At 44.5% G+C, this 49230-nt stretch carries 52 protein-coding genes and 2 pseudogenes; 21 read left to right on the top strand and 33 right to left on the bottom strand.

The window, feature by feature from the left end; all coding sequences use genetic code 11:
- A pseudogene (locus K941_RS0107385) lies at nucleotides 1-223 on the bottom strand (IS5/IS1182 family transposase); the annotation flags it as partial.
- Nucleotides 224-372: 149 nt separating this feature from the next.
- Here K941_RS0107385 and K941_RS0107380 point away from each other — a divergent pair.
- Nucleotides 373-738 carry a hypothetical protein gene (locus K941_RS0107380; protein ID WP_167539593.1) on the top strand — a complete coding sequence of 122 codons (366 nt, stop codon included), beginning with the start codon at nucleotides 373-375 and terminating at the stop codon, nucleotides 736-738.
- Between the two features lie 165 nt (nucleotides 739-903).
- Complete coding sequence (locus K941_RS0107375; RefSeq protein WP_029103114.1) at nucleotides 904-3048, top strand: heavy metal translocating P-type ATPase; 2145 nt, start codon at nucleotides 904-906, stop codon at nucleotides 3046-3048.
- Between the two features lie 89 nt (nucleotides 3049-3137).
- On the opposite strand, the gene K941_RS17085 is transcribed toward K941_RS0107375, so the two are convergent.
- The 3 genes from K941_RS17085 to K941_RS0107360 form a co-directional block, all read right to left on the bottom strand.
- Complete coding sequence (locus tag K941_RS17085; protein WP_147287577.1) at nucleotides 3138-3326, bottom strand: hypothetical protein; 189 nt, start codon at nucleotides 3324-3326, stop codon at nucleotides 3138-3140.
- A 69-nt stretch (nucleotides 3327-3395) separates the two neighbouring features.
- A complete protein-coding gene (locus tag K941_RS0107370) occupies nucleotides 3396-4391 on the bottom strand; it encodes a polyprenyl synthetase family protein (RefSeq protein WP_208854365.1) in 996 nt (331 codons plus the stop codon).
- A gap of 395 nt (nucleotides 4392-4786) precedes the next feature.
- Nucleotides 4787-5029, bottom strand: a complete 243-nt coding sequence (locus K941_RS0107360; protein WP_029103112.1) for a type II toxin-antitoxin system RelB/DinJ family antitoxin — start codon at nucleotides 5027-5029, stop codon at nucleotides 4787-4789.
- Nucleotides 5030-5235: 206 nt separating this feature from the next.
- Between K941_RS0107360 and K941_RS0107350 the strand changes: the two genes are divergently transcribed.
- Nucleotides 5236-6315 carry a 3-deoxy-7-phosphoheptulonate synthase gene (locus K941_RS0107350; RefSeq protein WP_029103111.1) on the top strand — a complete coding sequence of 360 codons (1080 nt, stop codon included), beginning with the start codon at nucleotides 5236-5238 and terminating at the stop codon, nucleotides 6313-6315.
- Between the two features lie 381 nt (nucleotides 6316-6696).
- Here K941_RS0107350 and truC read toward each other — a convergent pair whose 3' ends face one another.
- The gene (gene truC / locus K941_RS0107345; RefSeq protein ID WP_029103110.1) at nucleotides 6697-7419 is read right to left on the bottom strand and encodes a tRNA pseudouridine(65) synthase TruC; all 723 of its coding nucleotides are present in this window, start codon (nucleotides 7417-7419) and stop codon (nucleotides 6697-6699) included.
- A gap of 188 nt (nucleotides 7420-7607) precedes the next feature.
- Between truC and K941_RS0107335 the strand changes: the two genes are divergently transcribed.
- The 5 genes from K941_RS0107335 to K941_RS15095 all read left to right on the top strand — a co-directional run bounded on the left by K941_RS0107335 (nucleotide 7608) and on the right by K941_RS15095 (nucleotide 11897).
- Nucleotides 7608-8234, top strand: coding sequence for an inner membrane-spanning protein YciB (locus tag K941_RS0107335; RefSeq protein WP_029103109.1), 627 nt, complete (start codon nucleotides 7608-7610; stop codon nucleotides 8232-8234).
- Between the two features lie 199 nt (nucleotides 8235-8433).
- Nucleotides 8434-8739, top strand: coding sequence for a YciI family protein (locus K941_RS0107330; protein WP_029103108.1), 306 nt, complete (start codon nucleotides 8434-8436; stop codon nucleotides 8737-8739).
- 8 nt (nucleotides 8740-8747) lie between these two features.
- Nucleotides 8748-9170 carry a hypothetical protein gene (locus tag K941_RS16380; RefSeq protein WP_051225943.1) on the top strand — a complete coding sequence of 141 codons (423 nt, stop codon included), beginning with the start codon at nucleotides 8748-8750 and terminating at the stop codon, nucleotides 9168-9170.
- Nucleotides 9171-9186: 16 nt separating this feature from the next.
- Nucleotides 9187-11097, top strand: coding sequence for an FAD-dependent 5-carboxymethylaminomethyl-2-thiouridine(34) oxidoreductase MnmC (gene mnmC, locus K941_RS0107320; protein ID WP_029103107.1), 1911 nt, complete (start codon nucleotides 9187-9189; stop codon nucleotides 11095-11097).
- Nucleotides 11098-11165: 68 nt separating this feature from the next.
- Entirely contained in the window at nucleotides 11166-11897 is a 732-nt protein-coding gene (locus tag K941_RS15095) for a ribonuclease HII (protein ID WP_084137703.1), read from the top strand.
- A 15-nt stretch (nucleotides 11898-11912) separates the two neighbouring features.
- Here the strand turns inward: K941_RS15095 and K941_RS0107310 are convergent, their stop codons facing one another.
- The 15 genes from K941_RS0107310 to der all read right to left on the bottom strand — a co-directional run bounded on the left by K941_RS0107310 (nucleotide 11913) and on the right by der (nucleotide 23924).
- A complete protein-coding gene (locus K941_RS0107310) occupies nucleotides 11913-12101 on the bottom strand; it encodes a zf-HC2 domain-containing protein (protein WP_029103106.1) in 189 nt (62 codons plus the stop codon).
- Between the two features lie 11 nt (nucleotides 12102-12112).
- The gene (locus K941_RS0107305) at nucleotides 12113-12700 is read right to left on the bottom strand and encodes a sigma-70 family RNA polymerase sigma factor (RefSeq protein ID WP_029103105.1); all 588 of its coding nucleotides are present in this window, start codon (nucleotides 12698-12700) and stop codon (nucleotides 12113-12115) included.
- On the bottom strand, nucleotides 12688-13320 hold the full coding sequence (locus K941_RS0107300; RefSeq protein WP_029103104.1) for an HvfX family Cu-binding RiPP maturation protein: 633 nt from the start codon (nucleotides 13318-13320) through the stop codon (nucleotides 12688-12690). Before K941_RS0107300 ends, K941_RS0107305 begins: the two co-directional genes overlap by 13 nt.
- Before the next feature lie 111 nt (nucleotides 13321-13431).
- Nucleotides 13432-14256, bottom strand: a complete 825-nt coding sequence (locus K941_RS0107295) for an HvfC family RiPP maturation protein (RefSeq protein WP_029103103.1) — start codon at nucleotides 14254-14256, stop codon at nucleotides 13432-13434.
- A gap of 35 nt (nucleotides 14257-14291) precedes the next feature.
- Nucleotides 14292-15200, bottom strand: coding sequence for an HvfB family MNIO-type RiPP peptide maturase (locus K941_RS0107290; protein ID WP_029103102.1), 909 nt, complete (start codon nucleotides 15198-15200; stop codon nucleotides 14292-14294).
- A gap of 16 nt (nucleotides 15201-15216) precedes the next feature.
- Complete coding sequence (locus K941_RS0107285; protein WP_029103101.1) at nucleotides 15217-15417, bottom strand: YgaP family membrane protein; 201 nt, start codon at nucleotides 15415-15417, stop codon at nucleotides 15217-15219.
- A gap of 10 nt (nucleotides 15418-15427) precedes the next feature.
- Nucleotides 15428-15817 (bottom strand): rhodanese-like domain-containing protein, encoded by a 390-nt coding sequence (locus tag K941_RS0107280; protein ID WP_029103100.1) that lies wholly within the window; start codon nucleotides 15815-15817, stop codon nucleotides 15428-15430.
- A 44-nt stretch (nucleotides 15818-15861) separates the two neighbouring features.
- The gene (locus tag K941_RS0107275; protein ID WP_228130382.1) at nucleotides 15862-17178 is read right to left on the bottom strand and encodes an FAD-dependent oxidoreductase; all 1317 of its coding nucleotides are present in this window, start codon (nucleotides 17176-17178) and stop codon (nucleotides 15862-15864) included.
- 91 nt (nucleotides 17179-17269) lie between these two features.
- Nucleotides 17270-17692 carry an HvfA family oxazolone/thioamide-modified RiPP metallophore gene (locus K941_RS15090; RefSeq protein WP_036387802.1) on the bottom strand — a complete coding sequence of 141 codons (423 nt, stop codon included), beginning with the start codon at nucleotides 17690-17692 and terminating at the stop codon, nucleotides 17270-17272.
- An 89-nt stretch (nucleotides 17693-17781) separates the two neighbouring features.
- Nucleotides 17782-17997 carry a hypothetical protein gene (locus tag K941_RS15085; RefSeq protein ID WP_051225941.1) on the bottom strand — a complete coding sequence of 72 codons (216 nt, stop codon included), beginning with the start codon at nucleotides 17995-17997 and terminating at the stop codon, nucleotides 17782-17784.
- A 150-nt stretch (nucleotides 17998-18147) separates the two neighbouring features.
- Nucleotides 18148-19362, bottom strand: a complete 1215-nt coding sequence (locus K941_RS0107255) for an RtcB family protein (RefSeq protein ID WP_029103098.1) — start codon at nucleotides 19360-19362, stop codon at nucleotides 18148-18150.
- Nucleotides 19363-20052: 690 nt separating this feature from the next.
- On the bottom strand, nucleotides 20053-20907 hold the full coding sequence (locus tag K941_RS0107250) for a metallophosphoesterase family protein (RefSeq protein WP_029103097.1): 855 nt from the start codon (nucleotides 20905-20907) through the stop codon (nucleotides 20053-20055).
- A 1-nt stretch (nucleotide 20908) separates the two neighbouring features.
- A complete protein-coding gene (locus K941_RS15080) occupies nucleotides 20909-21502 on the bottom strand; it encodes an aminotransferase class IV family protein (protein ID WP_167539592.1) in 594 nt (197 codons plus the stop codon).
- A 2-nt stretch (nucleotides 21503-21504) separates the two neighbouring features.
- Nucleotides 21505-22266 (bottom strand): hypothetical protein, encoded by a 762-nt coding sequence (locus K941_RS0107240; protein ID WP_029103096.1) that lies wholly within the window; start codon nucleotides 22264-22266, stop codon nucleotides 21505-21507.
- A gap of 239 nt (nucleotides 22267-22505) precedes the next feature.
- Complete coding sequence (gene der / locus K941_RS0107235) at nucleotides 22506-23924, bottom strand: ribosome biogenesis GTPase Der (protein WP_029103095.1); 1419 nt, start codon at nucleotides 23922-23924, stop codon at nucleotides 22506-22508.
- 164 nt (nucleotides 23925-24088) lie between these two features.
- Between der and nhaC the strand changes: the two genes are divergently transcribed.
- The 8 genes and pseudogenes from nhaC to K941_RS0107195 all read left to right on the top strand — a co-directional run bounded on the left by nhaC (nucleotide 24089) and on the right by K941_RS0107195 (nucleotide 32493).
- Nucleotides 24089-25510, top strand: a complete 1422-nt coding sequence (nhaC, locus tag K941_RS0107230) for a Na+/H+ antiporter NhaC (protein ID WP_036387798.1) — start codon at nucleotides 24089-24091, stop codon at nucleotides 25508-25510.
- Nucleotides 25510-26143: pseudogene (gene maiA / locus K941_RS15075) on the top strand (maleylacetoacetate isomerase). The gene nhaC and the pseudogene maiA overlap by 1 nt, the downstream one beginning before the upstream one ends.
- Nucleotides 26144-26260: 117 nt before the next feature.
- Complete coding sequence (locus K941_RS0107220) at nucleotides 26261-27598, top strand: short-chain fatty acid transporter (protein WP_029103093.1); 1338 nt, start codon at nucleotides 26261-26263, stop codon at nucleotides 27596-27598.
- Nucleotides 27599-27626: 28 nt separating this feature from the next.
- Nucleotides 27627-28802 (top strand): thiolase family protein, encoded by a 1176-nt coding sequence (locus tag K941_RS0107215; protein ID WP_029103092.1) that lies wholly within the window; start codon nucleotides 27627-27629, stop codon nucleotides 28800-28802.
- A gap of 121 nt (nucleotides 28803-28923) precedes the next feature.
- The gene (locus K941_RS0107210; RefSeq protein WP_029103091.1) at nucleotides 28924-30306 is read left to right on the top strand and encodes a GntP family permease; all 1383 of its coding nucleotides are present in this window, start codon (nucleotides 28924-28926) and stop codon (nucleotides 30304-30306) included.
- 23 nt (nucleotides 30307-30329) lie between these two features.
- Nucleotides 30330-31118 carry a 3-hydroxybutyrate dehydrogenase gene (locus K941_RS0107205; RefSeq protein WP_036387796.1) on the top strand — a complete coding sequence of 263 codons (789 nt, stop codon included), beginning with the start codon at nucleotides 30330-30332 and terminating at the stop codon, nucleotides 31116-31118.
- A 28-nt stretch (nucleotides 31119-31146) separates the two neighbouring features.
- Nucleotides 31147-31851 carry a CoA transferase subunit A gene (locus K941_RS0107200; RefSeq protein ID WP_208854366.1) on the top strand — a complete coding sequence of 235 codons (705 nt, stop codon included), beginning with the start codon at nucleotides 31147-31149 and terminating at the stop codon, nucleotides 31849-31851.
- A 9-nt stretch (nucleotides 31852-31860) separates the two neighbouring features.
- A complete protein-coding gene (locus tag K941_RS0107195; RefSeq protein WP_029103088.1) occupies nucleotides 31861-32493 on the top strand; it encodes a 3-oxoacid CoA-transferase subunit B in 633 nt (210 codons plus the stop codon).
- Nucleotides 32494-32576: 83 nt separating this feature from the next.
- Here the strand turns inward: K941_RS0107195 and bamB are convergent, their stop codons facing one another.
- From bamB to rlmN, 9 genes are all read right to left on the bottom strand, one after another.
- Complete coding sequence (bamB, locus tag K941_RS0107190; protein WP_051225940.1) at nucleotides 32577-33755, bottom strand: outer membrane protein assembly factor BamB; 1179 nt, start codon at nucleotides 33753-33755, stop codon at nucleotides 32577-32579.
- Between the two features lie 283 nt (nucleotides 33756-34038).
- Nucleotides 34039-34842 carry a YfgM family protein gene (locus K941_RS15070; RefSeq protein ID WP_036387794.1) on the bottom strand — a complete coding sequence of 268 codons (804 nt, stop codon included), beginning with the start codon at nucleotides 34840-34842 and terminating at the stop codon, nucleotides 34039-34041.
- A gap of 86 nt (nucleotides 34843-34928) precedes the next feature.
- Nucleotides 34929-36206, bottom strand: a complete 1278-nt coding sequence (gene hisS, locus K941_RS0107180) for a histidine--tRNA ligase (protein ID WP_029103086.1) — start codon at nucleotides 36204-36206, stop codon at nucleotides 34929-34931.
- Between the two features lie 350 nt (nucleotides 36207-36556).
- Nucleotides 36557-37408: a substrate-binding periplasmic protein gene (locus K941_RS0107175; protein WP_029103085.1), complete on the bottom strand. Its 852-nt coding sequence runs from the start codon at nucleotides 37406-37408 to the stop codon at nucleotides 36557-36559.
- A gap of 299 nt (nucleotides 37409-37707) precedes the next feature.
- Complete coding sequence (locus tag K941_RS0107165; protein ID WP_029103083.1) at nucleotides 37708-38379, bottom strand: YceI family protein; 672 nt, start codon at nucleotides 38377-38379, stop codon at nucleotides 37708-37710.
- 133 nt (nucleotides 38380-38512) lie between these two features.
- Nucleotides 38513-39631, bottom strand: a complete 1119-nt coding sequence (gene ispG, locus K941_RS0107160) for a flavodoxin-dependent (E)-4-hydroxy-3-methylbut-2-enyl-diphosphate synthase (protein ID WP_029103082.1) — start codon at nucleotides 39629-39631, stop codon at nucleotides 38513-38515.
- Between the two features lie 10 nt (nucleotides 39632-39641).
- Nucleotides 39642-40451, bottom strand: a complete 810-nt coding sequence (locus tag K941_RS0107155; RefSeq protein ID WP_029103081.1) for a helix-turn-helix domain-containing protein — start codon at nucleotides 40449-40451, stop codon at nucleotides 39642-39644.
- Nucleotides 40448-41275 carry a type IV pilus biogenesis/stability protein PilW gene (gene pilW / locus K941_RS0107150; RefSeq protein ID WP_029103080.1) on the bottom strand — a complete coding sequence of 276 codons (828 nt, stop codon included), beginning with the start codon at nucleotides 41273-41275 and terminating at the stop codon, nucleotides 40448-40450. The genes K941_RS0107155 and pilW overlap by 4 nt, the downstream gene beginning before the upstream one ends.
- Before the next feature lie 219 nt (nucleotides 41276-41494).
- Nucleotides 41495-42682 carry a 23S rRNA (adenine(2503)-C(2))-methyltransferase RlmN gene (gene rlmN / locus K941_RS0107145; protein WP_036387790.1) on the bottom strand — a complete coding sequence of 396 codons (1188 nt, stop codon included), beginning with the start codon at nucleotides 42680-42682 and terminating at the stop codon, nucleotides 41495-41497.
- Nucleotides 42683-42815: 133 nt separating this feature from the next.
- On the opposite strand from rlmN, the gene K941_RS0107140 reads away from it, so the two are divergent.
- From K941_RS0107140 to K941_RS0107125, 3 genes are all read left to right on the top strand, one after another.
- Nucleotides 42816-43811, top strand: coding sequence for an adenosine kinase (locus K941_RS0107140; protein ID WP_029103078.1), 996 nt, complete (start codon nucleotides 42816-42818; stop codon nucleotides 43809-43811).
- Between the two features lie 144 nt (nucleotides 43812-43955).
- Complete coding sequence (locus K941_RS0107130) at nucleotides 43956-44201, top strand: histidine phosphatase family protein (protein ID WP_029103077.1); 246 nt, start codon at nucleotides 43956-43958, stop codon at nucleotides 44199-44201.
- A 36-nt stretch (nucleotides 44202-44237) separates the two neighbouring features.
- On the top strand, nucleotides 44238-44453 hold the full coding sequence (locus tag K941_RS0107125; protein ID WP_029103076.1) for a hypothetical protein: 216 nt from the start codon (nucleotides 44238-44240) through the stop codon (nucleotides 44451-44453).
- Nucleotides 44454-44517: 64 nt separating this feature from the next.
- Here K941_RS0107125 and K941_RS0107120 read toward each other — a convergent pair whose 3' ends face one another.
- Together K941_RS0107120 and argC are read right to left on the bottom strand one after the other, a co-directional pair.
- On the bottom strand, nucleotides 44518-44730 hold the full coding sequence (locus K941_RS0107120; RefSeq protein WP_036387788.1) for a heavy-metal-associated domain-containing protein: 213 nt from the start codon (nucleotides 44728-44730) through the stop codon (nucleotides 44518-44520).
- Nucleotides 44731-44815: 85 nt separating this feature from the next.
- A complete protein-coding gene (argC, locus tag K941_RS0107115) occupies nucleotides 44816-45898 on the bottom strand; it encodes an N-acetyl-gamma-glutamyl-phosphate reductase (RefSeq protein ID WP_029103074.1) in 1083 nt (360 codons plus the stop codon).
- Between the two features lie 170 nt (nucleotides 45899-46068).
- Between argC and K941_RS0107110 the strand changes: the two genes are divergently transcribed.
- Nucleotides 46069-46899 (top strand): RnfABCDGE type electron transport complex subunit B, encoded by an 831-nt coding sequence (locus K941_RS0107110; protein ID WP_029103073.1) that lies wholly within the window; start codon nucleotides 46069-46071, stop codon nucleotides 46897-46899.
- Complete coding sequence (locus K941_RS0107105) at nucleotides 46889-48211, top strand: DUF2868 domain-containing protein (RefSeq protein WP_029103072.1); 1323 nt, start codon at nucleotides 46889-46891, stop codon at nucleotides 48209-48211. The genes K941_RS0107110 and K941_RS0107105 overlap by 11 nt, the downstream gene beginning before the upstream one ends.
- 25 nt (nucleotides 48212-48236) lie before the next feature.
- Here K941_RS0107105 and K941_RS0107100 read toward each other — a convergent pair whose 3' ends face one another.
- Nucleotides 48237-48665 (bottom strand): 2-amino-4-hydroxy-6-hydroxymethyldihydropteridine diphosphokinase, encoded by a 429-nt coding sequence (locus K941_RS0107100; protein ID WP_029103071.1) that lies wholly within the window; start codon nucleotides 48663-48665, stop codon nucleotides 48237-48239.
- 15 nt (nucleotides 48666-48680) lie between these two features.
- Nucleotides 48681-49040 (bottom strand): dihydroneopterin aldolase, encoded by a 360-nt coding sequence (gene folB, locus K941_RS0107095; RefSeq protein WP_029103070.1) that lies wholly within the window; start codon nucleotides 49038-49040, stop codon nucleotides 48681-48683.
- Between the last annotated feature and the right edge of the window lie 190 nt (nucleotides 49041-49230).

Genomic DNA, 49230 nt, shown 5'->3' with positions numbered 1-49230 from the left:
AGTCAGCGGCTATCTGCTCATAGGTGCGATATTCTTTAAAATACTGTAAGGTTGCCATTAACAAATTGGGCATGCTGATTTTAAGTTTTCTACCGCCTCTTTGATGTACAGCAGCTTGTGCTTGCTCTAAACAAGCAAGCATTTCATTAAAAACCCTGCGTTCAATGCCAACTAAGCGTTTGAATTTGGTGTCGGATAGGTGTGTGGAGGCTTCATAGTTCATTGAGGTATTTTAGCATAGAATGGGTTTTGCAGGAAGTCTAATATAAAATAATGTATGTGATTGGGATGGTTTTTATCAGTATTTTTACCTTAACCGCTCTATCAATGGCAAGCAATTCATCAATCATATTTTTCATTTTTGTGATTGTAATGACTGCTTTTCATATGATGACTTTTAATTATATGAAAAGTAATATTTTAATTCTTGCCGATAAAGTCAAAGAAGTAGAAAATGGGTTATTTATTAGAAATGGTAAGATAAGTGAAACAATAGATTATGATAATATCCAATCTGTTACTTATCGCTATTTATTTTCTATCAAAAATAATGTGGTAGAATTAACCTTTAAAAATCCTACCACATTGGGAAATAAAGTAAGGTTTATCAGCTGGGCAGATGCCAGTAATTATCAAAGAGAATTTAATCCATTTCCTGTAAAAACCCCGGAAACACAGGCTTGGGTTGATACTTTAAAGGAAAAAATTGTACAAAATACCAACAAGAACCCATCATAAAAATACTTTTTAAATCATAAGAATGTGGTCATTTTAATTATTAAACCATCAACAAACCCAAATTCTCATTTAAGCAGTCATGCCTATGAGCTATTGACAAACAATCCTTTGCCCATAGATAGTAGGGATTAGGCAAGCCCTGTCATCCATCAAAAGAGTCAAACCATGTCCATCCACACCTTCAAAATACACGGCATGACCTGCCAAGCCTGTGCCACTCGCCTAGAAAAAGTCTTAAATAAAAAAGAGTGCGTAGAGCGTGCTGATGTGAACTTTGCCACAGAAACGCTGACCCTTAGCACAACAGAGAGCGTATCTTGTGATGAGATTTTGACATGGATAAAAAAGGCAGGCTTTACAGGGGAATTTGTCCAAGACCAATCCCAAACCACGCCCCATAGTGACGCACCACCATATCGCTTGATTGCCCTTGGCGTGCTGTCCTTGCCGTTTTGGGTGGGTATGGCAGGCATGATGACAGGCTCGCACGCACTCATGCCCCCAAATTGGGTGCAGTTTGTGCTAGCAAGCATTGCTCAGTTTGCCCTTACCACACCTTTTTATAAAGGAGCGTGGGCAGGGATAAGAGGCGGACTTCTTGGCATGGACGTGCTGGTGGCGTTGGGGACGAGTATGATTTGGGCGTATTCTACTTATGCTTATCTCACAGGCGGTCATGTGTATTTTGAAGCAAGCGTGATGATTTTGACTTTTGTGAGCCTTGGTAAATATCTAGAACACCGCACCAAAACAGGCAGTCTTAATGCCTTATCCAAACTCATGGAGCTACTACCGCAGACGGTCAAGGTCAAGCGTGATAATGCGTGGGCGGACGTGGCGTTGGCGGACGTCAAAGTGGGCGATATTTTGCAAGCCAAACATGGCGACAAAATTGCCGTGGACGGGGTCATCACGGATGGTCAAGGGGATATTACCCAAGCTCATCTAACGGGCGAAAGTGCCTATTTATCAAAAACTTATGGCGATGACGTACTGGCAGGGAGCGTGGTGGTGGACGGCAGTTTTGCCTATCAAGCCCACGCGACAGGCTCACAGACCGCCCTTGGGCAGATGACGGACACACTGTCGCACGCACAGGGAACAAAAGCTCCGATTGCACGGCTTGCCGACCGTGTGGCAGGCGTGTTTGTGCCGGTGGTGGTGGGGCTTTCGGTGCTGACGTTTTTGGTAAATTGGTATATACTCGGGCAGTTTGACACCGCACTCATGCGAGCGGTTGCCGTGCTGGTCATTGCTTGCCCTTGTGCGTTGGGGCTTGCCACACCCACAGCGATTATGGCAGGCATGGGGGTGGCAAGTCGGCATGGCGTGCAGTTTTTGGACGCGGTGGCGTTGGAGACGGCAGGGCAGATTGGGGCGATAGCCTTTGATAAGACAGGCACGCTGACAAACGGTCATCTTGTGGTGGTGGACAGCCTGAGCCTGACCGATACGCCCACATTACTTGGCGTGAGTGCAAGCATTGAGAGTCACAGCACGCACCCCCTAGCCCGTGCGATAACCGCTTATGCTCATGACAATCACGCCCCGACATTTACCGCCCAAAATATCCTAAGCCAAGCAGGGCAAGGCATGCAAGGCGACATCGCTGGCGTGGGCGTGGTAAGGGTGGGGACGAGCGGTTTTGTTCATGCTGATTTGGGCGAGAAAGAACACGCCTTTATCCAAGCCAATCCCACAGCCAGTCTTGTGTTTGTGGCAATTGATGACAAGTTGGCAGGGATTTTTGCCCTAGCCGACACCCTAAAAGCGGACGCCCGCACGCTCATTGATAAACTCAAAGCGGACGGCATCACACCCATTATCCTAAGTGGCGACCGTCAAAGCGTGGTGGACAGCGTGACAGATGAGCTTGGCATAGACGGCTATGGGGAGCTATCGCCACAGGATAAATCCCTAAAAATCAAAGAATTACAAAAAACTCACAAAACCGCCATGATAGGAGACGGCATCAATGACGCCCTAGCAATGACCACAGCCGACATCGGCATGGCGGTGGGGGGTGCCACAGACGTGGCGACAGGCTCGGCAAGTGTTCGGCTCATACAGTCGGAGACGGACGGGGCGATGAGTGTTTATCACGCCCACAAAATCGCCAAATTGACCCTAACCAACATCAAGCAAAACCTATTTTTTGCCTTTATTTATAACGTCATCGGCATACCGCTTGCGATGATTGGTGTGCTAAATCCGATGATAGCCAGTATCGCCATGGCGTTAAGTTCGCTGTCGGTGCTTGCCAATGCGCTTAGGTTAAAGGGGGTGGATTTAAAAGATGAAATCAATTAAAATCAAGATATTGGTAAGGCGCGTACCACGCACCAAATTGTGATTAAATTTATTTTTAAAATAAATTGATTAAAAAATTAGGTAGTGGTCTAAAAAGTATGCTGAACTAGGTTTTCCGTTCGCCACAAGCTTGCCTGCGGGTCGGTTTCCGTCATGGGTAGGCATAGCTCACCACGAACGAAAAACCGTGGTGCTTTTTCATTTTGTAGAGTGTAACTGTGATGATTAAGATAATACTCAATCACAGACAGTTTAAAGTCGGTTGTGTATTTTGCCATAGAAAGCACCCCAAAGGTTAGAGTGGCAAGCTTTGGGGGTGGTTCATTAGATAACGGTAGTTTTTAAAATCATACCAATCTGGCACTCGCCAATTGGGTCAATTGATATAACGCATGGCGGTATTTGTTATCAGGCAGTTTCATGAGAGCCATTTGAGCAAGGCAAGTTTCGTCCAACGCTCGATTTTTACAGTATTCCAACGCCCCTGATGATTTCACCAAGCCGATGAGCGTCTCGGCATTGTCCGTTTTGCCTGTTTGTACGGCAATTCTTAGCTTGTCATAGTCATCGCTATTGGCTTGTTTTAGGATTTCTAAGGTTTTGATAATCGGTAAAGTCGGCTTGCCTTCGGCTAGGTCGTCGCCCAGATTTTTGCCCATCGTTTGACTGTCACCCATAAAGTCTAGCACATCATCAATCATCTGAAAGGCATTGCCAAAATGTTGCCCAAAATCGGACAAATTGGCAAGTAACTCCTTGTCATCATGCTTACCATGAAGCAAAGCCGCTCCCACGCACGCCATCATAAAAAGCCGTGAAGTCTTACCATCAATGATTTGTAGGTAGTCGCTTTCGGTCGTCTCGATGTTGTGTTGGTGTTGCAGTTGCAAGACTTCGCCTTCGGCAATGTCGCACGTTCCGTCCGAGAACAGCTTTAATAAGGTCATGTCGCCAAACCCCGTCAAAAGGTTGAACGAGCGAGCGATGAGATAGTCGCCCACCAGTACAGCCGTGGCGTTGTTCCAAGTGGCGTTGGCAGTCGGTCGCCCCCGTCTCATGCCAGACTCATCAATCACGTCATCATGCACGAGCGTGGCGGTATGGAGCATCTCGGTAATCGCCCCAAGTTCTAGGCTTGGCTTGTACTGCTCATCCTTTATCATGCGTGAGATGAGCAGGGTCATCAAAGGTCGCATACGCTTACCGCCTGCGTTGATGACGTGGTCAGACACTTTCATGATGAGCTGAACTTTGGAATTTAGCGAGCCAAAAACCTGCTTGTCCATGACGGCAAAATCATCAGCAACAACGGATAAAATCTCAGAATAAGTGGGCGTGGTCATTGTCATTCTCAAAACTAAAATAGGGCTATGATAGCACATTTCGGGGCATTGGGCAAAAGGGTTATTTGGCAGATTGCGTGTCTTGATTGTCCGATTGACGTTCGGCAAGCCGTTCTTCGGCGGTGTCATAGACGGCATTTTTCTCACGCTTACCCACCACGATGACAAACACCACACTTTATCGTCTTCAACTTGATACACAAGGCGATAACCTGCCGAGCATAATTTGATTTTGTATAAATTTTATCCACCGCTTAGGCGATTGGCGATGATGTATGGATTTTGTAGCACCTTAGCCAGTCTCTTTTTAAACTGCGTTTTTATGGTGTCGCCCAGTTTTTGTCATTCTTTTAAGGCTCGCTCGTCAAATTCTAATTCATACATTAATTGACACATTAAAGCTCGTCCAAACTGACTTTGATGCGTGGGGCAGGATTATCAAGGCGTTCTTTGGCAAGGGCTAAAAGCTCACTGTCTTCATCGGTCAAAACCACCGTCTTAAAGGGTAATTTTTTGTGATAAGCCACATATTGCAAGGTTTGGCGGATAAGCTCAGACGGCGTCACGCCAAGTTCTTGCAATGCCAAAAATGATTGGGCTTTTAGGTCATCGTCCACACGAGCCACGATAGTTGCCATAATACACCTATTTGTCTATAAATTTGTCAATACAATTATAACACAACTTTTTTATCTTTCAAGAATAACCATAAATTATCAATTTATAAAAATCCATAAACTATTTTTAAAATTTTTGCCCTTTTTCTCACTTTTCATCTTGTCAAACGGTGCAAAACTGTGCATAATACCCCTTTGACCAAACCCAATAAATACAGGCAGGTATTATGTCTTTTTTAACCCACCATACAGAAATTGATGATGTGAATATTGAAAAAATCACACCCCTAATCACCCCCGCCGAACTAAAACGCACCTACCCCCTATCTAGCCAAGCATTTAGCACCGTGCTACACGGTCGCAAGGTCATCGAAGACATTTTGGATGGCATAGACAAGCGTATCCTAGTCGTGGTCGGACCTTGCTCTATCCATGATGTCAATGCCGCCCATGAGTATGCGGACAAATTAAAAGTGTTGGCGGACGAGCTAAAAGACGAGCTATTTATCGTCATGCGTGTATACTTTGAAAAGCCACGCACCACCACAGGCTGGAAAGGGCTTATCAATGACCCGAACATGGACGATAGTTTTGACATCGAAAAAGGACTTGGTATGGCTCGTAAGCTACTTTTGGAGCTTAATGAAAAAGGCTTACCCTGTGCCACCGAAGCCCTTGACCCTAACACCCCCCAATACATGCAAGATTTGATTAGCTGGTCGGCAATCGGAGCCAGAACCACCGAATCACAAACCCACCGTGAAATGTCAAGCGGTTTGTCTTGCCCTGTCGGTTTTAAAAACGGTACGGACGGCTCCATGACTGTGGCAGTAAACGCCATGCAAGCGGTCAGCTCAGGGCATAGTTTCTTAGGCTTGTCATCAGACGGACAAGTCTCTATCATCAAATCCAAAGGCAACAAATACGCCCACGTTGTCTTGCGTGGCGGTAACGACCAGCCCAACTATGATGAGACTGCCATCGCAGCCGCCGAAAACGAGCTTGCCCGTGGCAAAACCAACGGCAAAATCATGGTAGATGCAAGCCATGCCAACTCTGGCAAAGACCCCTACTTACAGCCCATGGTTATCCAAAACATCGCAGGACAAATCCAAAAAGGCAACAAATCTATCATGGGTCTCATGATTGAAAGCCACCTAAAAGGCGGTCGCCAAAATATCCCTGCCGACCTAAGCCAGCTAGAATACGGCAAATCAGTTACGGACGGTTGCTTAGATTGGGATAGCACGGTTGATGTGTTACGTCAATTTGCCAAAGATGTCAAAGAGCATTTGCCAAATCGTTAAAACTGGCGGTAAAAACCTTAAATCCATAAATAAAGGCGGAGCGATTCGCCTTTATTGTTTTCTATACCCTATAAAGACTTTAGCCTAAAAAAGTACACTCTGCAAAATGAAAAAGTGCTAAGGTTTTTCGTTCGTGATGAGCTAAGTCGAACCATAATGGAAACCAACCCGCAGGCAAGCTCAGGGTGAACGGCTTGCGTGCAGAATTCAATTTTGTTCGCTGTAGAATAAAGAGCAAACCAAAAGGGCTAAGTCCTGTAAACTTACAGAATCTTAGTCCAATCGGGGTTAATACAACCACTTGCAACAACCCAGCCTTTTATCTCATGTCTAAGATTTGGAGGTTGGTTCAATTGGGTGGTTTTGTCAAACACAACATTATTAGAGCAAATTACCCCACCCAAAATCACGCACCACCTTACCAAATCCATCATCTATCGGGGCGACCACCGTGATACGCTTACCACTCATGTCATCAAATGCCAAAGTATGAGCGTGCAAAAGTAGCCTTGATATGCCCGTAAACTCTGCCACCGCACGATTTTGGGCGGTGTCGCCATGCGTGGTATCGCCGACAATCGGATGAAATAGGTGCGTCATGTGCCGTCTTAATTGGTGTTTTCGCCCTGTAACTGGGATAAGTTTCATAAGGCTATACCGAGATGTGGCGTATCTATCGACCGAGACAAAGGGCATTTCGCACGTTGCCAAATTCTCATAATCAGTCATGGCGGACTGTGGCTCTTTGTCGCTACTGGCAAATTTATCAGCGATTTTATCAAGTTTGACCTTTAAGGGATAATCAATCCGCCCACTGCCGAGCAAATACCCACGCACCACCGCCAGATACGACTTTTCTACCGTGTGCTTTTCAAATTGTAAAGATAATGTCCGTGCCACGTCTGACGACTTAGCAAATAATAGCACCCCTGATGTCGGGCGGTCTAGCCGATGAACAGGGAAAACGTGTTGCCCAAGCATATCACGCAAAACCGTCATCACAAACACTATCTCGTGCTTGTCAAGCCATGAGCGATGAACAAGCATACCAGCAGGTTTGTTTACCGCCACCACGTCATCATCTTGATATAAAATTTGTAACATTTTGCCGTTTCCGATTTATTTAGCTTGCCCGATAGAGCGACTGGGGCAGTATTTTACCTTGCTAGAACAAATAACGCCAGTTTATCTTGCAATTTATTCATCTTGCAAAATCACCCACCAAATCCCAATTTATTTTACTTTTACCCCCAAAAGCGTGTAAAATAGCATCTTTTAGATACATCACGCCCATGAAAGCCCTACTTGACTACATTCCCATCATTGTCTTTTTTTATCTGTATAAAACCACAGACAAGGACAATCCTGCCCACCCCCTACTGACTGCCATCGGCTTGACAGGGGGCGAGAGCAACAACCACATCATCGTGGCGACCGCAGGGCTAACCCTTGCCACGCTTGTGGTGTATGGCTTTTTGTTTGTCAGTCAAAAATTTCGTCTACAAAAACAGCAGATTTTTGTGCTACTGATGACCGTGGTGTTTGGCGGGCTGACCCTTGCCTTGCGTGATGATTTTTATATTCGCCTAAAAGCGGTGCTGATTAATCTAGGCTTTGCCCTTGCCTTGTTTTTATCGCCGTTTTTTTTGAACAACAAAGAATCCGCCATTCAAAAACTGTTCGCTCCCATTTTTGACTTATCATCATCAGCATGGAAAAAACTTAATCTAACATGGGCAGGATTTTTTGTACTGATGGCAAGCCTGCACGCATTTTTTGCCTTTGTCTTTATGGGGGGCGAGTACTGGGGCGAGTTTACCGCCTTTGGCGATATTATTGTCATGATAAGCTTTATGGTCGGTATGTTTGTCGTTCTGCGTAAACACATTAAGATAGATGAAACGGCGATAAAAAAGTAAGTTATCATAACCACCAAATGTTTAGATATTCAAAAAAACATTGAAAGTTGAAATTGGTGTATAAATTACCAACAATGCGTAAGGACAAATTGCGATGCGCCCTTTTAAAACCTATCAAATTTTGGATTTTTAGCGATATTACCTCTGCAAAATATAACCCAAATTACCCATAAAATTTAACCAACAATTAGGAAAACCCATGCCACTATTTGCCATTATCGGTCATGATGTTGCTGACAGCACCGCCAAACGTGCCGAGATTCGCCCTGCTCACATCGAGCGACTGACCGCCCTACACGCCCAAAACCGCCTTGTCATCGCAGGCCCCACGCCTATCACACACGGCGAACCTGCCATGAGCGGCAGCCTTATCATTGCCCATTTTGATGACATCGAGCAAGCCCGAGCATGGGCAAATGACGAGCCGTATTTGCATGGCGGTGTGTATAGCCATGTGGACATTCGCCCCTTTATCCAAGCCTTGCCTGCCGACAGTGACGCCTGAGAATTGCCATGAGAGTTGCCATCATTATCGCCTTGCTTGCCACCGCCTTACTGCCTGAGGTCAGCCTTGCTCAAACCGCCTCCAATGCGACATCTGGCACGCCCACCGCCAGCACCAATGGCAATGCCAGCGAGAGTGAGAACGCAGAGAGCCAAACCCCCGTTCCGCCACCGCCTGCCAGCCCGCACGACCCCAACGCTCCCACCATTGCCGAGCTGAACAGCCCCGACGATAATGAGCTGTCCCGTGCCAATACCGAGCTACTCGCCAAAAACAGCGAACTACAAGGGCGTATTGACGAGCTGACCACGCAGGTCAATGTGTTGGTTAATGAACGTAGTGGACAGTTGTTTCTTTATGGCGTTATCAGCACCTTGGTGTCGTTCATCCTTGGCTTTATCCTAGCGTCACTCATCATGAAACGCAAATAAACCGACCTGACAGACCATGATACAGACCGCAAACATCACATGGCAAACCGACAGTTTGGGTAACATCACGCCCACATCCGAGCAGTTTGACGACATTTATTTTTCAAAAGCGGGTGGATTTGATGAGACCAATCATGTCTTTTTGCAAGGCAATGATTTGCCCCACCGCTTTGCCAATTTGGGCGAACATGAGCATTTTGTCATCATGGAGACAGGCTTTGGCACAGGGCTAAACTTTTTGGCAACCTGCCTACTTTGGCAACAAACCGCCCCGCCGTCCGCTCGTCTGTACTTTGTCAGTACCGAAAAATATCCGCTCTCTCATGCCGACCTAACCACCGCCCTAGCGGTGTGGCAGGACGAACAAACCGCTCCATTTATCAAGGATTTACTGGATAATTATCCGCTTGCCTTAACGGGGTGTCATCGCTTGCATTTTGGCAATATCACGCTAGATTTATGGCTAGGCGATGCGTTGGATAGTTTTTGTAAAATGGGTGATGGGCTTGTGGATGCTTGGTTTCTAGACGGTTTTGCCCCTACCAAAAACAGCGAGTTGTGGTCAGACGAGATTTTTAACCAAATCAAACGCCTATCTAGACCTAACACCACCCTTGCCACCTTTACCAGTAGTGGGGCGGTCAGACGAGCCTTAACCGCTATCGGCATGACTGTACAAAAAATCAAGGGCTTTGGACGTAAGCGTGAGATGATAACCGCCACTTTTGACAGCAAGACCACACCCAAGACCACGCCAAAACCTACCCCAAAAACCGCCATCATCATCGGAGCTGGCGTATCAGGACTTTTTACCGCTCATGCGTTAGCAAGCCGTGGCGTAGAAGTTACTTTGATTGACAAAACCGCCCCATTATCAGGAGCATCAGGCAACCCAAAAGCCTTATTCGCCCCTAAGCTCACCCAATTATCAGACGCTCCCAATCATCTGCCTACCGTCAGCTTTTTATATGCCGAGCGGATTTACAAAGCGTTTAATCAATCATCAAATGATGAGATATTCTCCCAAACAGGGGCGATAGATTTTTTATTACCCACGCAAAAATCGCATGAAAAGTTGGCCCATTTGGCAAACAGCTATCCTGATGAACTGATTGGCATTTTTAATAAAAACCTTAATTCACGCAATGCCGATTTTAATAAGCAACTCATCAATACCCACACGCCAAAAGCAGGTCTAATTGATACGCACAAATTGGCGGATTTTATTTTAGCCAATCCTTTAATCCAATTTAAACAGTTTCATGCCAAACACATCACAAAAGATAATAACACATGGACGATAAAAAATGACGATAGAGAGCTATCTGCCGACATCATGGTCATTTGTGCAGGGTTTGAAAGTTATTTATTAAGTGATGAATTATTTAACCCCAGAAAAATCCGTGGGCAAGTCTCATGGCTTGATATTCGCCATATGTCTGATAAGTTAAAAGCCAAACTTGCCACCCCGATAAAATATGACGGCTATTGTGCCACTTTTGATAAAGACGGCACGCCCACCTTTTTAATGGGAGCAAGTTTTGTGCGTAACGATACCGACATGGCGGTGCGTGATGATGAGCATGAGTTTAATTTGGATAAACTTCGCCAGAGCTTACCATGCCTTGCCGATGAGTTAAACATCAATATCAAGGACTTGCACGGACGGGCAAGCATACGAGCCCAAACACCTGATTACCACCCCCTAGTCGGAGAAATAGGCGGTCAAGTTGGCGGTAAAATGGGCAATCATGGACTATACACCGTCTATGGCATGGGATCAAAGGGGTTTAGTTTTGCTCCGATTTGTGGTGAGATTTTGGCAGGGTTGATTTTTGATGAGCCATTGCCTGTCTCTCATATTTTATTGGATAAATTAAACCCAAACCGTCCACGCCTGCAAACACCGATTGACCAAAATAGATAAATTTACGCAAAAAACCGCCATGCTTCGACAAGCTCAGCACGAACGGTTTTTATAATTTTAAAAATACCATGATAAAAGCCCACACCCAAAACACGCACGCCCACACTTGCACCGTTGTCGCCCACAAAAATCACGAGCCCACATCACGCACTTTTGTCATCGGCATTGATGAAGTGGGGCGGGGCTCACTGTTTGGGCAAATGACCGTTGGGGCGGTGATTTTGGATAATGATTCGACGGGCGAATTTGGGCAAATTGACCTGACAAATACGCCCCTTGCTCTTATCAACGACAGCAAAAAATTGTCCGAAAAAAAGCGGAATTTGGTCTTTGACCCGATTAAGCAAACCTGCCAAAGCTATGTCATTATTGACATTCCTGCTTATGTGATTGATACGATTGACATTTATCAAGCGACTTTACTTGGCATGAGATTGGCGATTGAACACTTGATAACGTTAAATGATATTGGCAAAAACGACAATCTTATCATCGTGATAGACGGCAACGCTGCGCCCACGCTGTCCGATGACTTTACCGATTTTCAGCCGTGCATTCACACGCTCATCAAGGGCGACAGCCTTCACACGTCTATCGCTTGTGCTAGTATCCTTGCCAAGGTTCATCGTGATACCGTCATAAGCGACTATGCCAAGATTTATCCTGATTATGGACTAGACAAGCACAAAGGCTATGCCAGTAAAGCCCATACCACCGCCATTTATGAGCATGGGGTATTGCCCGAACATCGCAAAAGTTTTAATCCCATGCGGACGATGTTGTCAAATCAGCTTTTTTAATCGCTTTAACAAAAATCATCCCTTTAAATTTTTATGCTGTTTTATCATCTCTTTTAACACCCGATTATTATCATCAAACCTAGGACATTCAGGACACATCAAAAGATGAAATTTCACCGTCATTTTTTGAGATAAAGTCAATGGCTCTTCTTGTGACAGACTCATAAGTTCAGTCATTTTTTGGCAATTCTTTAATTGTTTCATTGTATCCCCCTCTAAACAAACCATTTTACCGACAAACACATTTGCAATCTTAATCTGGCTCTGTGCAATAACACATATAAATTCTGTCGAGTGATATTTAAATTCTTACAAATCTCATCACTATCCAATTCTATATATTCTTTCATCAAAAAAACTTGTGCCTGCTCTTTGGGCAGATTCTCCAAACAAAGTTCCAATACTTGCCAAAATTCATCATTTTCAGCTGTTTCATGCGGACTTGCCCAGCGATTATCAAAGGCATTTGGCGATGAACCGTTTTGCCAATGCCCAATATCATCAAACAGCATTGCCAAAAACTCTTCATCGCTATTTTCACTCATGTCGCTCATGACTTCATAATGTTTGTTTTGGCGGATAAAGTCGGCAATTTTATTTTTTAAAATGGCAAATACCCATGTTTTAAAGGCGGACTTTCCTTGAAAACTATCGGCGTATTTTAAGGCATTTAAGAGGGCATCTTGCACCACATCTTCGGCGTGCTGTTCGTGATTTAATTGGTTATACGCAAAAGCAAACATGGACTGATATATCTCGTCCATGCTTTTTTTATCAAATTGGCGTAATTCTATTTGGTGCATTTTTTATTTATCCAAAAGTCCATGCTTATATAACGCCCTGCTCCATAAATAATTAGCACAAGTAACATGATAAAATAAGTCATGCCAAATTCTATGCCATTATTTAAAACCACAAAATTACCCGTTTCGGTGAGCCAGTCATAATTGCCATGCGTTTGTAAGATTTCACGGGCTTTATTTAATCGCTCGCCCGCTTGTATGGAATTATCCAAACTTGCCTGTCCCAATCCGCCAAATAATTGGGCGATATTGGTCGCAGGGTCGGTTGGGGTAATGGCGTGCCAGCCGTTTTTTAAATGCACAAGAAGCATGGCAACCGCCATTGTGATTGCCAATAACACGCCAAAAAAACGAGTCGCCACGCCGAGTAATAACGCCACACCACCAATCAATTCAGCAACAATCACCATTGCCACCCAAAAGGATGCAAATGGCAAACCAAGCCCCCAATCGGCATTACCAAACCACTGTGCCGTATCATCAAACGAACGGTATTTGGTTAGCCCTGCCATAATAAACACAGGGGCAAGATAAAGACGAATGGCGAATAATGGCAAAAAGTCCAATTTATTTAAATTTACAACAAATTTATTGTAATAAGTGCTGTATTTTTTTATCATAATTTACCTTATTTTTATTAAAAAGATTGGTTAGACTTCCTGCAAAACTAGGCTTTCCGTTCGCCCCGAGCTTGTTGAGGGGTGGCGGAAAACCGTTATGGTTCGACAAGCTCACCACGAACGGTTTTCCTTATTTTTGGGTTTTGCAGGAAGTCTGTTATAAAAAATTTGATTATCAATCATTGTATTGACCAAATCATCAAACGAAGTTTTGATATTATCAAAAATCTCATCATTTAATTCAAAGGTGCGTTGTAGCTCTGCCAATAACTCATTTGTATTTTGATAACATACCTCTTCATTTTGCTTTTCTTGCATAAAGGTTAGTATGATAAAACTAAGCTGGCTTATGGTCATAAATGCCGTTTTAAATGTACCGTCCACCACTTTACGATACACCACCAAAAAAGTCGGGCTTTTTTGACTGGGAGAAAATGCCACGCTAATATCCTGCACCGCCCATTCATAATATAAAATCTGGGCGGTATGATTGATAAAAATGGGCGTATTTTGATGCATTAAAATAGGCTTGGGATTATTGTTCGGTAGATTATCTACAAACAATTCCACCCATTCATAATGAGCAAATTCGGACAAATAAATGGGCAAATCAAATTTTGTCAAAACATCATCGGTCAAATAGCCGACAAATTGCTCGGTAATTTCACTAAAATACGGACTTGCCATATCGCCATGTTTTAAAAAATCTTTAATCAGATTTTGCCAAACCAATATGCCAAAATGCGTCTCAATAATACTGCGAGTAATGGGAAAGCATTGATTGACAAAACCAGAGACATTATTATAAATCAGATTTTGATATAATTGCCCCACACGAGCAGGCACGGTATCGGTATTATCGTGTTTTTGTTTGCGGATATAATCGCCAAATTCACGATGAAAGATGCGTAACTTGGGTGCTTTATCAATCATCATTGTTATGCCATTTTATTAAATTATCATTAAAATAATTAAGCCAATTTAAATGTAGAATTATTTTTATGGCGTTCTTGAATTTCCCGAATGAATTTAACTTCACGGGTAAGCTCGCTAAGTTCTGGGAAATTAAAATCACGCTCCAAACAAGTCGGAATCTTATCTGCCGCTTTACCTGTTTTGGCAAATATCAAACCATAAGCGTCATTTAATAACGCCCAAACACGCTCCACCACACTATCGCCATGCGTATCCACAATCAAGCCGTCATCATCCACATAATGCCCAGCAACGTGCAAATAACACGTCCGCTCGAGCGGCAATTCACGCAAATATTGGTGTGGATCAAAACCAAAGTTTTGGCTATTGACAAAAATATTATTCACATCTAAATGCAATAAACAATCAGCTTCTTTTACCACCGCAGAAATAAATTCACTGTCGGACATTTGGCTTTGGGGCGGTAGATAATAATATGAGGCGTTTTCAATGCCAATTTGAGAGCCTAAAATATCTTGTACTTTTTTAATACGCTCGGCAACCCAAAATACCGCTTCTTCGGTGCAAGGAATGGGCAATAAATCATACAAATGCCCTTTGTCATCACTACACCAAGACAAATGCTCGGTAAATAAATTGATGTTATGCGACTTCATAAAATGCTTAATATTATTTACATGAGCCACGTCCAATTCTTTTGAACTGCCAATAGACAAAGAAAGTCCATGACAAATAAAAGAAAACCGCTCGCTATAAGCACGCAAGATATTTTCAAAACGTCCGCCCATAATTCCGTGGGAGTTTATCCAATTTTCAGGCGACACTTCAAAAAAATCAATCTGGCTTAATTGATGAATGGCATTGGCATCATCAAGAGACATTTGTGGCAATAACTCACGGCGAAAGCCAAGCCCTGCCCCGTGTAATGGTCTTTTATTTATCATGTCATTTTCCTAATTATTAGGGTTTGTTATCAACATGGCATTTGCAAGTGCTGATGCCCAAAATATGATAAATGGGGCAAAAATTCATAAAGCCTGTTAATAACAGTACAAGCCCAACAATTCCCCACCACGAACCAAAATAAACACCCAAGCCAATAATAACAACACCCAAAATAATTCGTACAATTTTATCAGGTTTACCAACATTGATTTTCATAAAACACTTCTTAACGATAGCCTTGTTGTTTTAGGTCTTCATAACCGCCGTGATTGGTAACATTGGTATAGCCCAATTTTAAGAGTTCTGTGCGAGCAACTTCGGCACGTCTACCACTACGGCAATACAGATTGATAGGGTTGTCTTTATTGGGTTCAATGGCAGAAATCTTTGATGCAATATCGCCAACAGGGATATTTATGCTATTTGACAAATGCCCTGCTTGATACTCTTCTGGGCTACGCACATCAATCCAAACGCCTTTTGCTTTTGGTTTGATTTGTGATTGAGTTTGGGTTTGAGATTTGGCATTGTTTTGTTTTGATGAGGTATTGGCAAAACTGTTACACGCAGTTAATCCCAAAATGCTAATTGCAATGGCAAGAGTGAGTTTTTTCATAAGACACCTTCTAAATTACACCAATTAAATTTATTTAAAAACAATTAAAATTTGGCAAATAAATCATTTAATGATTCGCTAATGGTTGGGTGCGTAAAAATTTGCTCTTTAAAATAATCCGCTTTAACGCCATTATCCATTGCCAATTTAAATAAATTGATAATCTCATGGCTATTTTCACAAAACAACGTAACGCCCAAAATCTCGTTATTGTCTTTATCCACAATCGCTTTTAATAAGCCTTTGGTATTGCCTGTGATTTTGGCTTTGACAATGGCTTGGGCGGGCAAGGTTGCCACTTGGTAATTTTTGCCACTGTCTTTGGCTTGTTTTTCGCTCAGGCCAATTTGTGATAAAGGCGGTGTGATAAAAACACTCGTTGGGAAGGTGTGGCGGTCGGCTCTGTGGCGTGTGCCGTTCCCAAACAAATCATCCGCCACAATGCGATAATCATCAAGCGAGATGTAGGTAAACTGCGGTGAACCTGCGACATCGCCCATCGCCCAAATGTGGTCGGTGGCTTTTAGTTTGTCATCGCACACCACATAGCCACGCTCGCTTAGCTGTACGCTTGTGTTTTGTAGGTTTAGACCATCTGTGTTAGGTCGTCTGCCAATGGCGACAAGCACAGCATCAGCGTCAAGGGTCATCTTATCGGTGATGACTTGGGTATGCTCTGTTAGGTGTTTAAATTCTTGGACATCTTGCCCTAAATGCACCGTAATGCCACGCTCATTTAATAGGTCAAGCACAATCGCACGCACATCATCATCAACGTTTGGCAAAAAGCTGTCAAATTTTTCAACAATGCTCACTTGACTGCCAAAAGCGTGATACATAAAGGCAAATTCAAGGGCGATAAAGCCTGCACCCACGATAACCAGTCGCTTGGGGGCGGTCGCTTGGCTGTCGCCTAAGTTTAAAAGCCCCGTGCTGTCATAAACACGCTCGCCGTCCACGCCTGCAATCGGTGGCATAATGGGGGTCGTGCCCGTGTTGATAAAAATCCGCTCGGCACGCACCGTCTCGCCTGTGGATAGGGCAACAGTGTTATCATCAACAAAGCTCGCTTGTGCATTGATGACGGTCACATTTGGCAAATCATTGATTTTGTTAAAATTAGCTTCACGCAAGGCAGAGATGAGTTTGTCCTTGTCCTGCATGGCAACGGCAAAACTGTCTGTTTTGGCTTCATGAATCAGTTTTTTTGACGGAATACAGCCCACGTTAATACACGTTCCGCCATACATTTTGTCCGATTGCTCAACCAAAATGGTACGCTCGCCCTGTTTGTCAAACAGCCCTGCCAGCGTTTTGCCTGCTTTACCAAAGCCGATGATTAAGTTTTTGGTTTGTATCATCTTTTTCTCCAATTTATTTGCCAAAATCATTAGTGTATAACAAGGTTGTGAAAAATTCCCAAAACCCTGTCATGCAAGCCTAAACCGCTATTTATTTGTTACCGCCACAACTGGCATTAGCGTTTTTGTTGGTGCTTGCTCCACAACTGGCAGTTGCTGATTTGTCGGCGGTAGCAGTAGCGGTGTTCGCTCCACAACCTGCATGAGCACTTTTATCGCCTGCTTTTGCTTCGGCTCCGCATTTACCTTCGCCACATTTACCTTCGGCTGATTTGTCGGTCATGGTGGCACTGCACCCTGCTTCGCCACATTTGCCCTCACCGCATTTGCCTTCGGCAGTTTTGGTAGCGGTAGCGGTGTTAGGCTCGGCAGTAGCAGGCTGAGCTGGCTCGGCATTTTGGTAGCCTTTCTCCATGGGCTGTGCTTCCACCTTTTCTTCTTTACAAGCAGTAAGTCCTGTGGCAAGTAGGGTTGCTACGGCAAGACCTGTGATTTTACGGTTAAGATTTGACATGATAAACTCCAATTAAACATCATAAACCATTTTATGATATATCTTAGACGGACGTGGGGCAAATATCTTACAAAAAATTTGAAAAATTTTTAAAAATTGTTGTCATACCCCTTATGTTTTAGGTGCAAACGTATTTTGGCACGCTCTTTTTTATGGCGTGTTTTGGGGTTGTCTTTATCATGAACACCACCCTTTTTTAATAAAGGGTTTAAGGCGGTTTGGTTGCGTACTTTAATCGCACTTGGGTAAATTGGGTGATTTGCCAATTTTTCGCCAAGTTTGATAAGCTCTTTTTGATTTTTCATGTTATTTTCCCATGTTGGATTAAATCAAAATATATTTTAGAATTTGGACGTATAAGGGTAATTTATTCGCCCCAAAATCCAAATTTAACACAGGGCAAATGTAATTTGCCCTGCACTTATTTTCCAAAATGACAAATAAAAAATCATTCATCACCCCTTAATACACATCACCTGTTTTAAGGTATGCACCACCTCCACCAAATCGGTTTGGTTTGCCATGACCTCATCAATATCTTTATACGCCTGTGGAATCTCGTCCAGCACGCCCTTATCTTTACGGCATTCGATACCGTCCGTCTGAGCGACCAAATCCGCCAAGCCAAACTCACGCACCGCACGCCCACGGCTTAGCCTACGCCCTGCCCCATGCGAACACGAACAAAAACTCTCGCTATTGCCACGCCCACGCACGATATAGGATTTCGCCCCCATAGAGCCGGGGATAATGCCAAGCTCGCCCTCATAGGCACTAATCGCTCCCTTGCGAGTTACATAGACCGAACTGCCAAAATGCGTCTCACGGCTCACATAGTTGTGATGACAGTTTATCGCCTCTTTGGTTACGGTAAAGCGGGGAAATTGTGCGTCTTTGCTTTGTAAGGCTTTGATAATGAGTCTCATCATCTCACGGCGGTTTTCGGTCGCATAGTCCTGAGCCCAGCCCACCGCCTCAATATAATTGTCAAAAAACGGCGTACCCTGTGCCAAATACGACAGCTCACGGTCAGGAATATAACCAAAACACGTCTCATTCACCTTTTTGGCAAGGCTAATAAAATACTCGCCAATACACGAGCCAATCCCACGAGAACCAGAGTGAAGCATAATCCATACGTCATCATTCTCGTCCACGCACAGCTCAATAAAGTGATTGCCACCGCCCAACGTGCCAAGCTGTTTTGCCCACGTTCTGTCAAAGTTACTCATCATTTTTAACAAGCCCTTGTGCTTGTCGGTAATTTTTTTGAGACGAATGGCAAGCGGGTCAAGCGTACTCATTTTTGCCATGATTTGCTTGTGCTTTTCAAAGCCGACAGGAACGTGTTTTTCAATGGCAAGGCGGGCAGGCTTTAGGTTGTCGGGCAACTGCCCTGCCTTGATAGACAGGCGTAGGGCGTTCATACCACAACCAATATCCACGCCCACCGCAGACGGAATGATTGCCGATTTGGTCGGAATCACGCTCCCCACAGTCGCCCCCTTGCCCGCATGAACGTCAGGCATGACGGCGATATGGCTATGGATAAATTGTAGCTGGCTCATCGCGTAGAGCTGATTTAACGCCTTTTGCTCCACGTCTTTGGTAAAGATTTTGACAGGCACGCCATTGTTGCCATTTTCATTTAAAATAAGTCCGATACTCATAAAATTATTTCTCTTTTGAGTTGGTTTGGGGGTTTAGATAAAGAAACATTAAAATTACCACAAATTTATGATATGTAGGTATAGGGACTGGCTCTGCACATCCAATAAAATCATTATATCATCAAGGGTGTGTGCAACACGCCCCTACAAAGCCTGTGATAAATATTAATTTCATTAGGTGTATTTAAAAAAAACCAAATTTTTGATATAAAAACCCCAACCAAAAATCATTCAATTTTTAGCTAATTAAGTAAACACAGATTAAAAAGACAATCCTTCCCCAATCATTTTTAAATATAAAAATGACAAATAAAAGACAATATTTTTGGAAAAGAAAACCGTCAAAATTGATAAAGCAGTTTATCAATTTTTAAGACAAATCTTAGCGATTTTTTGGGCAAATTTTAGACAATAAAAAACGGTGAAAGCCTTGTAGATTAAGGCTTGCCACCGTCTTTATGTGTTTGGCTTGATATAAGGCTTATATCAAAAATGATTTGCCCAAACAGTCAAAACGGCTGGTCTTTTTTGAATTACAAAGATTGTAAGATACAGACATTGTTTTACTCCTATTGCTGTTTGGGTGAATGAAATACACCAAGCGTATTTGGTGCGTGAATGCGTATATGATAAGCGATAAAAATAAAAAGTCAAGGGGTTTTTAAAAATTTTTATAAAAATCCCAAACAGTCATACATATCGCCAACTTTCTTTATCAAAATGAATAATGTCAAATAATGGCACGCTTTTTATGCTGATATTGTCTTTGTCTTTTTCTAAAATTATCATAGAGCCTGTTTCTAATTTGCCTTTTTGATTAAATTCCAATTCTTTGATTTTTACCGATTGGGTAATGCCATTATCAGCAAGTGTTTCATGATAAGGCTCGCCCGTATGCCCATAAAAATGATAACAAAAAGCGATATTATCCAATGCGTCTGCCACGTCAGATGAACCATAACCACGAATACTTTCGATTGGTTTGTCATGAGTGATTAAAATATCCATGTCGCCACAGGTTTTATAGAGCTTTTTTAATTGTTCTCGTTCATAGTTTTGGATAAACGTTTTATGCTCTCGCCCTTTTCTATCGCCAATTCGCCCAATGCCCAATAGGCTAATGCTGTCGGCGTCATTGGTTAATATGAGTGGAAAGCCTGTTTTTAATACCCGAATTTTTTGATAACAATCAATATGAAAATAAGGCAAATTTTTATCGCTGTTATTTTCTAAATTATCCAAAAAATCATGGTCTTCGTGATTGCCACGCACGGCATACATGGGGATATTGAGCGTATTTAAAAATTTGGCAATGTCACTATCCATTTTGACAAAATTATCCATAAAACCCAACTCATCTCTGTCATGTCTGGCGTGTCTTAATGTCGCTTTATCCATGTTGTTTTTTTCAGGAAATACTCCCATGTCGCCACATTGGATAATGGCATCAATCGCTTGTCCTGTCAGGGCTTGATAATAATCCACCAATTTAAAGGGTAATAAAAATTTGCCATGAATGTCCGCAAAAATCGCCAATCTTAGCATATCATTCCTTAATATTTTTAATTAACACCGCCCGATTCTCATCAAACGCATTTAGGGCATTTATCATCATCACTTTTTCATATTGCCAAATATTATTTTTATCAATATTTGCCAAATGAATTTTTTGAGCTTCCAATAAATACGCTCGCTGAGTGCCTTGTAATAATGGTGTATCAGGCGTGTACCAGTGATTGTCTTTTAAAAATAATAAATTGCCAATAGAACAATCCGTAACCAAGCCGTTTTTTATAATGATAATTTCATCACAATCACCCTTTTGGGATAATAACTGATTTAATAAATTTCTATCATCATATTTATAAGCATAATCTATACTATCACATTCTATTATTTTAAAAGACTGAATGGATTTTGGGGCATAATCAAAATATTCTACTTTTGTGCTATATTTATCATAAGTAACACGACAACGGATAAATTTATTGTTAAATTCATCAGGCACACAAATTATATCGGCAATATCATCAATCATGCTTTGACAATGTAAAAATAACTGCCCCTGTTTAAATCGTCTATTGTGATAATCCAGATTTAAAATACGCCCATTATTTATGGCAAGCGTCTCAAAAAGCATGGTTAATCCAGTTTTTTCCATTTAATCTCAACCGCCGTCATCTCGCCCACGACTGTTTGTTTTAGGTCTCGTGCCATGTCAAATTTGGTCGGGGACGTGGGGATATGTACCGCCATAAGCTCGGCTTGGGTCTGCGGATAGCGTGGGTTTTGGGCAGGGTTGGCATAGCCGTGCGGATATATGGGAGAACCGTTTGATAGGTCGTATTTGTCGCTCGCCCCAAAGGCGTGCAAGCTCTCGTGGGCGATGACCACGTTGTTATTGGCAGTTCTTTTTGACACTCCAAACAGATTGACCACGCCAATGCGTCCATTTTGTAGGGCGGTAGATGTCTCGGTGATGATTTTTTTGTCAGGGCTATGATACTGCAAAAATAACCGCAAATTGGTCGGCACGCCAACGTCATGGGCGTTTTTGTAGGTATAATAGCGAAATTTTAAACTCCAAATAATCGCGTCCGTAATTCCGCCATTTCTTGGCACTACAGGGGGCATGGCTTTAACTTCCTGCCCTAGCCGATAATAAAAACTGGCGTTTTGACCGTATTTTTTGCTCTCGGCATTGAGATAAGTCTCTATTTCTTTAAAATCGCTATCAGATAGGCTTGCGATATATTTGGCAACTTCTGGCGAATTATCCATGTTAATGGGATAAATGGCGACATAAACAGGCTTTTGCCAATCGTGGTTTTTATCACGAAAGTTATTGACAGCGACAATAAGCAAAATGCACAGTAGGATAAGAATGCGGATATTTTTGAACATAGGGTTATTTATTATTTTGCCATTATTGATTTATGATTTACTTTGAGTTTAAATATACACCCAAGAAACTTTAAATTACTAAAAACATAATAATGTGTGGACGTAGGGGCGTGCTGTGCACGCCTTGTGCAGTAATGTCATCAAAGGGTGTGCTCAGCACACCCCTACAAACCCGTGGTAAATATTAAGTTCGTTAGGTATAGCTAGGGGCAAATTTAATCCACCCCCATAAATATAAATCACTTTCTCTTCTTATCCCGTTTCTTAAACTCAGCAATACGTTTACGCTCACGCATGACTTTGGCTTTATTTTTAATGATGGGATTTTTTTTGCCTTCGTATGGGTTGGCATTTTGTTTAAATTCTACGTGCAGGGGCGTGCCTTCTAATTTAAACACGTCCCGATACACATTTTCAAGATAACGCTGATAACTTTTTGGCAAACTGCTCGTTTGGTTGCCGTGAATGACGATGACAGGCGGATTATGCCCACCTAAATGAGCATAGCGAAGTTTGATACGGCGACCGCCCACCATTGGCGGTTGATGAGCTTCCACCGCATCCTGCAAAATCTGCGTAAGACGAGACGTAGACACCTTAAACATGGACGCATCGTACGCCTTATGGATAGACGGATACAGATTGCCCACGCCATTGCCGTACAGGGCAGAAATCAGATGAATCTTAACCCACGGAATAAAATGAAAACGTCTGTCCATTTCAATTTTGACAATGTCTTTTTGGTCTTGGCTAAGATTGTCCCATTTGTTAATGGCAATCACAATCGCACGACCTGCGTCCAGAGCATAGCCTAACATATGCAAATCTTGATCAACGATACCTTCGTGTGCGTCAATCACTAGCACAACCACATTGGCATCTTTGATAGCTTGTAGGGTCTTGATAACACTAAATTTTTCTACTTTTTCACCAATCCGCCCACGCCGTCTCACGCCTGCGGTATCAATGAGTGTGTATTGGCGACCTTCTCGCTCAAAGGGAATGTAAATGCTGTCCCTTGTCGTACCTGGCATATCAAACACCACAACACGCTCCTCGCCAAGCAAGCGATTGACCAGCGTGGATTTGCCGACATTAGGTCTGCCGATAATCGCCAGTTTCAAGCCGTCTGTCTCAGGATTTTCGGCGAGCGTCTCGGGCATATCGGCAGTGATGATTTCAAGCAGGCTCGTTACGCCCTTGCCGTGGCTGGCACTTGTCGGAATTGGCTCGCCAAAACCCAAACCAAAAAACTCAGCAATGGACGCTTCGTGTACACCGTCTGTTTTGTTGGTTACCAAAAAGACAGGCTTACCCAGCGTGTGCAAAAACTTGGCAATCTCCTCATCGCTTGGGGTTAGTCCTGCCCGTGCGTCCACGACAAACACGACCATGTCCGCTTCATGAATGGCGGTGTACGACTGTGTTGCCATATAGTCATCAATGTTGCCCTTACCATCATCAGCCTCGCCAATACCGCCTGTATCAATGACGATAAAGGATTTATTTTCAAAAAACACATCGCCATATTGGCGGTCTCGGGTCAGCCCTGCTAGGTCAGCGACTAGGGCTTGGCGGGATTTGGTGAATTGGTTAAACAGCGTGGATTTGCCGACATTGGGGCGACCTATCAGGGCGACTACAGGTTTTAGGGACATGGTGTTCTCGGATTGTTATTTTATAAAACTCACTATTTTAACATAAAATTGACGGGGTATGGTATTTATTGATTTTGCTTACGCCAAACAAAGAACATCACTACATATACGAATGGCGATCAATAAGGTATAATAAGCCATTTAGAGGCATTAAAGAAGCAAAAATGACCGACAAGCACATTCATCATTCACATCATGACGACACCCTTTTGACCCTAAGCCACGCCCAAGCGGTAGTGATTGCCATCAGTGCCATTATCATTTTGGGCGTTACGATGATAGCATGGGGCTTTGTGCCACATTTGTCCTTGCTTTTAGTGATATTGGGCTTACTTATGTTTGGGTTTAGTCGGCGTATCTCCTTTGATGATATGCAAGAGCGTATGATAAAGGGCGTATCCACAGGCATGGGGGCGATTTATCTGTTCTCGTTCATTGGGCTACTGGTGTCCGCTCTTATGATGAGTGGGGCGATTCCAACTTTGATTTATTATGGCTTTAATGTCTTGTCGCCCCAGATGTTTTATTTGTCCGCCTTTATCTTGGCAAGTGTGATTGGCGTGGCATTAGGTAGTGGATTTACCACTTGTGCGACTGTGGGCGTGGCGTTTTTGGGCATGGCCGAAGCCTTTAACGCCAATCCTGCCATCGTCTCAGGGGCGGTGGTCTCAGGGGCGTTGTTTGGCGATAAGATGTCGCCTTTGTCCGACACAACAAGCATTGCCGCCAGTATCGTGGGCATTGACCTATTTGACCACATCAAAAACATGATGTACACCACCATTCCTGCTTGGCTTATCTCGGCGGTGGTGTTTTTTGTGTTATCAGGCGATGGCGGTGCGGACTTGGCGGACGTGGCGGTGTTGCAGGATAGTCTTGTGGCAAGTGGTTTGGTGCATGGCTATGCCCTTATCCCCTTTGCCGTGCTGATTGCCCTTGCTGTCATGCGAGTGAACGCCATTTATGCCATATCAGCAACCATTGCCGTGTCGCTTATCATCACCTATATCCATAGCTCGCCAAGTCTTGCTGAGCTTGGCGGGTGGTTTTTTACAGGGTATAAACCTGCCGAAGGCTTGAAGCTTGGCGATGTGGGGCGACTGGTGTCAAGGGGCGGTTTGGAAAGTATGTTTTTTAGCCAGCTTCTTGTGATTTTGGCATTGAGCTTGGGAGGACTCTTGCACGCTTTGGGGGTGTTGCCTGCTTTATTATCCACCATTCGTCATCTTTTGACTCGTGCCAGTCGTGCGGTATTGACAGCGTCTTTGACGGCATTTGGGGTCAATTTTTTGGTGGGTGAGCAGTATTTGAGCCTATTGTTATCGGGCAATACCTTTGCCCCTGAGTTCAAACGCTTAGGCTTGCACCCCAAAAACTTGGCTCGCACGATAGAAGATTCAGGCACAGTCATCAATCCTTTGGTGCCGTGGGGCGTGTACGGGGTGTTTTTGGCAGGGGTGTTTGGCATACCTGTGCTGGACTATGTGCCGTATGCGGTGTTTTGTTATAGCTGTTTATTTTTGACGCTCTTTTTTGGGTTTACAGGAATCACAATTACAAGGGCTGAACCGACACAGGAGACATGATGAAACTTTATACCTATTTTCGCTCATCGGCAAGCTATCGGGTGCGGATTGCCTTGCACCTAAAAGACTTGGCGTTTGACAGTGTGCCAATTCATCTGGTCAAAGGGGAGCAGGGCATGGCAGAGTATCTTGCCAAAAACCCCAAGGGCTCATCCCTGCTCTTCACGTGGACGGTCGCATCATCACACAGTCGCTTGCGATTTTGGATTATTTAGAAAATGCCTATCCTGCCACACCCCTACTGTCCCAAGACCCCCTTGACCGTGCAAGTGTGTGGGCGGTGTGCCAGATGATAGCGTGCGACACGCACCCGCTTAATAATTTAAAGGCGCTAAAATACCTACAACAACGCCTAAATATTGGCGATGATGACAAGCAGGCGTGGTATGCCCATTGGATACACGAAAACTTTGCTCCGCTTGAAAAACTGCTCCAAAAGACGGCAGGCAACTGCTGTTTTGGCGATACGCCCACGCTGCCGACTGTGTGCTAATACCGCAGGTGTACAATGCCAAACGCTTTGGGGTGGATTTGTCCGCCTATCCAACCATTACCGCCATTCATGAGTATTGCAATACTTTGCCTGCCTTTGTTAAGGCACATCCGAGTGAGCAGGTGGATTGCGATGTTTAGAGAATACGGACTTTTTAGCATATTGCCAATACTAAAACTCTTAAATAAAACCACTTGCATGACAATAAAAAATGATTTAAGATATAAAAAATAACAGGCGTTTAACAAGGAATGTTTATGTTTGCCACTCTTACTAATCTTAGCGTACAACTGGTCAATCGTTACCTACCGTCCCCCTTTGTCTTTTCTGTGGTCTTGACATTCATTGCCTTTATTGCAGGGATTGTTTTGACGGGTCAATCCCCATTGGCGTTGGCTCATCATTGGGGCAATGGCTTGTGGTCGCTTCATAGCTTTGCCATGCAAATGGCACTGATTTTGGTAACGGGCTATGCCTTTGCCAATGCCCCTATTTTTCAAAAGCTATTGGATAAGCTAGCGAGCAAAGTTCACCGTCCCATAACAGCGATTGTGGTTGTTACTTTGGTGGCGATGATTGGTTGTTTGTTAAATTGGGGTTTTGGACTGGTGATTGGGGCAGTATTTGCCAAAGCCCTTGCCAAACGAGTGCGAGGCGTGGATTATCCGCTACTTGTGGCTTCTGCTTATTCGGGCTTTTTGGTGTGGCATGGTGGGTTATCAGGTTCTGTGCCACTCACATTAAGTACAGGGGGCGAGACACTTGCCAAATTATCTGGTGGTACATTGAGTGATGTCGTGCCAATTTCTACGACCATTTTTTCATCTTACAATCTTATTATTGCAGGGCTGATTTTGCTCATTGTGCCGATATTAAATGCACTCATGCACCCAAAAAATCCAACGCTTGTCAATCCAGAACTGATAAAAGATAAGCCGTTAATTTTACCGCCAAATGACACGCCCGCCCAAAAACTAGACGATAGCCGTCTGATGATGATACTATTGATGATGTTGGCAATGGGGTATTTTGCCGTAGAATTTAGCAAAAGCATGAATTTTGGCTTAAATATCGTCATTGGATTGTTTTTATTCATTGGGCTACTTGCTCATGGTACGCTAGAACGCTATTATCGTGCCGTCAATGACGGTATTAGCGGTATCACAGGCATTGTGCTGTTGTTTCCTTTTTATGGGGGAATCATGGGTGTGGTTACAGGGGCGAATGCGGACGGCATATCCATTGGCACGCAAGTTACCAATTTCTTTTTAAATCATGCGTCAAGCGACACTTTCCCCATATTGGCGTTTTTGAGTGCAGGGGTTGTGAACGTCTTTGTGCCGTCAGGGGGTGGTCAGTTTGCGGTGCAAGGTCCTATCATGATGCCAGCAGGTCTTGCCCTTGGAGTTAAGCCTGAAGTTACCGCCATGGCGATTGCTTGGGGTGATGCATGGACAAACATGATACAGCCGTTTTGGGCGTTGCCATTGTTAGGCATTGCAGGTCTTGACGCGAGGGCGATTATGGGCTATTGTCTTATGGTACTTATCGCATCAGGATTGATTATAGCAGGTGGGTTTTATTTTCTAGTTTAATTTTTTGACAAACAAATAAGGAGTTTTTATGTCAAATCCGGTCATCATCTCAGCATCTCGCACGCCCATGGGGGCGTTTCAAGGGGCGTTTGCCAGTCTATCATCGCCACAGCTTGGGGCGGTTGCCATTCGTTCGGTGCTGGATAAAGCAGGCGTGTCCGATGATAAGATAGATGAGGTCATCATGGGATGCGTGCTGTCAGCAGGTGTGGGTCAAGCCCCTGCTCGCCAAGCCATGCGACTTGCCAACATGCCTGACAGCGTCGGGGCAACCATGATAAACAAAGTCTGTGGCTCGGGACTCATGTCTGTCATGACCGCTTGCAACGCCATCAAGGCAGGCGACAAATCTGCTGTCATCGCAGGAGGCATGGACTCCATGACCAACGCCCCATATGCCTTGCCTAAGGCTCGTGGGGGCTTTCGTATGGGGCATGGCGAGGTTCGTGATTTGATGTTTTTTGACGGCTTACAAGATGCCGAATCAGGCAAACTCATGGGTGTATATGCCCAAGAAATGGCGGATAAAAAGGGCTATACTCGCACCCAAATGGACGAGTTTGCCATTTCATCGCTCAAAAAAGCCATGAATGCCATTGATAACGGTTATTTTAAAGACGAAATTTGCCCTGTTACCGTCAGCACTCGCAAGGGCGATGTGGTGGTGGATACAGACGAACAGCCTGCCAATGCCAACATTGACAAAATCCCAACCCTAAAACCTGCCTTTGCTAAAGACGGCACAATCACCCCTGCCAACGCAAGCTCCATCTCAGACGGCGCGTCTGTGGTGCTGGTGGCAAGCGCTGAATTTGGCAAAGCCAATAACCTACCTGTACTGGCTCGGATTGTCGCCCACGCAAGCCACGCCCAGCATCCAAGCGAGTTTACCATTGCCCCTGTCGGTGCGATGCAAAAGGTGCTTGATAAGGCAGGGTGGACGGCAAAAGACGTGGACGTATGGGAGATTAACGAAGCCTTTGCCATGGTCACATTATCCGCCATTGACGCATTTGAGTTGGATGCTGATAAAGTCAATATTCATGGCGGTGCGTGTGCCTTAGGGCACCCTTTAGGGTCATCGGGGGCGAGAATTTTGGTAACGCTCATTCACGCCCTAAAACGAGTGGGCGGTAAAAAAGGCGTTGCCAGTTTGTGTATTGGTGGCGGTGAGGCGGTGGCTATGGCGATTGAGTTGGTGTGATTTTTGATTTTCAAGGACTGTACAGGGTTAATTTAGTGGGTTTTTACTCAATGTTTTATGATGTTTATGAAACTCACAAAAAAATCAACCCAATCCAAACATGACAATCATGGAGTGATTTATCATGAGTATTCTGGCTATTATTATCTCTCTTGTGCTTTTAATGTACTTTGCTTATCGGGGTTGGTCGGTATTGATACTGGCTCCACTCATGGCAGCGTTAGCAGTCATCTTATCAGGTGATGGTGTACTGCTTTTGCCTGCCTACACTGAAACATTCATGAAGGCGCTAGGCGGATATTTATTAAAATTTTTCCCCGTATTTCTATTAGGAGCGTTATTTGGACAGCTCATGGCGGATTCTGGTGCAGCTACGACTATTGCCAATACTATTACCGAAAAATTAGGTGCCAGCAGGGCAATTTTGGTGGTGGTTTTGGTCTGTGGCATCCTGACATACGGTGGCGTATCGCTTTTTGTGGTGGCGTTTTCTATTTATCCCATTTCAAAAGCTCTATTTAGGCAAGCAGACATCCCTAAACGCTTAATACCTGCCAGTATTGCTCTTGGTTCGTTTACCTTTACCATGACCGCTTTACCTGGCACGCCTGCTATTCAAAATGCCATTCCTATTCCGTATTATCAGACAAATGCCTTTGCCGCACCTATTTTGGGGTTAATTGGTGGTTTTATCATGTTTGTATTGGGAACTTGGTGGTTGCAAAGCCGTGCCAACTTAGCCAAAAAAACAGGAGAAGGCTATGGCAACCATATAGATGATGACACCAAACTTTTAAGTTCCAACATGTCATTTGTGTTGGCGGCACTTCCACTCATTTTAGTGATTGCCATTAATGCTTTACTGACTTATGGCGTGTTTCCCAACATGGATTTTGGGGCGATTACTGCCAAATTTCCCGAACTTGAAATCAAAGCCAATCTTGGCTTATGGTCTATCATCATCGCTCTATTAACATCATGCTCTGTACTTATTTTATTAAATTTAAGACACTTCAAGAAGCTACAAGAATCAGTTAATAAAGGCGTCTATGGCTCCATGTTACCTATTTTTAATACCGCATCAGAAGTCGGTTATGGAGCAGTCATTGCCACGATGGCGGGATTTGCCATCATTCGGGATAACATTCTTAACATTTCACCAAACAACCCTTTGGTTTCTGAAGCGGTTGCCATGAGTGTTTTGGCAGGCATTACAGGCTCATCATCAGGTGGGCTAAGCATTGCCCTACAAACGCTCGGCGAAGATTACCTGAGACTTGCCATTGAGCATAACATAGATCCAGAGTTGCTACATAGAGTTGCTGTCATGGCGGCAGGCGGTCTAGATACCCTACCACATTCTGGTGCGGTCATTACATTGTTTGCCATTTGTCACCTAACACACAAGCAATCTTATGTAAATCTTGCTATTGTTACCATAGCTATTCCAATTCTAGCAACCATATGTATTATTATGCTGGGCACATTCTTTGATTCTTTTTAATATCATGACACAAAGGAGTATGAATGATGAATCATGACCTAAAAAACAAAACCGCTTTTATTACAGGGGCAGGTGGTGGTATTGGAAGGCAAATTGCACTTGAATTTGCCAAAGCAGGGGCAACGATTGGTGTGGCTGACATAAACTTAGACCACGCCCACGGTGTTTGCGATGAAATAAAAACCTTAGGTGGTCAAGCAAAAGCCATATTGCTGGATGTCACACAAGAAAATCAGGTAAATCAAACCATTGATGATTTTGTGGCAGAATATGGGGCTTTGGATACTTTAATATCCAATGCAGGCATTCAAATCATCAATCCCATTGATAAGCTTGCTTATAATGATTGGAAAAAAATGCTTGCCATACATTTGGATGGTGCTTTTTTGACCACAAAAGCCGCCCTAAAACATATGTATGCAAAAAACTCTGGCACTGTCATTTATATGGGTTCGGTGCATTCTCACGAAGCATCAGCGTTAAAATCCCCTTACGTTACCGCCAAACATGGACTTTTGGGATTATGCCGCACGCTTGCCAAAGAAGGAGTAAAACATAATGTCCGCTCTCATGTTATCTGTCCTGGTTTTGTCAAAACACCATTGGTAGAAAAACAAATCCCTGAACAGGCTCGTGAAAAAGGCATTAGTGAAGAAGAGGTGGTAAAAAATATCATGTTAGGCTCTACTGTGGATGGTGAATTTACTACCACTGATGATGTGGCAGCTCTGGCATTATTTTTGGCAAGTTTTCCAACCAATGTATTTACAGGACAGTCCTTTATTGCCAGTCATGGCTGGTCAATGAAATAAATCAACCATACTTTTAACCTTAGGAGTCATCATGACAAAAGTATATGACAACGCCCAAGCCGCTCTGGCTGATATTGTAAAAGATGGTCAAACCATTGCCGTAGGTGGCTTTGGGCTGTGTGGTATCCCCGAAGCTCTTATTTCGGCTCTAAGAGAGACAGGCGTAAAAAACCTAACCTGTATCAGTAATAACGCAGGCGTGGATGATTTTGGGCTTGGGCTACTTCTAAAAAGTCGCCAAATCAAAAAAATGATCGCGTCTTATGTGGGCGAGAACAAGGAATTTGAACGCCAATTTTTGTCAGGTGAGCTTGAAGTGGAGCTTACCCCACAAGGCACGCTTGCCGAAAAACTTCGTGCAGGCGGGGCGGGCATTCCTGCTTTTTTTACCAAAACAGGCGTGGGAACAAAGGTTGCTGAAGGCAAAGAAGTGCGTGAATTTGACGGGGTAGAATATCTCATGGAACGCTCACTTGTCGCTGATGTGTCGCTTGTCAAGGCATATAAAGCGGACAAAATGGGCAATCTCATTTTTAGAAAAACTGCCCGTAACTTCAACCCCGATGTCGCGACCGCAGGTAAAATCACGGTCGTGGAAGTCGAAGAGCTTGTGGAGATAGGCGAGATTGACCCTGACGAGATTCATCTGTCAGGCATTTATGTACATCGTATCGTGGTCAATGCCACGCCCGAAAAACGCATTGAACAACGCACCATTAGACAACAATCATAGGGGGAACTCATGGCTTGGACAAGAGAGCAAATGGCACGCCGTGCCAGTTTGGAATTACAAGACGGTTATTATGTGAATTTGGGCATTGGTTTGCCAACATTGGTTGCCAACTACATTCCAGATGGCATGACGGTCATGCTTCAATCAGAAAATGGACTTTTGGGCATTGGGGCGTTCCCCACCGAGAGCGAGCTTGATGCTGATTTAATCAACGCAGGTAAGCAAACGGTAACCGCTCAACAGGGGGCGAGCTTTTTTAGCTCATCGCAGTCTTTTGGCATGATACGGGGCGGCAAGGTCAATCTTGCCATTTTGGGGGCAATGGAAGTTTCCGAAAAGGGCGATTTGGCAAATTGGATGATACCAAACAAAATGGTCAAGGGCATGGGCGGAGCGATGGATTTGGTCGCAGGCGTGGGGCGTGTTATTGTGCTTATGGAGCAGGTCAATAAACATGGCGAGCCGAAGATTTTGCCTGAGTGCCAGCTTCCTCTGACAGGTAAGGGCGTGGTTAATCGCATCATTACCGAGCTTGGGGTGTATGACGTTACCGATAAGGGGCTTGTTTTGGTGGAGCTTGCTGATGGCGTAACGTTTGATGATGTGCAAAGGGTGACGCCTGTTACAGTACATCAAGCCTAACAACAAATAGGCAAATAACAAATAAAGGGGTGATATTCTCACCCCTTTTGCTTGGCATTTTTATATTTGTTATTTGTACATCATTAGAACTGCCACACCGCAACCACGCCCTCACTGCTTTGGGTATATAAGCGGTTTTCTATCACTTGCAAACTGGTTAGCTGTCCTTTGGTATTTGTACGACTAATGATTCTGCCTGTGTTATCAAAAACATGCACCACACCGTCCAAATCGCCCACCGCCACATGACTGCCAATGACGACAGGATTGGTCAGACGGCGGTATTTGAGTTCATTATTCTCCCACAAAACATCGCCTGTCATCGCATTAAAGGCAACCACATCGCCATGGATGCTTGTACCAATGAGCTGACTACCCAGTAGAGCAGGAGATTTGGTGCTGGCAAGCTCGCTAACAAATAGGGTACGTCCTGCACTCATGTCAAACCCAGTCAGCTGTCCGCTATAACTTGGCACATACAGATATTGACCTGCCACCAATGGCGTGCCATCGACATCGCTCATGCGGTGGACTTGACTACCACCGACTGCACGCCCTACCCGACGTGTCCACAGCGGTGTGCCTGCCTGTGGGTTGATGGCATGAATACGTCCGTCTGCCGTGCCAAATAATGCCGTGTTGGCATCTAGACTGATGGGTGTTGCCGCACCCCGCACGCTGACGGCAGGGTTTTGGGTGCTAAACTGCCACACTTGACTGCCATCACTGGCATTTAGGGCATAAATCATGCCGTCGTTGGCAGAGACCATCACGCGACCACTGCCGATGAGAGCAGGAGCAAGTGATGAGCTGGGCAAGCCTCGCTCCCACACCACGCTTCCTGTCGCTCCATCTAATGCCACTACCTTGCCCGAGCGAGTGCCAACTACCACAAGCCTACCATCGGTTGCCACGCCACTACTGATGACATCGCCAACATTTACCGACCATGCCTGAGCATTGCCAGCAAAGGCACTGACCACGCCCGTGCGACTGGCAGCGATGAGTGCACCATCCACAAAAGCCACTTGCAAGTCTGCCACGTCTTTTTTATTGACATTGACACCTTTAAAACGCCCGCCTGCTTGGGGTAGTGAAAAACTGGCAACTTTATTTAAAACCGCTACTTCATTATCAATCTTGACCAGTTTGGCAGGTTTGCTCTCAGGGGTTTTACTGCGACTAAAACGGTCGCAACCTGTGGCAGTCAGTGCCAATACCGCCACACTTGCCACAGCCAAAGGTTTGGTGATGTGTTTCATATGAATCCTTATTTGATTTCTGTATTTGGTTTAGATTTGATTGTGGTTGATATACACCCAAACAACTTGATATTTACCACGGGTTTGTAGGGGTGTGCTGAGCACACCCTTTTGATAACATTACTACACAAGGCGTGCACAGCACGCCCCTACATCCAAACATCATTGTGTTTGCAGTAATTTTAAAGTCTCTTGGGTGTATCAGTTAAAACGCATTAATTTTAGCAAAGTTTTGTTTAGGATGAGTTGATAAATGGTGTGTTTGTATTGCCACTTTGTGTCATCACTCGCCGCCACCCTGTACTGTCTCATTCTCATTTGACAGTATATCATTTGCACCCACTGTTTGGGCATTGGCACTTGTCACGTCCGCATCAGCTTGGACTGGCGTTGCCACTACTTGGTGTTTGGGCGTGATGGGCGTTGGGGTCATGCCCAGTGCTTGCATTTTTAGGCTAAGCAGTGAGCGACTCTCGCCACGCTCAGTCAGTCCATCCCACGCCAGCTGATAGGCTTGCTTGGCATTCTCATTGTCATTTTTTAAGACATAAATGTCGCCCAGTAGTTCTTGCTTTGAACTCTCAAACGCCTTAGGAAACTCACCATTGACCACCGTCAAAGCCTCATCAGCATTACCTGCCGCCAATAGCGACTGCCCCAGTCTTAGCTGAGTGATTGCATTCAGCCCCTCATCATCCAAGTTTATCTGACTTGCCTGTTTTAGGGTTGCCACCGCCTCGGTGTGCTGACCGTTATCTGACTGATGTCGTGCCTTTATCATGAGAGCCTGCCATGCATAAGCGGTCTTGCCATGGTTCGCCACCAATTTATCAATATCCGCAAACAAAGCCTGTTGGTCCCTGCCTAATGCTTCTTTATCGGCTTGATGGACAAACGCATCATTTTTCTCGGTGATTAGCGTATAGCTATCAGCTGCCACCGTATCCACTTTGGCGTAGTTTTTTTGATAAAAATCCCAGCCAAAATACCCTGCCAATACCAAAATCACCGCCCACACGATTTTATTGCCGTGCTGTTTTAGGGCGGACATGGCTTGTTTGTCATTTACTATCAGTTCATCGCTCATCTACTAACTCTTAAAATGCTTTTAATGTTAAATTTGGTTTTATCAATAATTTAAAAACCGTTAAACTTTTATAACACCAACAAATCTTACTCAAAATCAAAATCCGTCATCGCACGGCTTGCCTGCTCCCCTGTCGCCATATTTTTGACCGACACGGTTTGATTGGCAACTTCATCATCACCGATAATCACGGTAAATTTTGCCCCCGACTTGTCCGCCTTTTTCATTTGTGATTTTAGGCTGGTGGCGGATGCCATTTTGACACGCATATTTGGGCGGTATGTGCGTAGCTCATTGGCGTATAGCACGGCATTCATATACACACTCTCGCTTGCCACGACAAACACATCACAGTCGGCAGTATCGGCAATCGGATTGACAGTTTCCATGAGTAACATCAAGCGTTCAAGCCCCATGGCAAAGCCCACCGCAGGCTCGCTCTGCTCAGGCTTGCCCTTGACGATGCCAACAAGCCCGTCATAACGCCCACCACCGCACACAGTCGCCTGTGAGCCTAATTTGTCCGTTACCCATTCAAAGACGGTTTTGTTATAGTAGTCAAGCCCACGCACGAGCTTTTCGTTAATCTCAAAATCAATGCCAAGCGTGTGCAGGTAGTTTTGCACCTGCTCAAAATGCAAACGACTCTCATCGCCCAAAAAGTCGGACAACTTCGGAGCCCCAAGCAAAATCGCCTGAGTCTGCTCGTCCTTACTGTCAAGCACTCGCAAGGGGTTGGTGCTGACACGGCGTTGGCTGTCGTCATCTAGCCCGTCAAAATGAGCGGTCAGATATTCAACCAATGCCGTCTTATAAGCGATACGCTCATGAGCCTCACCCAGCGTGTTGAGTTGCAGCATTACATGGTCAAAAATCCCAAGGCGTTTGTACATCATCGCCGTCATCGCAATCAGCTCGGCATCAGCGTCAGGCAGGGGCGAGCCAATGCTTTCCACCCCAAGCTGAGTAAACTGGCGATAACGTCCCTTTTGCGGACGCTCGTAGCGGAACATCGCCCCCATGTACCACAGTTTTGGCGTGTCGCCACGTGTCAGATTATGCTCCACCACCGCACGCACGCACCCTGCTGTCCCCTCTGGGCGGAGCGTGAACGATTTTTCATTCTCGTCTTTGCCTGTATTTTGGTTGCCATGCACCACGCCAAACATCTCTTTTTCGACAATGTCGGTCGCCTCGCCCACGCCACGGGCGAACAGGTCGGTCTCCTCCACCATAGGCAGGCGGATTTGGCTAAACCCATAACCGTCTAGCACTTGGGTTAAAACACTCTCCACCGCTCGCCATTTGGCGGTGTCGGTTGGCAAAATGTCATTAAAGCCACGAATGGCGGTAAGTTTACTCATGTTTTTTCCTAAGTCAGTTTTATCAAAAAGATAAAGATACAGCTAGCAAAATTAAATTTGGCTCTGCTTCAAAAAGTATGCTACAAAGAAAACCGTTCGTGGTGAGCTTGGGAAACCTAACGGTTTTCCTACCCGCAGGCAGGCTCAGGGCGAACGGAAAACCTAGTTTGGCATACTTTTTGGACTACTATCTTAAATTTTACTACACAAACCATTCACCCTAAGCTTATCAAAAATTCGGTTTCTTCTATGGTTTGACAAGCTCGCCATGAATAGAAAGCGTAGCACTTTTTCATTTTGCAGAGAGTAGCTCAATTTAGATTAACATCATTTTTGTTATTAGTTAAAAACTAAAACCACTTTTTAAATATCTTTTGATAAGTGCCATCACTTTTCATATCTAAAATGTGCTTATTTATGTCATTCATCATGTCCACATCTTCTTTGTTTATCAAAAATCCATAAGATTCTTGCGGATAGTCATAATCAATGGAAAAATACAAAGGGTCTTTTTTTGTTGAATATTTTGAATAAAAATAAGGCATGGTAACAGAATTACCAATTGCAATCTGAGCATCATCTCTTAAAAGAGTCTGTACAGAAATCCAATCACTGACTGTATAGTTTATGTTAGCATCGTCATAATTATTTTCATAATCTTTGACAATTGCAAATGTGGTTTGCATTGAATCTTCTTTAACAACTGCTGAATTTTTCCCAATATCCTCCAATTTCTTTATTTTTGGATTCTGACTTAGCAAAGTTATCGGATAAACATCCAAATAAGAGTTGGTCATATTATATTTTTGAATTCGTTGCTCACTAATCTCAATACCTGCGATAATACCTATCTCTTTATTATTCATGAGATTAAAAAGGTTATCTCTTGGCTGATATTCATATTGAAAATTATAATCAGAACGCTTATCTATTTCTTTTAAGATATCGTACTCAAAACCCTGAATATCTCCCTTTTCGTCAATAAAAATAATTGGCGCATTGCCAGTTGAAGACGACATAAGACCAACTTTAACATCAAAAGATGATTTTTGAGCGAATGGTTTTTGAGTGGTACTAACATTGCCATTAATACCTGATTGTTTATTTTCATCATTATTTAATGAATTGTCAGAATTTGAGCAAGCAGACATTAATAAAGAACATGATAAAACTATCATGAATGATAAAATATTTTTTTTCATAAATAAATTCCAAGAAGTAAAAGCCATTAAATATACAAACACAAATACGAGATAAGCATTTACAAATCATCTTTATGATTGATTTGCGTTATTATCTTGGGTGTTATTAAGGCGTAAGATTTTATATCAATATAACCAATTAAGTGCAAAGTCATTTTATGCATGATTTGATAAATACACTCTACAAAATGAAAAAGTGCTACGGTTTTCTGTTCGTGGTAAGCCTGTCGAACCATGACGGAAAATAGCTCAGAACAAACAGTTTCCGTGGTAAAATTCAATTTTGTTAGCTGTATCATTTAAGGTTTCTTAAAATTACCTTGAAATTTGACTGGCACCAAATAACTAATACTCTTTAAATTCATCACCTCTGTTAAGCTATTTAAGCCCTGCATCATTTCAAGTTCTAACAGATTTAAGTGAACAGGCTCCTGTGTCATCACATTTATTGTATTATTATCCAACTTTATGATTTTAAGAGACGCCTCGGTTTGTATTGTCTTGCCATGAAAAGAAATGGTCAGTGGTTGCACTTTACTTACTTCTTTATGAACACCAAGAGTATTTATCCAGTCATAATCTATTTGAGATTGAATCTCCACTTTTGGAAATCTCTCTGTCTCAAAAAGCCATTCTTTAATTCTTTGGTTTCTGATAGAGATGTCAGTTTCAACACTGTCAAGTTCTATCTCCATTTTTAGGTTACCTTGCTTATCCAAATAGCCAAAATAGGTATTAAAAACACCCTCCTCGACAATATCATTGTCATTCTTATCGGTCTTTGTGCTGTAAAACCTAATGTCTGCCTTATCTAAAATCCAAGAGGATAGTTCATTTGACTTTTCTGCCATTTGGACACCATGCGGGGGGTTACTCTCCACAGCAGGCTGTTCGGCAAAATTTTCTTCTTTGGCACAACCATACATGCCAAATGATAGGATAAGAAGACCCAAAACAAAAGTATGTTTCATCACATTACCTCATATAAAAACATAAAATTAAAAAATAATCTATTAAAGTCGGCAAGAGCATTTATGTATCGGAGAATACCCATCATTAACAAATGCAAAATGCAAGCGTGCCTTAAAATGCCAAATGATAATTTTATTGAGCCACCCTAATAATCTCATTGGCTCGTTTATCTGCCAACTCTTTGGCTTTTTCACGCACCATTTGTTCTATTTCGTCCACCAAATTTTTGGTATCAATCAAATGGCTTTTTTGTCCCATTTTATACACGAGCGAATTTGGGCTTGCCCCCACCACGCCAATGGTTGCTTCTTTGGCTTCTCCCGGTCCATTGACTTTACAGCCAATGACCGACAAATCAAGCGGTTCTCTGATGTCTTCTAGGCGAGATTCTAGCTCGTTCATGACCTTAATCACGTCAAATTCTTGACGACTACAAGACGGACAAGCGATAAAGTTTACGCCATTGGAGCGAATGTTTAGCGATTTTAAAATATCAAAACCGATTTTAATCTCCTCCTCAGGCGGACTTGCCAAGGATATCCGCATGGTGTCGCCAATGCCGTCAAGCAAAAGCCCACCTAGTGCAATGGCGGATTTGACCGTGCCTGTACGATACACACCAGCCTCGGTAACGCCCAAATGCAACGGGCAATCCACCTCTGCCGAGATAAGCCGATAAGCATCTAGGGTCAAAAAAACGTTAGACGCCTTGACTGAGATTTTGTAGTCTTGAAAGTTTAGTTTTTCTAAAATATCAATATGACGTAATGCCGACTCCAACATGGCTTGCCCTGTCGGTTCGCCATATTTTTTTTGCAAATCTTTTTCAAGCGAGCCTGCATTGACACCGATACGAATAGGCACGTTATGGTGGCGAGCACAAGCCACCACTTCACGCACCTTTTGGTCATTGCCGATGTTGCCCGGGTTAATGCGTAAGCAGTCCGCCCCTGCGTCCGCCACCGCTAGGGCGATTTTATAATCAAAATGAATGTCGGCAATGAGCGGAATGTTTACCTGTCTTTTGATTTGGGCAAAGGCTTCCACGGACTCCATTGTGGGCGTGGAGACCCTCATCAAGTCCGCCCCTGCATCCACACAGCGTTGTATCTGGGCGACTGTGGCATCCACATCGCAAGTGTTGGTGTTGGTCATGCTCTGCACACTAATGGGAGCGTTGCCACCGATGGCGACATTGCCAACCATGATTTGGCGAGTGGGACGGCGTTTGATGGGACTGTGATGGCTCATGATGACTCGCTTATTGTAAGGTTAGGGTAGCTTTGCCGTTTTGGGTATGCTCGCCCAAGCGAATGGGGCGTTGGTTGAAGTTCAAATCCACCTGAGCAGGATTGTCAATCTCAACGGTAAAGGGTGTCTCGCCCTTTAACTGATAACCGCCACGAGACTGCAAGCCCTGCATGAGCACGTTATCATTTTTGTCGGTGATTTTGATATTCACATCACCCTTTGACCAAATATCAATCACGCCTTGTCCTGCCACAGCTTGGGTAGTAGGCTCGCCATCATTTGTACCTAGGTTTAATGCCGAACCTGACGCCCCGACTGCCGCTCCTTGGGCTTGTTCGCTCGGACTTAGTACTTGTGTTTGGGTCGTTGGATTGGTCTCATCTGATTTACCCACTGCGCTGGATATGATTTTTAATAGCACAAACCCAAAAATCACTAAAGCAATCACCCCCGCAATGAGCCATGGATTAAATCGCATGCCCCCACGCCCACGCTCAATGGTACCCATGGGCGCCAGTGGCGCTTTGATGTCCTCAACACGCTTGGTGCGTTTGCCCTCAGGATAGATGCTTTCAAACTCTCGGGCGAACTCATCGGCATCAAGTTCTAAAAACTTAGCATAGTTGACCACAAAACCCCGAGCAAACGCAAATTGGGGCAGGGCATCAAAGTTCTCTTCTTCCATCGCCTGCACATGGCGTTTTAGAATGTTCAGCTCGCCTGCCGCCGCATCAAGTGAGTAACCCCGAGACGTTCTGGCACTTCTTAATTTACCGCCAAAACCTGTGTTTGATGCTGGTTTGTCGTTGGTTTGACTCACTGTAATGCTCCCGTTGGGTTATTTAGCCATTGTTTTAGTTTTTTTGCTTCATCGGACAGCGGATACTGCGACAGAAGCTGACTGGACAACCGCTGAATCTCTTGGCGATTGTTTTGTAAAATATTTAGGCGAATGCCTTGGTATATCAGACGTGGTGGCATGGGCTGACCATGCATTTGGGACAAGCTCTTTAAATCCTCAAAATACTCTTTGGCTTTTAGAGACTCACGTCTGTTGATGAGAATATCAATCATCTCCATCCTTGCCACGACTGCCCCACGCTCGGTTTCCATCGCCTTATTAAAGGCCACTTCTGCCGCTGCTGGGTTGTTTATTTTCAAATAAGTCAGCCCTAGATTTTCAAGAGCCCCTGCACGGTTACGGTAGCCGAGCGTGCCCCCTGCGATGTTAAACTGCTCTATCGCCTCTTGGTAACGCCCACGCTCTGACAGATACACGCCATAGTTGTTGCGTGCTTGGGTAAAATTTGGGTCTAGGCTAATCGCCTTTTTAAAATACTCATCGGCTTTGGCGACATTGCTAGGACTACCCTCTATCCTAAGTAGATTGCCCATCATGTCATAGGCGGGAGCATAACGGCTGTCCGCCTCTAACGCTTCATCAAGCTGTCTTTTGGCGGCATCAAGCTGTCTTTGGGCGATAAACTGTCCCGCCAGAGCAGTACGTGCTTGGGCAAGCTCAGACTTATCACGTTTACGCTGTGATGGGTCAGTGCCTTGATAAACCGTACTCGAACTTTGTGAGGTGCTCTGACATCCTGCCAATAAGGCGGTCAATAGCACAGGAATGACTAAATATTTCATGACTTTACCATAATGACTATGATTTAAAATTAACCGTTTTGTCTTAACCTAAGTAGGGCATCAAATCCATACTGACAGCCCCAAAACTTACATACTTATTTGGCATTGAACAAATACAGCGGACAAATAATCGCCATTCTAACAATTATCAATAATTTTTGCCAATATTTTTGCCTTTTTCCTACCAAAATCTTGTCGTTTCATCGTATTTTTAAACCATCACGCTTTTTGGTCTTGGCGTTTTTGGATGCTCTCTTGCCATTTTTTGGCTCGCCGTGTTCTGTCCGCCACTTGCCCCACAAGCTGACCACACGCTGCATCAATGTCATCGCCACGAGTTTGGCGGACTGTACACACAAAGCCTGCTTGATTTAGGATATTACTAAACGCATGAATGCGGTTGTTGCTAGACCGCCCATAAGGAGCGTGCGGAAAAGGGTTAAAGGGAATTAGGTTGATTTTACTTGGCAAATCCGCCAGTAACGCCACCAATTCATGAGCGTGCTTATCGCTGTCGTTTACCCCATGTAGCATGACGTATTCAATGGTAACGTGCTTTTTGTGGCGGGGATTTTCATCATAGACGTAGGCTTTGGCGGCACGGATAAGCTCTGCCAACGGGTACTTTTTATTGATAGGCACAAGCTCGTTACGCAGTTCGTCATTAGGAGCGTGCAAACTGATGGCAAGAGCCACATCAATGTCCTTGGCAAGGTCATACATTTTTGGCACGATGCCAGACGTGGAGAGTGTAACACGGCGTTTGGATAAGCCAAAGGCATGGTCATCAAGCATAAGGCTCATGCTTGCCACGACAGGCTCGTAGTTTAATAGTGGCTCGCCCATGCCCATCATGACAACATTGGTAACACGGTTTTCACGCTCGGTTGGGGCAACGCCTTGCATATAGGACTGATTGGCAACCCACAACTGTCCGATAATCTCGCTGGCGGTCAAATCCCGTTCAAAGCCTTGTTTGCCCGTACTACAAAATGAGCAGTCCAACGCACAGCCGACTTGGCTAGACACGCACAAGGTCTTACGCCCAAACTGCTTGCCGTCCTCGGCAGGGATGAGCACGGTCTCAACAAGCGAACCGCCTGCCACTTCGAACACCCATTTACGAGTGCCGTCCTCGCTAAACTGCTTGAATTTGACAGCCGGTGGTACCACGCACGCCACTTTGTCGAGCTTGGCTTGCAAGGCTTTGGATAAGTTGGTCATCTCAAAAAAGTCGGTAACGCCAAACTGATAAATCCATTTCATCACCTGCGTGGCACGAAACGCCTTTTCGCCCATATTCACAAAAAATTGGGAAAGCTCATCTTTTGACATGCCCAAAAGATTGGATTTTTGGTCGGTGTTTGGCGTGTCGGGCGTGTGAATGACAGGAATTTTGACGGTCATGGTGTTGTTTTATTTTAAAAAATTAACCGCGTATTATACAAAAAAAATCTGATAAAGTCATGAATTTAACGGGCAATTTTGGCAAATTTTGTTATAATGGCATTTTTCATTTTCTAAATCATAAGGAAACCCCATGTACCAACTTGTCGCCATTGGTAACGCCCTTCTTGATACCGAATTTAAACTTACCGATGAGATTTTGACCCAAACAGGACTCACCAAAGGCAACATGACCCTTGCCGACACGGACGAGCAGACCGCTTTATTTGACATTTTAAACACACACGGACTAACGCCTACCAAGCAAGCAGGGGGCGGTTCGGCAGGCAACACGGTGGCGTGTTTTTCGGCATTGGGTGGCATGTCCTTTTATAACTGCCGAGTGGGGCATGACAAGCGTGGCGTGTTTTATCTATCCGACATGGCAAACATGGGCGTTACGATAGACGGCGGTAAAGCCGAAGTGGCAGGGGCAACAGGCACTTGTGCGGTGCTGGTTACCGATGACGGCGAGCGTACCATGCAGACCAATCTGGCGGTCAGTGGGCAGATTGATGAGACGAACGTGGATTTTGATGCACTGACTGGGGCAAAATATCTATACCTAGAAGGCTATCTTGCCATGACCCCATCCGTACAAGATGCCATTAGCAAACTGTGTCAAACCGCCAAAGCACAAGGTGTTAAAATCGTGGTAAGTTTCGCTGACCCTGCGGTGGTTCGCTTTGCCAAAGACGGTGTGATGTCGTGGCTTTCTGACGGTGTGGACATGATTTTTTGCAACATGGACGAAGCCAAACTCTTTGCCGAGACAGATGATGACATTCAGGCGGTTCATGCCCTGCTAAATCACGCCAAAGTAGTCGTCATCACCAACGGAGCAAACCCCACTACCGTGGCAGACAAAGACAGCGTTCGCCTGTATGATGTCCCACCTGCGGACGTGGTAGATACCAACGGGGCAGGCGATAATTTTGCAGGGGCGTTCTTGTACGCCTTAGCACAAGGGGCGGATTATCAGGCGTGCGTGGGATTGGCAGGGGCGGTGGCAAGCCGTGTGGTCAGCCAGTTTGGAGCAAGGCTACCCAAAGCGGAGTATGGCTTGATCAAAGAGACGGTTTTGGGGTAAATTTAAAATTTGATATAGATATAAAAGGCGGGCAAAGTTCGCCTTTTTTAATAGGACAAACACCATGAAAAGTCTATATTTTATCCGCCATGACGAAAGCCTTGCCAATGCTGGTGGCACGCCCTACCCAATGCTGATATTCCTTTGACCGAAAAAGGACACATCCAAGCCAAAGACCGCCTTACCCATTGGCAACAGCTGGGCATACGCCCAAGCCACATTTATCATTCTGCCATGCTTCGCACACAACAGACCGCCCTGCCCTTTTGTCGGTATTATGACATGCCACAAGCACATGACCTGCTTGATGAGTTAAATCATCAAAGACATCTCGGTGGATGCACGCCGTCTGATGAATGCCAACTGGTGGCAAACGGTGGGGCTAGATGACAGACATGGCGTGGGGCGGACAGCTTTGGCGAGTTTATGGAGCGGGTAGATACATTTATCGGTAGGTTTGATGATAATACGCTGTTTTTTGGGCATGGGATTTTTGCCTATCGACTCATGAATCTGCCTGTGCGTGATAATGGCGACATCAGGCGATTTCGTGCTTTTCAAACCGCCATGCCCATGCATAACACCGTGCTGTACCGGCTAGATGTGGCGGATGATGTCAAAAATTTGGCATGGATTGCCTAATCCCTAACGTATAAAAAAAAGACCAACCCATAGGATTAGCCTTTTATTTATGTCTATATTTATCTTAGGTCGTACTAAATCCTGCATCTTCTACCGCACGAATCAGCTCAATCTTATCCACTTGGGTGTCGTCATATTCAATGACAGCTTGCTCCAAGGGTAGATTGACTTCCACATTTTGCACGCCTGCGATGTCGCTAATGGCGTTATGCACGCTTTGCACACAGCCATCACAGGTCATGCCAAAGACTTTTAGGGTTAGGGTTTCAATTGCCATGATATACTCCTTTGATAAATTAAATTGGTAAATTCAACCGCTAAAATCAAGTGGTGTGTTTTATGTTGGGATAAACACATATTTTTCAAGGCACAACCGCACAACCGCCAAAATCCACGCCCAGCCCGCACATCTCATCAAATCCGCACAGGATATTCATGTTTTGCACCGCTTGACCGCTCGCTCCTTTCACTAAATTATCTTGGACGACCAGCACAGTCAAGGCATCATCATCTTGATGAACGGCGATTTTTAGGCGGTTGGACGCTCGCACCGAACGGGTATCAGGGAGCACTCCTTTGGCAAGCACGTCCACAAATGGCTCGTTTTGATACACTTTTTCAAAAATCTCTTGCCAATTTAACGCCTTACCGTCATCGGTTAAGGTCAGATGAATGGTGCTAAACATGCCCCGAATCATCGGTACAAGATGAGGGACAAACCGCACTTTTTGGGTAAATTTAGACCCTAAGAACGCATGCACGCCTTGGCTTATCTCAGGGGTATGGCGATGACCTGCCACGCCATAGGCAGAGAAATTGTCGGATAATTCACTAAATAGCAGGTTCATCTTGGCATTACGTCCTGCCCCCGATACGCCTGATTTGGCATCAATGATAATGTTTGGCAAAATCAACGGTTTATCTGCACTGTTTTGGGTGTCTATCACAGGTTTTAACCCCAAAATGGCGGTGGTGGGATAGCAACCAGGGTTAGCAATGACCTTGGCGGATTTGATTTTTTCACGGTGAATCTCAGGCAAGCCATACACCGCCTCCGCCAACACATCAGGGCAAGTATGTTCTAATCCGTACCATTTGCCAAACTCGCCCAAATCCTGCAAACGAAAATCCGCCCCCAAATCAATGACCTTCACCCTTTGTGCGATAAGGCGTGGTGTGTGGCTCATGGCGACCCCATGTGGCGTAGCAAAAAACACAACATCGCACGCCTTGCCAATCTCGTCCATGACATCATCCGTCATGTCGCTGTACACAACATCGCACACACCAAGCAGGCTCGGGAAAATCTCACTCACCACCCGCCCCTTTTCACTGCGAGAAGTCAAGTGGCTAATAGTGACATGGGGGTGGCGTGATAACAGACGTATCAACTCAACGCCTGTATAACCTGTGCCACCGATGATGGCAACGTTAATTTTTGACACGGGTTTTCCTAAATAAAAATCATTGAATAAATCCTTGGATTATAAAGAATTTTACTCCTTTTGGCAAATAAAATCCACCATTTAACATCACGCCTGCCACACACCAATCACAAATTCGCACAACCTGCCAAAACTTGTTATAATACCCCTTTTATTCACAGCCTGTCGCCATGAATGACCGCTTAGCCTGCCTACCGATTTTATTTAACACCTTAGCCCTTGACCGCCTAACCCCCACCCAAAAAATCATCGTCCAGCAGATAGACGAACTTTTGCCCCAGACCCAGTGCGGTCTGTGCGGACACCCAGACGGCTGTCTGCCCTATGCCTATGGCGTGGCGGTGCGTGGCGAGTCGCATAACTTATGCGTGCCGGGTGGTCAAGCGGTAACGGACGCCATCGGCACGGTGCTTGCCAAGCATGGCGACCCACGTCCCACCCTGAACGCCACCACCAGCAAATGGACAACCGACCCTGCCACCGACCGCCCCGTGGAGGTACGAGCCATCATCGATGAGAACGACTGTATCGGCTGTACCAAATGTATCCCTGCCTGTCCTGTGGACGCCATCATCGGTACCGCCAAGCACATGCACACCATCATCACCGACCTATGCACAGGTTGCGAGCTGTGCCTACCGCCCTGCCCTGTGGACTGCATTCGCCTAGAAGTACACCCACGCACCATCACACCCAGCGAGCGAGTGGACGAGCAGGCACATCTACGCACTCGCTATCATCGCCATCTTGACCGTGTCGCCCAAAGTATCACGGACGGCACCAAACCTGTGGTCAGCTCGGTTGAGTCGGTCATGGCGAACGTCATGAGCGAGCCAAGTGGCACACCCATGGACAAAGACACCGCCAAAAACGCCATTGAACTTGCCAAAATCCGCACCCAAATCAAAAAACTCACCAAACAGCTAAGCGTAAAAAACAGCCCTGCCATACAAGACGAACTTGACAATTTAACGCAGAAATTGCGAGAATTTGAGCAATAACCCCACGAGCCACGCCATGTCATTAGAAAATATTCGCCTAAAAAATCTGGGTAATGCCCATGAGATAGACCCTGCCACACACAAACAGCTTGACCTAGTCAGACGCTTAGAGAAATCAGGTTTTATCTTTGCCACCGACCCCAAAGTCGCCACCGACCTTGCTCGCTCATCAGACGGCACGCCCACCGATAAGCTCATCTATCGTGCCACGCTCATGGACAGTCAAGGCGACTTACAAACCGCCCTGCACAAAGGCGATTTTTTGGTGAAAGGTGTTGGCAGGCTCTATGCAGGTATCTCGTTCGTGGCTGGGTTTGTGGGGGTGCTTGGACTGCTTAGCACGCACGTGGTTAATTTTTTCTATGTACTGCTTGGATTGCTCGGCTGGCATACGGTTACGCTTATTTTGTGGTTTGTGGGACTCAATAACCCCAACCGCTATTCTAGCATTTATGGCGTGCTAGACCGACTTCGCCCCAAATCCGCCATAGAAAGCGAAGCCTTTGACATCTATCAAGAAGAATTTCAAAAAAACACCGCATGGCAAATCGGCAAAATCATTCACAAGGCGTGGCTCTGTGGCTTGGCAGGCAGTGTCCTTGCCCTGCTCATGCTGTTTTTGTTCAAAAGCTATGCCTTTATGTGGGAGTCCACGCTGTTATCCCAAAGCCATTTTGCCATGATTTTAAAGGGTTTGGGCTTTGTGCCAAGCCTGTTTGGGTTTGAGATACCCAGCCAAATTAGCCTGTCTCGGGGCGATGTTCCCCCTGCTCGCCTTGCCACACTCATGATGTTGTCGGTGGTGGTCTATGGCATGATACCTCGCCTGTGTGCTTACCTGCTGTGCCATTTTAATGCCCGTGAGCGTTTCGCCATTGACCCTAATTTATATTATTACGAAAACTTACTTCGCACCTTTAACCAAACCATTGTTGATAAAGACGACTTCACCCCACGCACGCCAACACCCACCAAAACCACCCTTAGCACTCACAAAAAAGTCGTGGCAACCTTAGAATGGGCAAGCAATGATGAGCTATGGCACGGACTGAGCGATGATGTCAAAAACTTAGGGGCGGTTGATACCAAAGAAGACGTGCTGTATCTCACCCAAATCGCTAGCACCCTACACGCCCAAATTCTACTCGGCGTGGACTGCCGTATCCTGCCTGATAGGGGCGTACTTCGCAAAGTGGATTTGATTCGCCAAAATAGCGATTATGGCGTGATTGTCAAATTCTTGCACGGTGGCGGTTATGTCAATGAATGGCGAGATGCATTAAACGAGCGAAATATTGAACAGATAAATTGATAAATTGGTTTTATTTGTAAATTAATTAATCAATTAATAAAAACGGGGCAATTTCAATCAGTCCCGTTTTTTCATGATTTTTAAAGGGCAAGCGTTTTTTAATAATACACCATTCATCATTTTCATAATACGCCAAAACATCCAAATCCATAGCCACTTTTAAAATAGCTACTTTTTTTAAACTGTCCTTTTTTAAATTATTCTGCTCTCGTCCGCATTGTGTTTCTATGTTTTTTAATAGTTCATTAAATTCATCATAATTCATCGGCTTGTATAACTTTATCATCATCACGGCATTATGATAGATGAGTTCTGTTTTGCCTGTAAAATCTTTACCAATGATTACAGACGACAAGTCCACATCGCCCCATAACTTTAATTCATCAAGGGCGATTTTAAAACTCATCTGGCTATCATGATTACTGCCTAAGGCGATGATATATTGGTGTATCATTTTTAATTAAAATACTTATGCAGATTTATGGCGAATGATTTTTACGCCCACACTACCTGCTTGTTTTATGGCGTTCGGTTTATGAATGGTGAGCGTAATGGTTTGGCAAGGGTAATGGGCGAGCAGATAGGCACAAATCTCTTCGGCAAGTTTTTCCAATAATTTCGCCTGTATCTTGTGGCATAGCCGTTCTATGTCTTCGCACACCGTTTTGTAATTGATGGCATACGCCACGTCATCAGTCTGGCTTGCTTGGGTCATGTCGCACGCCATTTCACAATCTATCACCAGTGATTGTTTAATGGCTCGCTCCCAATCATAGACACCGATAAGGGTGTTAATCTTTAAACCTTGAATAAAAACAATGTCGTTCATTATCTGTCTCATTTATAAAATTGGTAGAGAAATTATATTTTCCAAATATTAACTATTAACATAGGGCAAATGTGATTTTCCCCTACAATTCCAAATTAGACTTCCTGCAAAACTAGGCTTTCCGTTCGCCCCGAGCTTGTTGAGGGGTGGCGGAAAACCGTTATGGTTCGACAAGCTCACCACGAACGGT

The sequence above is a fragment of the Moraxella caprae DSM 19149 genome (assembly GCF_000426885.1).
GTDB classification, from domain to species: domain Bacteria; phylum Pseudomonadota; class Gammaproteobacteria; order Pseudomonadales; family Moraxellaceae; genus Moraxella; species Moraxella caprae.
This window is presented reverse-complemented; position numbering and strand designations above follow the sequence as displayed.

Excerpts from the sequence above, each read along its gene's own strand:
- K941_RS0107380 (WP_167539593.1), top strand. The coding sequence starts at position 373 with ATGACTGCTTTTCATATGATGACTTTTAATTATATGAAAAGTAATATT.
- K941_RS0107375 (WP_029103114.1), top strand. The coding sequence starts at position 904 with ATGTCCATCCACACCTTCAAAATACACGGCATGACCTGCCAAGCCTGT.
- K941_RS17085 (WP_147287577.1), bottom strand. The coding sequence starts at position 3,326 with ATGGCAAAATACACAACCGACTTTAAACTGTCTGTGATTGAGTATTAT.
- K941_RS0107370 (WP_208854365.1), bottom strand. The coding sequence starts at position 4,391 with ATGACCACGCCCACTTATTCTGAGATTTTATCCGTTGTTGCTGATGAT.
- K941_RS0107360 (WP_029103112.1), bottom strand. The coding sequence starts at position 5,029 with ATGGCAACTATCGTGGCTCGTGTGGACGATGACCTAAAAGCCCAATCA.
- K941_RS0107350 (WP_029103111.1), top strand. The coding sequence starts at position 5,236 with ATGTCTTTTTTAACCCACCATACAGAAATTGATGATGTGAATATTGAA.
- truC (WP_029103110.1), bottom strand. The coding sequence starts at position 7,419 with ATGTTACAAATTTTATATCAAGATGATGACGTGGTGGCGGTAAACAAA.
- K941_RS0107335 (WP_029103109.1), top strand. The coding sequence starts at position 7,608 with ATGAAAGCCCTACTTGACTACATTCCCATCATTGTCTTTTTTTATCTG.
- K941_RS0107330 (WP_029103108.1), top strand. The coding sequence starts at position 8,434 with ATGCCACTATTTGCCATTATCGGTCATGATGTTGCTGACAGCACCGCC.
- K941_RS16380 (WP_051225943.1), top strand. The coding sequence starts at position 8,748 with ATGAGAGTTGCCATCATTATCGCCTTGCTTGCCACCGCCTTACTGCCT.
- mnmC (WP_029103107.1), top strand. The coding sequence starts at position 9,187 with ATGATACAGACCGCAAACATCACATGGCAAACCGACAGTTTGGGTAAC.
- K941_RS15095 (WP_084137703.1), top strand. The coding sequence starts at position 11,166 with ATGATAAAAGCCCACACCCAAAACACGCACGCCCACACTTGCACCGTT.
- K941_RS0107310 (WP_029103106.1), bottom strand. The coding sequence starts at position 12,101 with ATGAAACAATTAAAGAATTGCCAAAAAATGACTGAACTTATGAGTCTG.
- K941_RS0107305 (WP_029103105.1), bottom strand. The coding sequence starts at position 12,700 with ATGCACCAAATAGAATTACGCCAATTTGATAAAAAAAGCATGGACGAG.
- K941_RS0107300 (WP_029103104.1), bottom strand. The coding sequence starts at position 13,320 with ATGATAAAAAAATACAGCACTTATTACAATAAATTTGTTGTAAATTTA.
- K941_RS0107295 (WP_029103103.1), bottom strand. The coding sequence starts at position 14,256 with ATGATGATTGATAAAGCACCCAAGTTACGCATCTTTCATCGTGAATTT.
- K941_RS0107290 (WP_029103102.1), bottom strand. The coding sequence starts at position 15,200 with ATGATAAATAAAAGACCATTACACGGGGCAGGGCTTGGCTTTCGCCGT.
- K941_RS0107285 (WP_029103101.1), bottom strand. The coding sequence starts at position 15,417 with ATGAAAATCAATGTTGGTAAACCTGATAAAATTGTACGAATTATTTTG.
- K941_RS0107280 (WP_029103100.1), bottom strand. The coding sequence starts at position 15,817 with ATGAAAAAACTCACTCTTGCCATTGCAATTAGCATTTTGGGATTAACT.
- K941_RS0107275 (WP_228130382.1), bottom strand. The coding sequence starts at position 17,178 with ATGATACAAACCAAAAACTTAATCATCGGCTTTGGTAAAGCAGGCAAA.
- K941_RS15090 (WP_036387802.1), bottom strand. The coding sequence starts at position 17,692 with ATGTCAAATCTTAACCGTAAAATCACAGGTCTTGCCGTAGCAACCCTA.
- K941_RS15085 (WP_051225941.1), bottom strand. The coding sequence starts at position 17,997 with ATGAAAAATCAAAAAGAGCTTATCAAACTTGGCGAAAAATTGGCAAAT.
- K941_RS0107255 (WP_029103098.1), bottom strand. The coding sequence starts at position 19,362 with ATGAGTATCGGACTTATTTTAAATGAAAATGGCAACAATGGCGTGCCT.
- K941_RS0107250 (WP_029103097.1), bottom strand. The coding sequence starts at position 20,907 with ATGCTAAGATTGGCGATTTTTGCGGACATTCATGGCAAATTTTTATTA.
- K941_RS15080 (WP_167539592.1), bottom strand. The coding sequence starts at position 21,502 with ATGCTTTTTGAGACGCTTGCCATAAATAATGGGCGTATTTTAAATCTG.
- K941_RS0107240 (WP_029103096.1), bottom strand. The coding sequence starts at position 22,266 with ATGTTCAAAAATATCCGCATTCTTATCCTACTGTGCATTTTGCTTATT.
- der (WP_029103095.1), bottom strand. The coding sequence starts at position 23,924 with ATGTCCCTAAAACCTGTAGTCGCCCTGATAGGTCGCCCCAATGTCGGC.
- nhaC (WP_036387798.1), top strand. The coding sequence starts at position 24,089 with ATGACCGACAAGCACATTCATCATTCACATCATGACGACACCCTTTTG.
- K941_RS0107220 (WP_029103093.1), top strand. The coding sequence starts at position 26,261 with ATGTTTGCCACTCTTACTAATCTTAGCGTACAACTGGTCAATCGTTAC.
- K941_RS0107215 (WP_029103092.1), top strand. The coding sequence starts at position 27,627 with ATGTCAAATCCGGTCATCATCTCAGCATCTCGCACGCCCATGGGGGCG.
- K941_RS0107205 (WP_036387796.1), top strand. The coding sequence starts at position 30,330 with ATGATGAATCATGACCTAAAAAACAAAACCGCTTTTATTACAGGGGCA.
- K941_RS0107195 (WP_029103088.1), top strand. The coding sequence starts at position 31,861 with ATGGCTTGGACAAGAGAGCAAATGGCACGCCGTGCCAGTTTGGAATTA.
- bamB (WP_051225940.1), bottom strand. The coding sequence starts at position 33,755 with ATGAAACACATCACCAAACCTTTGGCTGTGGCAAGTGTGGCGGTATTG.
- K941_RS15070 (WP_036387794.1), bottom strand. The coding sequence starts at position 34,842 with ATGAGCGATGAACTGATAGTAAATGACAAACAAGCCATGTCCGCCCTA.
- hisS (WP_029103086.1), bottom strand. The coding sequence starts at position 36,206 with ATGAGTAAACTTACCGCCATTCGTGGCTTTAATGACATTTTGCCAACC.
- K941_RS0107175 (WP_029103085.1), bottom strand. The coding sequence starts at position 37,408 with ATGAAAAAAAATATTTTATCATTCATGATAGTTTTATCATGTTCTTTA.
- K941_RS0107165 (WP_029103083.1), bottom strand. The coding sequence starts at position 38,379 with ATGAAACATACTTTTGTTTTGGGTCTTCTTATCCTATCATTTGGCATG.
- ispG (WP_029103082.1), bottom strand. The coding sequence starts at position 39,631 with ATGAGCCATCACAGTCCCATCAAACGCCGTCCCACTCGCCAAATCATG.
- pilW (WP_029103080.1), bottom strand. The coding sequence starts at position 41,275 with ATGAAATATTTAGTCATTCCTGTGCTATTGACCGCCTTATTGGCAGGA.
- rlmN (WP_036387790.1), bottom strand. The coding sequence starts at position 42,682 with ATGACCGTCAAAATTCCTGTCATTCACACGCCCGACACGCCAAACACC.
- K941_RS0107140 (WP_029103078.1), top strand. The coding sequence starts at position 42,816 with ATGTACCAACTTGTCGCCATTGGTAACGCCCTTCTTGATACCGAATTT.
- K941_RS0107125 (WP_029103076.1), top strand. The coding sequence starts at position 44,238 with ATGGAGCGGGTAGATACATTTATCGGTAGGTTTGATGATAATACGCTG.
- K941_RS0107120 (WP_036387788.1), bottom strand. The coding sequence starts at position 44,730 with ATGGCAATTGAAACCCTAACCCTAAAAGTCTTTGGCATGACCTGTGAT.
- K941_RS0107110 (WP_029103073.1), top strand. The coding sequence starts at position 46,069 with ATGAATGACCGCTTAGCCTGCCTACCGATTTTATTTAACACCTTAGCC.
- K941_RS0107100 (WP_029103071.1), bottom strand. The coding sequence starts at position 48,665 with ATGATACACCAATATATCATCGCCTTAGGCAGTAATCATGATAGCCAG.
- folB (WP_029103070.1), bottom strand. The coding sequence starts at position 49,040 with ATGAACGACATTGTTTTTATTCAAGGTTTAAAGATTAACACCCTTATC.